47 protein-coding genes, 4 tRNA genes and 1 pseudogene (1 of these 52 cut by a window edge) are annotated in these 57,671 nt (G+C 72.6%); 30 read left to right on the forward strand and 22 right to left on the reverse strand.

Going from position 1 to position 57,671, the window contains the following annotated elements; translation table 11 throughout:
- Window positions 1-1,174 precede the first annotated feature (1,174 nt).
- From AB852_RS32935 to AB852_RS32955, 5 genes are all read left to right on the forward strand, one after another.
- On the forward strand, window positions 1,175-2,398 hold the full coding sequence (locus tag AB852_RS32935) for a helix-turn-helix domain-containing protein (RefSeq protein WP_073793839.1): 1,224 nt from the start codon (window positions 1,175-1,177) through the stop codon (window positions 2,396-2,398).
- A 10-nt stretch (window positions 2,399-2,408) separates the two neighbouring features.
- Entirely contained in the window at window positions 2,409-3,035 is a 627-nt protein-coding gene (orn, locus tag AB852_RS32940) for an oligoribonuclease (protein ID WP_073793840.1), read from the forward strand.
- An 83-nt stretch (window positions 3,036-3,118) separates the two neighbouring features.
- A tRNA-His gene (locus AB852_RS32945) sits at window positions 3,119-3,191 on the forward strand.
- A 265-nt stretch (window positions 3,192-3,456) separates the two neighbouring features.
- Window positions 3,457-3,849, forward strand: a complete 393-nt coding sequence (locus AB852_RS32950) for a hypothetical protein (protein ID WP_073793841.1) — start codon at window positions 3,457-3,459, stop codon at window positions 3,847-3,849.
- A complete protein-coding gene (locus AB852_RS32955) occupies window positions 3,846-4,130 on the forward strand; it encodes a hypothetical protein (protein WP_073793842.1) in 285 nt (94 codons plus the stop codon). Before AB852_RS32950 ends, AB852_RS32955 begins: the two co-directional genes overlap by 4 nt.
- A 183-nt stretch (window positions 4,131-4,313) precedes the next feature.
- Here the strand turns inward: AB852_RS32955 and AB852_RS32960 are convergent, their stop codons facing one another.
- The 5 genes and pseudogenes from AB852_RS32960 to AB852_RS32985 form a co-directional block, all read right to left on the reverse strand.
- Window positions 4,314-4,844, reverse strand: a complete 531-nt coding sequence (locus tag AB852_RS32960; protein ID WP_073793843.1) for a flavoprotein — start codon at window positions 4,842-4,844, stop codon at window positions 4,314-4,316.
- A gap of 169 nt (window positions 4,845-5,013) precedes the next feature.
- A pseudogene (locus AB852_RS41150) lies at window positions 5,014-5,229 on the reverse strand (transcriptional regulator); the annotation flags it as partial.
- 18 nt (window positions 5,230-5,247) lie between these two features.
- Entirely contained in the window at window positions 5,248-6,318 is a 1,071-nt protein-coding gene (locus tag AB852_RS32970) for a LacI family DNA-binding transcriptional regulator (RefSeq protein WP_073793844.1), read from the reverse strand.
- A gap of 2,092 nt (window positions 6,319-8,410) precedes the next feature.
- The gene (locus tag AB852_RS32980; RefSeq protein WP_073793846.1) at window positions 8,411-9,784 is read right to left on the reverse strand and encodes a HAMP domain-containing sensor histidine kinase; all 1,374 of its coding nucleotides are present in this window, start codon (window positions 9,782-9,784) and stop codon (window positions 8,411-8,413) included.
- Entirely contained in the window at window positions 9,781-10,470 is a 690-nt protein-coding gene (locus tag AB852_RS32985) for a response regulator transcription factor (protein WP_178391174.1), read from the reverse strand. The genes AB852_RS32980 and AB852_RS32985 overlap by 4 nt, the downstream gene beginning before the upstream one ends.
- Before the next feature lie 99 nt (window positions 10,471-10,569).
- On the opposite strand from AB852_RS32985, the gene AB852_RS32990 reads away from it, so the two are divergent.
- On the forward strand, window positions 10,570-11,169 hold the full coding sequence (locus AB852_RS32990; RefSeq protein ID WP_073793847.1) for a hypothetical protein: 600 nt from the start codon (window positions 10,570-10,572) through the stop codon (window positions 11,167-11,169).
- A 59-nt stretch (window positions 11,170-11,228) separates the two neighbouring features.
- On the opposite strand, the gene AB852_RS32995 is transcribed toward AB852_RS32990, so the two are convergent.
- Together AB852_RS32995 and AB852_RS33000 are read right to left on the reverse strand one after the other, a co-directional pair.
- The gene (locus AB852_RS32995; RefSeq protein ID WP_178391175.1) at window positions 11,229-12,278 is read right to left on the reverse strand and encodes a spermidine synthase; all 1,050 of its coding nucleotides are present in this window, start codon (window positions 12,276-12,278) and stop codon (window positions 11,229-11,231) included.
- Window positions 12,279-12,345: 67 nt separating this feature from the next.
- Complete coding sequence (locus AB852_RS33000; RefSeq protein WP_073794390.1) at window positions 12,346-12,807, reverse strand: hypothetical protein; 462 nt, start codon at window positions 12,805-12,807, stop codon at window positions 12,346-12,348.
- Window positions 12,808-13,117: 310 nt separating this feature from the next.
- On the opposite strand from AB852_RS33000, the gene AB852_RS33005 reads away from it, so the two are divergent.
- From AB852_RS33005 to AB852_RS33040, 8 genes are all read left to right on the forward strand, one after another.
- The gene (locus tag AB852_RS33005; RefSeq protein ID WP_245877005.1) at window positions 13,118-14,596 is read left to right on the forward strand and encodes an NsdA family TPR-like regulatory protein; all 1,479 of its coding nucleotides are present in this window, start codon (window positions 13,118-13,120) and stop codon (window positions 14,594-14,596) included.
- Between the two features lie 893 nt (window positions 14,597-15,489).
- Window positions 15,490-16,566: a phosphatase PAP2 family protein gene (locus AB852_RS33010; protein ID WP_073793848.1), complete on the forward strand. Its 1,077-nt coding sequence runs from the start codon at window positions 15,490-15,492 to the stop codon at window positions 16,564-16,566.
- The gene (locus AB852_RS33015) at window positions 16,475-17,668 is read left to right on the forward strand and encodes a hypothetical protein (protein ID WP_073793849.1); all 1,194 of its coding nucleotides are present in this window, start codon (window positions 16,475-16,477) and stop codon (window positions 17,666-17,668) included. The genes AB852_RS33010 and AB852_RS33015 overlap by 92 nt, the downstream gene beginning before the upstream one ends.
- A gap of 40 nt (window positions 17,669-17,708) precedes the next feature.
- Window positions 17,709-19,403 (forward strand): hypothetical protein, encoded by a 1,695-nt coding sequence (locus tag AB852_RS33020; RefSeq protein ID WP_073793850.1) that lies wholly within the window; start codon window positions 17,709-17,711, stop codon window positions 19,401-19,403.
- Window positions 19,400-20,758: an AAA family ATPase gene (locus tag AB852_RS33025; protein WP_073793851.1), complete on the forward strand. Its 1,359-nt coding sequence runs from the start codon at window positions 19,400-19,402 to the stop codon at window positions 20,756-20,758. The genes AB852_RS33020 and AB852_RS33025 overlap by 4 nt, the downstream gene beginning before the upstream one ends.
- Before the next feature lie 143 nt (window positions 20,759-20,901).
- Complete coding sequence (locus tag AB852_RS33030) at window positions 20,902-21,258, forward strand: hypothetical protein (protein WP_073793852.1); 357 nt, start codon at window positions 20,902-20,904, stop codon at window positions 21,256-21,258.
- Window positions 21,259-21,491: 233 nt separating this feature from the next.
- Entirely contained in the window at window positions 21,492-22,151 is a 660-nt protein-coding gene (locus tag AB852_RS33035) for a hypothetical protein (RefSeq protein WP_073793853.1), read from the forward strand.
- A tRNA-Lys gene (locus tag AB852_RS33040) sits at window positions 22,142-22,215 on the forward strand. Before AB852_RS33035 ends, AB852_RS33040 begins: the two co-directional genes overlap by 10 nt.
- Window positions 22,216-23,139: 924 nt before the next feature.
- Here AB852_RS33040 and AB852_RS33045 read toward each other — a convergent pair.
- Window positions 23,140-24,552 carry a M6 family metalloprotease domain-containing protein gene (locus AB852_RS33045; protein ID WP_399502712.1) on the reverse strand — a complete coding sequence of 471 codons (1,413 nt, stop codon included), beginning with the start codon at window positions 24,550-24,552 and terminating at the stop codon, window positions 23,140-23,142.
- A gap of 472 nt (window positions 24,553-25,024) precedes the next feature.
- Between AB852_RS33045 and AB852_RS33050 the strand changes: the two genes are divergently transcribed.
- From AB852_RS33050 to AB852_RS33060, 3 genes are read left to right on the forward strand one after another with little or no spacing between them, the layout of a single operon-like run.
- Window positions 25,025-27,067, forward strand: a complete 2,043-nt coding sequence (locus tag AB852_RS33050) for a putative bifunctional diguanylate cyclase/phosphodiesterase (protein WP_073793854.1) — start codon at window positions 25,025-25,027, stop codon at window positions 27,065-27,067.
- A 57-nt stretch (window positions 27,068-27,124) separates the two neighbouring features.
- A complete protein-coding gene (locus AB852_RS33055) occupies window positions 27,125-27,355 on the forward strand; it encodes a FitA-like ribbon-helix-helix domain-containing protein (RefSeq protein ID WP_073793855.1) in 231 nt (76 codons plus the stop codon).
- Window positions 27,352-27,759 carry a type II toxin-antitoxin system VapC family toxin gene (locus tag AB852_RS33060; RefSeq protein WP_073793856.1) on the forward strand — a complete coding sequence of 136 codons (408 nt, stop codon included), beginning with the start codon at window positions 27,352-27,354 and terminating at the stop codon, window positions 27,757-27,759. Before AB852_RS33055 ends, AB852_RS33060 begins: the two co-directional genes overlap by 4 nt.
- A 16-nt stretch (window positions 27,760-27,775) precedes the next feature.
- Here the strand turns inward: AB852_RS33060 and AB852_RS33065 are convergent, their stop codons facing one another.
- The 5 genes from AB852_RS33065 to AB852_RS33085 all read right to left on the reverse strand — a co-directional run bounded on the left by AB852_RS33065 (window position 27,776) and on the right by AB852_RS33085 (window position 33,257).
- Window positions 27,776-28,849 carry an LLM class flavin-dependent oxidoreductase gene (locus AB852_RS33065; protein WP_073794397.1) on the reverse strand — a complete coding sequence of 358 codons (1,074 nt, stop codon included), beginning with the start codon at window positions 28,847-28,849 and terminating at the stop codon, window positions 27,776-27,778.
- A gap of 261 nt (window positions 28,850-29,110) precedes the next feature.
- On the reverse strand, window positions 29,111-30,334 hold the full coding sequence (locus AB852_RS33070) for a mannosyltransferase family protein (RefSeq protein WP_107499408.1): 1,224 nt from the start codon (window positions 30,332-30,334) through the stop codon (window positions 29,111-29,113).
- 110 nt (window positions 30,335-30,444) lie between these two features.
- Complete coding sequence (locus AB852_RS33075; protein WP_073793857.1) at window positions 30,445-31,005, reverse strand: hypothetical protein; 561 nt, start codon at window positions 31,003-31,005, stop codon at window positions 30,445-30,447.
- Window positions 31,002-31,538, reverse strand: a complete 537-nt coding sequence (locus tag AB852_RS33080; protein ID WP_073793858.1) for a SigE family RNA polymerase sigma factor — start codon at window positions 31,536-31,538, stop codon at window positions 31,002-31,004. The genes AB852_RS33075 and AB852_RS33080 overlap by 4 nt, the downstream gene beginning before the upstream one ends.
- Window positions 31,539-32,315: 777 nt before the next feature.
- The gene (locus AB852_RS33085; protein ID WP_073794403.1) at window positions 32,316-33,257 is read right to left on the reverse strand and encodes a D-2-hydroxyacid dehydrogenase; all 942 of its coding nucleotides are present in this window, start codon (window positions 33,255-33,257) and stop codon (window positions 32,316-32,318) included.
- A 361-nt stretch (window positions 33,258-33,618) separates the two neighbouring features.
- Here AB852_RS33085 and AB852_RS33090 point away from each other — a divergent pair, with 361 nt between their 5' ends.
- From AB852_RS33090 to AB852_RS33125, 8 genes are all read left to right on the forward strand, one after another.
- A complete protein-coding gene (locus AB852_RS33090; protein ID WP_073794406.1) occupies window positions 33,619-34,359 on the forward strand; it encodes a maleate cis-trans isomerase family protein in 741 nt (246 codons plus the stop codon).
- 803 nt (window positions 34,360-35,162) lie between these two features.
- The gene (locus tag AB852_RS33095; protein ID WP_245877006.1) at window positions 35,163-36,602 is read left to right on the forward strand and encodes an amidase; all 1,440 of its coding nucleotides are present in this window, start codon (window positions 35,163-35,165) and stop codon (window positions 36,600-36,602) included.
- 292 nt (window positions 36,603-36,894) lie between these two features.
- A complete protein-coding gene (ehuB, locus tag AB852_RS33100) occupies window positions 36,895-37,716 on the forward strand; it encodes an ectoine/hydroxyectoine ABC transporter substrate-binding protein EhuB (protein ID WP_245877007.1) in 822 nt (273 codons plus the stop codon).
- A complete protein-coding gene (gene ehuC, locus AB852_RS33105; protein ID WP_073793860.1) occupies window positions 37,713-38,399 on the forward strand; it encodes an ectoine/hydroxyectoine ABC transporter permease subunit EhuC in 687 nt (228 codons plus the stop codon). The genes ehuB and ehuC overlap by 4 nt, the downstream gene beginning before the upstream one ends.
- The gene (gene ehuD, locus AB852_RS33110) at window positions 38,396-39,088 is read left to right on the forward strand and encodes an ectoine/hydroxyectoine ABC transporter permease subunit EhuD (RefSeq protein WP_245877008.1); all 693 of its coding nucleotides are present in this window, start codon (window positions 38,396-38,398) and stop codon (window positions 39,086-39,088) included. The genes ehuC and ehuD overlap by 4 nt, the downstream gene beginning before the upstream one ends.
- A complete protein-coding gene (ehuA, locus tag AB852_RS33115; RefSeq protein ID WP_073793862.1) occupies window positions 39,078-39,890 on the forward strand; it encodes an ectoine/hydroxyectoine ABC transporter ATP-binding protein EhuA in 813 nt (270 codons plus the stop codon). The genes ehuD and ehuA overlap by 11 nt, the downstream gene beginning before the upstream one ends.
- Window positions 39,891-40,160: 270 nt before the next feature.
- Window positions 40,161-40,898: an IclR family transcriptional regulator gene (locus tag AB852_RS33120; RefSeq protein WP_073793863.1), complete on the forward strand. Its 738-nt coding sequence runs from the start codon at window positions 40,161-40,163 to the stop codon at window positions 40,896-40,898.
- Between the two features lie 325 nt (window positions 40,899-41,223).
- Window positions 41,224-41,826, forward strand: coding sequence for a lytic polysaccharide monooxygenase auxiliary activity family 9 protein (locus AB852_RS33125; RefSeq protein ID WP_073793864.1), 603 nt, complete (start codon window positions 41,224-41,226; stop codon window positions 41,824-41,826).
- Window positions 41,827-41,994: 168 nt separating this feature from the next.
- Here the strand turns inward: AB852_RS33125 and AB852_RS33130 are convergent.
- From AB852_RS33130 to AB852_RS33140, 3 genes are all read right to left on the reverse strand, one after another.
- A tRNA-Lys gene (locus AB852_RS33130) sits at window positions 41,995-42,068 on the reverse strand.
- 73 nt (window positions 42,069-42,141) lie between these two features.
- A complete protein-coding gene (locus AB852_RS33135; RefSeq protein ID WP_425444204.1) occupies window positions 42,142-43,374 on the reverse strand; it encodes an SPFH domain-containing protein in 1,233 nt (410 codons plus the stop codon).
- A 212-nt stretch (window positions 43,375-43,586) separates the two neighbouring features.
- Complete coding sequence (locus tag AB852_RS33140) at window positions 43,587-45,053, reverse strand: peptidoglycan-binding protein (RefSeq protein WP_073793866.1); 1,467 nt, start codon at window positions 45,051-45,053, stop codon at window positions 43,587-43,589.
- Window positions 45,054-45,626: 573 nt separating this feature from the next.
- Between AB852_RS33140 and AB852_RS33145 the strand changes: the two genes are divergently transcribed.
- The 3 genes from AB852_RS33145 (at window position 45,627) to glxA (ending at window position 50,648) form a co-directional block, all read left to right on the forward strand.
- Window positions 45,627-45,700, forward strand: a tRNA-Lys gene (locus tag AB852_RS33145).
- Window positions 45,701-46,611: 911 nt separating this feature from the next.
- Window positions 46,612-48,714: a glycosyltransferase family 2 protein gene (locus AB852_RS33150; protein WP_079185092.1), complete on the forward strand. Its 2,103-nt coding sequence runs from the start codon at window positions 46,612-46,614 to the stop codon at window positions 48,712-48,714.
- Complete coding sequence (glxA, locus tag AB852_RS33155) at window positions 48,711-50,648, forward strand: radical copper oxidase GlxA (RefSeq protein ID WP_073793867.1); 1,938 nt, start codon at window positions 48,711-48,713, stop codon at window positions 50,646-50,648. Before AB852_RS33150 ends, glxA begins: the two co-directional genes overlap by 4 nt.
- A gap of 110 nt (window positions 50,649-50,758) precedes the next feature.
- On the opposite strand, the gene AB852_RS33160 is transcribed toward glxA, so the two are convergent.
- Window positions 50,759-51,166 carry an ATP-binding protein gene (locus tag AB852_RS33160; protein ID WP_073794411.1) on the reverse strand — a complete coding sequence of 136 codons (408 nt, stop codon included), beginning with the start codon at window positions 51,164-51,166 and terminating at the stop codon, window positions 50,759-50,761.
- 243 nt (window positions 51,167-51,409) lie between these two features.
- Here AB852_RS33160 and AB852_RS33165 point away from each other — a divergent pair, with 243 nt between their 5' ends.
- On the forward strand, window positions 51,410-52,273 hold the full coding sequence (locus AB852_RS33165; protein WP_073793868.1) for a helix-turn-helix domain-containing protein: 864 nt from the start codon (window positions 51,410-51,412) through the stop codon (window positions 52,271-52,273).
- 13 nt (window positions 52,274-52,286) lie between these two features.
- Entirely contained in the window at window positions 52,287-52,490 is a 204-nt protein-coding gene (locus AB852_RS33170) for a DUF397 domain-containing protein (RefSeq protein WP_073793869.1), read from the forward strand.
- A 152-nt stretch (window positions 52,491-52,642) separates the two neighbouring features.
- On the opposite strand, the gene AB852_RS33175 is transcribed toward AB852_RS33170, so the two are convergent.
- From AB852_RS33175 to AB852_RS33200, 5 genes are all read right to left on the reverse strand, one after another.
- Window positions 52,643-53,647, reverse strand: coding sequence for a glycoside hydrolase family 6 protein (locus tag AB852_RS33175; RefSeq protein WP_073793870.1), 1,005 nt, complete (start codon window positions 53,645-53,647; stop codon window positions 52,643-52,645).
- 63 nt (window positions 53,648-53,710) lie between these two features.
- Window positions 53,711-54,373 carry a class F sortase gene (locus AB852_RS33180; RefSeq protein WP_073793871.1) on the reverse strand — a complete coding sequence of 221 codons (663 nt, stop codon included), beginning with the start codon at window positions 54,371-54,373 and terminating at the stop codon, window positions 53,711-53,713.
- Window positions 54,374-54,413: 40 nt separating this feature from the next.
- A complete protein-coding gene (locus AB852_RS33185) occupies window positions 54,414-54,989 on the reverse strand; it encodes a hypothetical protein (RefSeq protein ID WP_073793872.1) in 576 nt (191 codons plus the stop codon).
- 609 nt (window positions 54,990-55,598) lie between these two features.
- On the reverse strand, window positions 55,599-57,005 hold the full coding sequence (locus tag AB852_RS33195) for a hypothetical protein (RefSeq protein ID WP_073793874.1): 1,407 nt from the start codon (window positions 57,003-57,005) through the stop codon (window positions 55,599-55,601).
- 229 nt (window positions 57,006-57,234) lie between these two features.
- On the reverse strand, window positions 57,235-57,671 hold the 3' portion of the coding sequence (locus AB852_RS33200) for an HAD-IIA family hydrolase (protein WP_073793875.1). 343 nt of this gene lie beyond the right edge of the window; 437 of the gene's 780 nt are visible here — the last part of the coding sequence; its start codon lies beyond the right edge, outside the window; its stop codon occupies window positions 57,235-57,237.

The following is a 57,671-nucleotide window of genomic DNA, read 5'->3' on the forward strand; positions in this document are numbered from 1 at the left end:
AAGGAGGTCCGGGTCGGGAGCTGCGTCGGGGCTGCTGGGTCGGTACCCCGGAGCTGTGTCCGGGAATCATCTTCCCAACCCCCTACCCCCAAGGGTACGGCGACACTCCCCTCATGCCCACTGTCCCGGCGCGTACCGCTCAGTGCCGCGCCGGGGCGCGGCACACCCCGGGGGCGTACCCCGGGAGCATGCATGAGCGCCGGGCCCGCTGGCAATGGTGGCTGCCACTTACAGCCGCTTCGGGGGCCGGATGACCACATCTCTCGGACAACAGTTCGTTCAATCTGAGACGACCTGGCCGGGTCCTTTACGGGTGGTATACGCCGTAAGGGAGTCCGTCGGCCGTCCGGCGGCGGCCCCTGGGGACGGGTGCGCGGGAGCCCGCAGAGGCGGTGCGGACCGGCGTGCGCCGTGGAGCGGGGAGCCGTCGGCGGGGCCCGGCGGGCGAGCCGCGAGGTGACCGCGGGAGCACCGGCGCGTTGGGCATTGCGAACCCTCTCCCATGGAAGTGCAAACATGCCAGGACCCCCTCCCCCCGTACCCGCCCCCGGTCCCGCCGCAGCGGGCATGCGCTGGGCCGTCTTCACCACCCTCGCCGTCCCGATCGCGCTCCTCACAGGCACGGCCGCACTCGCAGGAGCAACCGGTGCGGCGCTCGGTCTGATGGCGGTGGCGGCCGGGTGCCGGATACTCCTGCGGCAGACCACCCGCCGCCCGGCGGGAGCCGGCCCCGCCCGCCGTCCGTCCCCTATACGCGCCTCTTACAGGCGCACGCCGGAGAGCTGACCGGTTTCGTCGCACGCCCCCGTAAGATTTCAGCCAACTTGGCCAAGGGCGGCTTCCTTTGGTCCAGACCCCGTCCATCCCCGTTCCCACCAGGGAAGAAAGGGTCGACGGCCGGATTCGCACCCTACGCGGACCGGCCACGCACCGAATGCGTACTTCCCGAAGCGCTCCCGGAGTGCCACGCTTCGTGATCGAATGCTTTACGCCAAGTTGCCATGTCGACAATGTGCTGGGGTGCAAAAGTGGTCACGCGGGCACCACGGAACACAGTAGATTCGATCATGACTGTCTTACGGCGGGGGACTCGTGCAGGACCGAGGGGAAATGTGCTGGAGCGACAAGCCCGAGACGTTAGGGGCGCCGCGACCACCGAGGGGGGCTTAGCGCCATGAGCCACGACTCCACTGCCGCACCCGAGGCGGTCGCCCGGAAGCTATCCGGGCGACGCCGACGGGAAATAGTCGCGGTGCTGCTGTTCAGCGGCGGCCCCATCTTCGAGAGTTCGATCCCGCTCTCGGTGTTCGGTATCGACCGCCAGGACGCCGGAGTGCCGCGCTACCGCTTGCTGGTGAGCGCCGGCGAGGACGGACCGCTCAGGACGACCGGCGGACTCGAACTCACCGCGCCGCACGGCCTGGAGGCGATCGCCCGCGCGGGCACCGTCGTCGTCCCGGCCTGGCGCTCGATCACCGCGCCGCCGCCGGAGGACGCGCTCGACGCGCTGCGCCGCGCCCATGAGGAGGGCGCGCGGATCGTCGGGCTGTGCACGGGAGCCTTCGTGCTCGCCGCCGCCGGACTGCTCGACGGCCGGCCGGCCACCACCCACTGGATGTACGCGCCGACCCTGGCGAAGCGGTACCCGTCGGTCCATGTGGACCCCAGGGAACTCTTCGTCGACGACGGGGACGTACTCACCAGCGCGGGCACGGCCGCGGGCATCGATCTGTGCCTGCACATCGTGCGCACCGACCACGGCAACGAGGCGGCGGGCGCGCTCGCCCGCAGGCTCGTGGTGCCACCCCGGCGCAGCGGCGGCCAGGAGCGCTACCTCGACAGGTCTTTACCGGAGGAGATCGGCGCCGACCCCCTCGCGGAGGTCGTCGCCTGGGCGCTGGAGCATCTGCACGAGCAGTTCGACGTGGAGACGCTCGCGGCCCGTGCCTATATGAGCCGCCGGACCTTCGACCGCAGGTTCCGTTCGCTCACGGGCAGCGCGCCGCTCCAGTGGCTGATCACCCAGCGGGTCCTCCAGGCGCAGCGTCTCCTGGAGACCTCCGACTACTCGGTCGACGAGGTGGCGGGCCGTTGCGGCTTCCGCTCCCCCGTCGCGCTGCGCGGCCACTTCCGGCGCCAGCTCGGCTCCTCCCCCGCCGCGTACCGGGCCGCCTACCGGGCCCGCCGTCCGCAGGGGGAGAAACTGGTCGACGCCGGGCCGCTCACGGGGCCGGACTCCCCGGTCCCGGCGCAGACCAGGCGCACTCCCGTGGCCGGCTCGCACGGTCCGCACCCGTCCCTGTCCCCCGACCCGGGGCGGCACGGACATGGCTCGGACGTGTACGCGTCAGGGCTGATGGGGCGCCCGAGCCTGCCGGGGCAGCGGAGCGCGCCGTAGGGTAAGGCGCATGAACGATCGCATGGTGTGGATCGACTGCGAGATGACCGGACTCTCGCTGGCGAACGACGCACTCATCGAGGTGGCCGCACTGGTCACCGACTCCGAGCTGAACATCCTCGGTGACGGGGTGGACATCGTGATCCGCCCGCCGGACGAGGCGCTGGAGACCATGCCCGAGGTGGTGCGGCAGATGCACACCACCTCGGGTCTCCTCGCCGAGCTGGCGGGCGGCACCACCCTGGCCGACGCGGAGGAACGCGTCCTCGCGTACCTCCGCGAACACGTCAAGGAACCGGGCAAGGCCCCCCTGTGCGGGAACTCCGTCGGCACCGACCGCGGTTTCCTCTCCCGGGACATGCCGGACCTGGAGTCCTACCTCCACTACCGGATCGTGGACGTGTCCTCCGTCAAGGAACTGGCCCGCCGCTGGTACCCCCGGGCCTACTTCAACAGCCCCGACAAGAACGGCAACCACCGAGCGCTGGCGGACATCCGCGAGTCCATCGCCGAGCTGCGCTACTACCGCGAGGCGATCTTCGTCCCGCAGCCCGGACCGGACTCCGACACCGCCCGCAAGATCGCCGCCAAGCACGTCCTGCCCGCCTCCGACCCCACGGCGCCCACAGCTCCGTGAAACGTGTGCGCGAGCACCCTCCCGGACCCTGTACACTTTTTCTCGGCCGGTCGGTGAACCTCACGGGGAACCTTCCGATCGTGGTGGGTGTAGCTCAGCTGGTAGAGCACCTGGTTGTGGTCCAGGATGCCGCGGGTTCAAGTCCCGTCACTCACCCTGATAGATCAAGGGGCTGACCTGGTAGAACAGGTCAGCCCCTTGATCGTTCCCGCCCCCGGGAACGCGAGGGGCGGGCGCCCGTCCCGGGACCGCCGACTTCCCGCCGCCCTCCCCGTCGCCTCCCGCCGCGCACACCACAGGCGGCACCCCACAACGGCGACAACAGCCGCCAAGGCGGCAACAGCCCGCCGGCACCCGGCACCCGGCTCTCTCCCGCGCCCGTCCGCCCCGCGCTGTCACACCCCCCTCGTACGCTTCCGCCATGAGCGTCTCCCTCTACTACAGCGCGCACCGCGCCACACCGCTGACCGGGCCCGAGTCGGCCGCGATGGCCCGCGTGGTCGCCGCGCGCACCGCGTCGTTCCCCTACGAGGACGAGGAGGGCCTGTACCTGTACGACCAGGACCCGGCGGACCTGCGGGAGATCGTCGACGGCTCGACCAAGATGCCGTTCGACCCCGCCCGTCTGATGCCGGTGATCGTCCATGTGCTGGACTCCGTGACGGAGTTGCGCAGGACCGTCCCGGACGCCGAGTGGCGCGTACACATGGACGACCTCGACGTCCCCTGGGACGAGACGGAGGGCTACGCGTTGCCGGGGATGCGCGACGCGGACCTGAGTGCTGAACTCGCGGCGGACGGGACGCCGGGATGAGCGGGAAGGAACCGGCGCTCCCCACCCCGGAACAGCGGCGCCTCATCGACTTCGGCGAGTCCCTGTACCGCGGCATCACCCCGGACGCCGACCTCGGTCACGTCCTGCTGCCCGAGGACGACGCGGTGGCCGTCGTGCACCGCGTCCGGGGCGGCGGCACGATCCTCGTCGCGGCCGACCGCTCTGTCCTCTTCTCCGGCTCGGCCCACGACATCGGAACGGCCCTGACCGACTTCCGCGCCGGCGCCCGCACACCGCTGGAGAGGTTCCGCTCCCGGTGACCCGCGGGCGTGCCACGGCAGGGCCGCGGATATGCCGGGCGGGCCCTGCCCGAGGTACGGCGCGGACCGGTTCTCCAGGACGTGGGCCAGCCGGAGCCACTGGGTCTGATGCACGGGCAGACAGTCGAGGGCATCGGGGGCGGCCCAGCGCGGCTCCGTCTCGGCATATCGCCCGTCCCCTCACTACGACAAAGCCGCCACAGCACGGTCCCAGGGGAATGCCTTGGCGTTCCCCTGCTTCGGCGGATGCGGCGGGTACCCGTCCGCCCCGATCAGCACCCGCACACCCTGCGCGCGCAGCCGTTCCACCGAGACGGCGACCGCGGGCTGCGCCCCCTGCGCCTGGTTGAAGTACGGCATCGCCGCGACCGGAACGCCCAGGTGAACGCCTTCCGACGGCAGCCCGATCGCCAGCGTGTCCGCGATCCCCGCGCCCCACTTGTTCAGCGTCGTGCACGACATCGGCGCCATCAGCATCGCCGCCGCCCTGGGCAGCGCGTCCGACTCCCACGGCAGCTTGTACCGCGACCGCACCGGGTGCCCCGTCAGCTCCGCCAGCTCCCGCATCCGGGGCTCCCACCAGCGCGCGGCGGACGGCGTCAGCACCAGGCACACGTCCCAGCCGACGCCTTGGGCGACCCGTACGCCCTCGTCCACGTACCGCGTCGGCCCGGCCGCGCACGCGATCAGGTACAGCACCCTTCGACTGCTCATGCACGCAGTCCACCCTCCCGGGCGACGCCAGCACAAGACCCCGTGCGGACGGCTGCCTGCCCGAGGTACGGCGCGGACCGGTTCTCCAGGACGTGGGCCAGCCGGAGCCACTGGGCTGTTGGGCCGGGGAGCGGCCGGTTCGTCGTAGTGCTCGGTGCGGCTCACAGGACTATTCCTCCGCAGGTCGGGCGGCCTTCCGGACAGCGTCGAAGCTGCTGGCGTAGGTGTCGAACATGCCACTCGCTCCCCTACGACGGAGATGCCACAGTGGGGCTCCGTAGGCGTTGACTCCCCAGGTATGCGCGTTGACGAGCGTCTGATCGTCAGCCCGGTGGAGCGAGTTGTGGAACGTCGTGCCGTGCGCGCAGGCGGGGACGGCTGATGTTCCGGTACCGGTGGCCGGTCAGGTCGACGCGCGGGGGACCAGTTCTGTCGGGAGTACCACCGGGCGGGCCGGTGTGCGGTGTTGGCCGCGGGCGGGGCGGGGGCCTCCTGGGGTCCGGGCGATCTCCGCCAGGAGGACACCGATCATCGCCCGGCCCATGTCCTCGACGGGCTGCCGGACGCTCGTCAGGGGCGGGTCCATGTGGCGGGCCATCGCGGAGTCGTCGAAACCGACCAGCGCCACGTCGTCGGGCACCCGGCGGCCCCGGTCCCGCAGTGTCCTGCGGGCGCCCGCCGCCATCACGTCGGACCCGGCGAAGACCGCGTCCAGATCGGGGCGGCGGTCCAGCAGTTCGGCCATCGCGCGCCGTCCGCCCTCCTCGGTGAAGTCACCGGGGGCGATCAGTTCCTCGTCCACCGTCAGGCCCGCGTCCTCCAGGGCCGCCCGGTAGCCGTCGACCCGGCGCCGCGCCCCGTACACGTCCAGCAGACCGGTGATCGTCGCGATCGTGCGGCGGCCCCGGGAAATCAGATGCTCCACCGCCGCCCGGCCACCGCCGAAGTTGTCGGAGTCGACCGCCGGGACCTTCTCGTCGCCGCTGCGGCGGCCGCTGATCACCGTGGGGATCGCGAGCTGGGTCAGCAGATCCGGCAGCGGGTCGTCCGCGTGGACGGAGACCAGCAGGACGCCGTCCACCCGGTGCGCCGCCAGATAGCGGGAGAGCCGGTGCCGCTCCCGGTCGCTGCCCGCGAAGATCAGCAGCAACTGCATCTCCAGATCGGCCAGTTCCGCCCCCACCCCGCGCAGGATGTCGGAGAAGTACGGCTCCGCGAAGAACCGGGCCTCCGGCTCGGGGACGACCAGCGCGATCGCGTCCGTCCGGTTCGCCGCGAGGGCGCGGGCCGCGGTGTTGGGGACGTACCCCAGGTCGGCCACGGCCGCCTCCACGGCGGCGCGGGTGCGGTCGCTGACCCGGGGCGAGCCGTTGATCACCCTCGACACCGTGCCCCGGCCCACCCCCGCGCGGGCGGCCACCTCCTCCAGGGTCGGCCGTCCTCCGCCACGACCGCGTGTCGCCTGACCCGTCATCGCCCGCCACCTCCGTAGTACGCCGGTCACCCGGCCTCTGATGGCCCGGCCCGGCTTCCGCCCCGCCACCCGCGACCGCACGACCCCGACGGCCCGTACGCGTTCCCGAGCGGTCCGTATGTGCTCCCGGCCGGCCCGTGTGTGTGCTCAGCCGGTCCTTGTGTGTTCCCGGCCGCTCCGCCCGTCCCGCCGGGCACCTGCCCCGGGCCCGCGGTCCCTGACCCGCCGTCGGACGCCGGGGAACCCGTATGTCCCGCGCCGGGCGAGGAATGTAACAGCCTCCCACCCGGAATCCACCTCCCTGATCACCGCGAGCCCTGAACAGGGCCGTGCCGCAGCCGTGTTGGCGTGCTCGTCCAGCACGGACGACGCCCGGCGGACATGGCCGGGCCGGGACGTGGGCGGTCACTCGCGGGACGCGCTCCTGGCGGCGGTCCGGTGGTCGATCGTCGCCCGGACCTGCCGAGGGGTCGGCGGTGATGCCGCTGTCCCCGGTCGCGGGTCACCGCGTTCCGCGGGACGGCCTGCCGGGGGTGTCCGTCCGGTACCGGGCCCGGGTCCGGGGGCCAGGTCCGGACCCGGACCCGGGGACCGGGCCCGTCGCGCCCCGGCCGCATGGGGGAAGCCTCGGCCGGGTCGCGTTCTTCGGGTGTGGGGGTTCGTGGTGTGGGGGGCGGGCCGGCCGGGGCGTGGAGGAAGGGGACCCGGGCCGGCCCGGTCCATGAGGCGGGGCGCCGTGGGGGAAGCGCCCGGGACCGGCGGTCGGCTACCCGTAGGCGGTGAACACCTGGGTGACGACGCGAGGTCGGTGGACGGCCGGACCACCGGGACATGGCTTGCCCCGGGGCCGTTCCGTGCTCTCGGAGGGGACGCCGCCCGTGGGGGGCGGGTACGACGTCCTCGGCGAGAGCCGCGAGTGGTGGGGGGTAGCACTCGCGGGGGTGTGCGAGGGCCTGGGGGAGCCGCTCGCGGTGGGGGTGTCCCGTATGTACGGGGCGAAGGCGGACGCACCCCCGGCGACGGCGGGCGCGGCTACGGTCGCGTCCGCCGTCCTGTGCCGGGCACGGACTTCACGTCGGTGCGTCCTGGTCATGGGGGTGCCTTCGTCTCCTTGTACGGGGGTGGGGGCGGCCCCGTTCTGGGGGTGGGCCGCGGAGCAGCACGTTAGCGGGTTGCATCGCGACAAATCGCTCCCGCTCGGGGGGTTGGGGGGCTTCTTATGCCGCCCTTAAGGACCACATCGGGGAACGGAAAGGTCGCGGGGGTGGTTTCCGGTATCCCTGGCGGGTCCCAGTAGTACTCACGCGGTTCCCCGTGCCCCTGCGGTTCCCCACCTGGGCGCACCTCTTCCCGTGCGGGTACGTCCGGGGGTGCGCAGTTCCCCGCGGGTCGCCTTCGCTTGCGCCTCTGGGGTTCCACACCTGCGGCGTACCTGTCCCCGTGCGGGTACGTCCGGGGGTGCGCAGTTCCCCGCGGGTCGCCTTCGCTTGCGCCTCTGGGGTTCCACACCTGCGCGTACCTGTTCCCGTGCGGGTACGTCCGGGGGTGCGCAGTTCCCCGCGCCCCTGGGTTTCCTGTGCTGGGCGCGCTTGTTCCTGTGCCGTCGCTCGTCGGGTGCGCAGTTCCCCGCGCCCCTTTGGGGGTGCCACCTGGGGCTGTCGTCCGGCTGAGGGCTGGCATCAACCGGGCCGGGGTTCACGCCCCTCCTCGCGGACTCGCCCGGCTACGGGAGGGGGTGGGCGGGAATCTCTGCCCGCAGACTCCGATGCTCTTCAGTGGAGCAACTGGACGTGTTACCGAGCGTGTCGGATCGAGGACGGAGAATCCCGACCGGCACCGACCCGAAGAACAAACAGAACGCGCCCCAAAGGGGCGCGGGGAACTGCGCGAAGACGAGGACGGCCCCGCACCCGAAGAGCGACCGCAAGGGGGCAGCATCCAGGGGCGCGGGGAACTGCGCGAAACCACCGAGCGACGGCACAGGAACGGAGTACGTCCCGCCGGACAGACCTCGCAAGCGCAAGCGAAGGCGACCCGCGCAGGGACAAGTACGTCCCGCCGGACAGACCTCAAAAGCGCGAGCGAAGGCGACTCAGCGGAGGGCGAACCTGCGCCGCTTGCGGACGCCGCCCCGGTGGCCCCGTCCCGCGACCCGCGCCGCGCCCACCTGTATCCACACCCGTATCTCCGCACCCCCGAGCACCGAGTGCCCGATCCGCACATCGCCCCCGGTCGCCTCGGCCATCCGCCGCACGATGTCCAGCCCCAGTCCGGTGGAGCCCGCCTTCCCGGACCCGCCGCCCCGGGCCATCGCGGCGGCGGGGTCCCCGATGCCGGGCCCCGCGTCGGACACCAGCACGATCACCGCGTCGTCCCCGTTGTGGACGTCCACCGCGAACGCGGTCCCCTCCGGGGTGTGCCGGAACACGTTCCCGAGCAACGCGTCGAGCGCGGCCACGAGATCGGCGCGCGCCACGGGTATCCGTACCGGCCGCTCCACCCCCGCGACCCGCACCTTGCGTCCCTCGTCCTCCGCGAGCGCCGACCAGAAGTCCATCCGCTCCCGGACGACCTCCGCCACATCGCTGCCGGCCCCGGGCCCGACCGCCGCGGTCTGCGGCTTGGCCTCGCGGGCGGTGCGGATGATGGTGTCGACCTCGCGTTCGAGCTGGTGCACCGCGGCGCGGGTCTGGTCGGCGGCGGGCCCGTCACCGAGGGACGCGGCGTTCAGCCGCAGCACCGTCAGCGGGGTCCGCAGCCGGTGCGACAGATCCGCGGCCAGCTCGCGTTCGTTGGCGAGGAGCTGGACGACCTGGTCGGCCATCGAGTTGAACGCGACCGCGGCGAGCCGCAGTTCCTTGGGGCCCTCCTCGGGCACCCGGGCCCCCAGTTTGCCCTCACCGAGTTCCCCGGCCGCCCCGACGAGCCGCTGCGCGGGCTGCACCATCCGCCCGCCGAGCCGGTCGGCCACCGCGACGGAGCCGATGACGAGACCGACCCCGACCCCGGCGAGCACCAGCCATGCGGTGCTGACGCCCTTGCCGACCTCCGAGTCGGGCACGAAGATCTCCACCACGGCGTTCTTCCCGGTGGGGAGCGCGCTGGGCTGGAGCAGCGCGAAACCGCCGGGCACCTCCGTGATGGAGGCCCTGCCGTGCATCCGCGCCGCGTCGAGGGCCCGGTCGGCGACCCGCTGCTGTCCGATCCCGGTCGCCGCGTCCTGCCCGATGGGCGGGAGATGCACGGTGGTCCGCTGCTCCGACCCGGCGGTCATGATGGCGCGTTCGAGCTTGTCCCGGTCGGTGGTGATGGTGAGGGCAGGCACGATCGACGCGGCCTGCCGTTCCGCGTCGGACATGGCGCGGTCCCGGGCCATCTCCTTGATCACCAGCCCGAGGGGGACGGCGAAGGCCACCACGACCATGGTGGTCACCGCCAGGCATACCTTGACGAGTGCCCATCTCACCGCGGCGGCTCCAGCTTCACACCGACCCCGCGCAGGGTGTGGAGGTAGCGCGGGCGGGCCGCGGTCTCCCCCAGTTTCCGGCGCAGCCAGGACAGATGGACGTCGATGGTCTGGTCGTCCCCGTAGGACTGCTGCCACACCTCGGCGAGGAGTTCCTTGCGGGCGACGACCACCCCGGGCCGTCCGGCGAGGAACGCCAGGAGGTCGAACTCACGCCGGGTCAGGTCGAGGGTCGCGCCGTCCAGTTCGGCCTGGCGGCGCAGCGGATCGATCGACAGTCCGCCGACCTGGATGACCCGACTCGGCGGCGCCTCTGCCGTGTTGCCGCGCGAGCGGCGCAATACCGCCGCCATCCGCGCGGAGAGGTGCTCCACGGAGAATGGTTTCGTCAGATAGTCGTCGGCCCCGTCGTTGAGCAGCCGGACGATCTCGTTCTCGTCATCGCGCGCGGTCGCCACGATCACGGGTACGTCGGTGAGGCCGCGCAGCATCTTCAGCGCCTCCGCCCCGTCGAGATCGGGCAGTCCGAGGTCCAGGATGACCAGGTCGAACGGGAAATGAGCCACCTCACGGAGAGCCTCCAGGGCGGTCCCGACGCTGCGTACGGTGTGGGACGCGTCGGTCAGATGCCGGATGAGGGCCGAGCGTACGAACTGGTCGTCCTCGACGACGAGCACACGTGCCATGAGCGGCACCGTACGCCATGCGGGTCATGCCGGTCGCCGGGGGACGGTGCTGTCCCAGGGGGCGACAGAGCGGGGTGGGGTGCGGCAGGATGACCGACGATGCGCAGGGGACTTCTTCATTTCTCGGCTTGGACGCTCTCCACGGGCGCGGCGGTCACGCTGTCGTGGTGGGGCGTTCATTCGGTGATGTCCGGTACGGCCTACGATCCCCCGCGGGCGCTGCCGATCACCGGGCAGGACGCCACACCGGAGCTGTCCTCGACGGACCGTCCGGAGCCCCGGAAGTCCGCCGACCCGACGCCCAGGACCCGTACGGGCGACGGGGGTTCGCAGGGCGTGGCCCGGACGCCGGCCCGGGTGCCGTCGACCGCGCCGGTGACCGCTCCCCCGCCCTCGCCCAAGCCCTCGTCGGCCCCGTCCTCGGGCACCCCGGGCGCCGATGAGCCGATGGGGGCGACCGGTTCCGCGCCGGGTTCCGTCAAGAGCTACGCGACGGACGGGGGCCGGGCCGTCTTCGACATCGGGGCGGACTCCGTGGAGCTGGTGTCGGCGACACCCGCGGCGGGCTGGTCGATGCAGGTGTGGAAGCAGGCGGGGCTGGGTTGGATCCGGGTGGACTTCCAGTCGGGTGAGAAACGGGTGTCCGTGATCGCCACCTGGCACGAGGTCGAGCCCAAGGTGAGCGTCAACACGTACTGACCCGTCCTTGACCGGCCGGACGCGGGTAGATCCGGGGGACCCGGCGGCGGGCCGGGCGGTCAGCCGGGGAACGCGTTGACCGGGGGCCGGGGCGAGTCCCTGGCCGTGGCGTCCCGGACGGGGAGCGCCCCCGCGGTGAAGTCACGCAGGGCCGTGCCGTGTTCGATCCGGGCGCCCTGCGGGTCGGTGGCGGCCCGGCGGCCGAGTTCCGGGACGGGCAGCGGGAGTGCCGCGGCGATCAGCACCGCGTTGCCGAACCGGCGCCCGCGCAGCACCCCGGGCTCCGCGATCAGCGCCGTCTCGGGGAACACGTCCCGCACCGTGGCGATCTGCCCGCGCAGATAGGTGAGCGGCGGTCCGTCCGCGATGTTCGCCGTGTACCAGCCCCCGGGGGTCAGTACCCGGCGCACCTCGGCGACGTACTCGACGCTGGTGAGATGGGCCGGGGTGCGGGCCCCGCTGAACACATCCGCGATGACGAGGTCGGCCCATCCGTCGGGCACCGCGCCGAGCGCCTCGCGCGCGTCCATCGACCGCACCCGTACCCGTACCCCGGACGCCAGGGGAAGTTCCGCGCGGACGAGACGGACGAGGGCCTCGTCCCGTTCCGCGATCTGCTGGGTGGAGCGGGGGCGGGTGGCGGCGACGTAGCGGGCGAGGGTGAAGGCGCCGCCGCCGAGGTGCAGCACCCGCAGCGGCCGGCCGGGCGGGGCCAGCAGATCGATGGCGTGCCCGATCCGGCGCTGGTACTCGAAGCCGAGGTGCTCCGGGTCGTCGAGGTCGACGTGCGACTGCGGGGCGCCGTCGATGAGCAGCGTCCAGGCGCGGGGCCGATCGGGGTCGGGCACCAGTTCGGCACGTCCGCCGCCGACGTCCGCGACGACGGACTCCCGGTCACCCCGCCGCCGGGACCGCCCCCGCCCGACGGCACCGTCCTCCGGCCCGCCCGCGGCGTCCGTACCCGCACCGGCACCCGTACCCGTGCCCGTGCCCGTACCGCCGGGGAGCGACCCCTTCCCCCGCTTGCTCCGCTGCTGCTCGGCCTGCTTCTGCTGCTTCTGCTTGGCTTGCTTCTGCTGCTTCGCCCGCGGAGCCCGTTCCCGTGCCATCGGGCCATTATCGGCGCGCCCCGGCGGCCCGGCAGCGCCGCCGCCCCCTCCCCGGGCGGCGGCGGGCTCAGCAGCAGTTGTCGGCCGCCTCGATGAGCCGGGCCGCCTGCCCCAGCGCCTCCCGCAGCACCGCCGGGTCGGTGACCCGGTCGTCCTGGCCCGGGGGCAGCAGCCAGCCGGTGCCCGCGACGGGCGGTTCGGGCACCGCGCCCGCGAGCGCGGCGAGGGGCACGCCCCGGCCGAAGGTGCGGGTGCAGGCGCTGCCCGGTACGTCCCAGCCGTCGGCGGTGCCGGGCGGCACCAGGAAGCCGAGGGTGCGGCAGCGGTTGTCGTGCAGGACGGGGCCCGCGGCGTCGCCCCGGCGCAGGATGTCCACCGCCTCCAGGCCCTGCCGGGCGGACACGGTCACCAGGTCGCACTCCCCGGCGGACACGCTCCCCGGCGGGGACGGCGGGGCCCCGCCGCTCGCGGTGGATGGCAGGGGCACGCCCGTCGGCGCGCCCGGCGTAGCAGGTGTGCTGGGTTTCATCCCGGCCTCCAACACGGAACCCGCTCCTCGGTCGAGCGGGTGGATGTGACTGATGGCTCCCCGTCCTCGTGGTTCAACGCCGGAGGGCGTCAACGGCTACGGCGCCACGCCGCCGCAAAGGATGGCACTTCATGGCAGATCGTGGGTGAGATATCCGTTTTATTGGCAAACCCTGTGTGGCGGTCCGATCACAGCCGGTACGTTCGTGCCCCGCCGGACCGGAGCGGGGACCACGGGCGCACCGGACATGTCGGTCCGGGCCGTGACGCCCCGCTGGGGTCCGGCAGGACGCGCACGAGAGGTTCCGGCCATGGCGTCGTCAGCGAGGCCCTCCAGAACGCCCGCCCCGGCGGGCGGCCCGGCTCCGGCACCACCGCCGGGCCGCGGTCCGCTGCCCCCGGCACCCCGGACGAACACCGTCTTCCGGGAACTGCGCGGGGCGAGGTCGCCCGGGGAGTTCGCGGCGGTGGTGCGGCGGGCGGCCCGGGACATCGGGGAGCGGGTGAGCTGTGACGCCCGCTACATCGGACGGGTGGAGGCGGGTGAGATCCGCTGCCCCAACTACGCGTACGAGCGGGTGTTCCTGCATATGTTCCCCGGCCGCACCCTCGCGGACCTGGGCTTCGCGCCGCGGTCGGCGGTACGGGGCCGGGGGGCGCGTGCGGCGGCGTCCGTACCGCCCGTACCGACCGAACCGGCCGCCGTCCACGGCCCCGTCCATCCGATCGAGCAGTACGAGATCCAGAACCACGAGGAGAGCGACGTGCGGCGTCGCGCATTCATGACCGGCGGTCCGGCCACGGTGGCCGTCTCGCTGACGCCCGCCACGGCCGCGGCCCTGCCGGTCCCGGCCCCCCGCGCGGCGGACCCCGGCGGGGCCCGGCGGGCCGGTGAGGCCGAGGCGCTCGCCGTCGAGGACGCGGTACGCCGTATCCGGGTGCTGGACGACCGGCACGGCGCGGACGGGCTCTACCGGCGGGCCGCGGTCCCGCTGCGGACCGCCTTCGAGCTGCTCGACGCGGCGACCGGGCGCCGGGCGACCGCCGACCGGCTGCACGCGGGGGCCGGGGAGCTCGCCATCTCGGTGGGCTGGCTCGCCCATGACTCGGGCCGCTTCGCGGACGCCCGTTCGCACTACGCCGAGGCGCTGGCGACGGCCCGGATGTGCGGGAACGCGGGGGTGGAGGCGCACGCGTTCTGCAACACGGCGTTCCTCGCCCGGGACGCGGGACGCCCCCGGGAGGCGGTACGGGCCGCGCAGGCGGCCCAGCGGGCGGCCCTGGAGCTGGGCTCGCCCCGGCTGCTGTCACTGCTGGCGCTGCGGGAGGCCGGGGGCTGGGCCGGGCTCGGGGACCGCCCGGGGTGCGAGCGGGCGCTGGCGCGGGCGCGGGACCTCTTCGACCGGGGGGTGACGGACGCGGACCCCGAGTGGATGTCCTTCTACGGGGAGGCGGAGCTGGCGGGGCTGGAGGCGCAGTGCTGGTCCGCGCTCGGGGAGTGGGCGCGGGCCGCGCGGTTCGCGCGGCGGGCGGCGGAGCTCCAGGAACCGCACTTCGTGCGGAACACCGCGCTGTACACCGCCGAGCTGGCGGACGATCTCGCGCGGGCGGGGCGGCCGGACGAGGCGGCGGCGGCCGGGGAGCGGGTCGTGTCGCTGCTGGACGAGGTGCAGTCCTCGCGGGTGCGGTCGATGCTGGCGGAGACGGTACGGGTGCTGTTGCCTCACCGGCGGGCGGGGGGTGTGGGCGGTTTCCTCGACCGCTATGCGGCGCTGCCCCGCCCGGCGTAACGCCTTCCGCCTTCGCTTGCGCCTTCGAGGTCCGTCCGGCTGGACGCACCTGTCCCTGTGCGGGTCGTTCGTGGGTGCGCAGTTCCCCGCGCCCCTGGGTTACCTGTGCTGGGCGTACTTCGTTCCTGTGCCGTCGCTCGGTGCGTTTGCGCAGTTCCCCGCGCCCCTGGATGCTGCCCTCTTACGGTCGCTCTTCGGGTGCGGGGCCGCCCTCGTCTTTTGCGCAGTTCCCCGCGCCCCTGGGGTTCCCCACCTGGACGCACCTGTTCCCGTGCGGGCCGTTCGTGGGTGCGCAGTTCCCCGCGCCCCTGGATGCTGCCCCCTGCGGTCGCTCTTCGGGTGCGGGTCTGCTCTCGTCTTTTGCGCAGTTCCCCGCGCCCCTTTGGGGGCGCCCCATCATGTTGTCCGTCGTCTGCGGAACCACCCTCCTCGCGGACTCGCGCTGCTGCGGGAGGGGGTGGGCGGGAATCTCTGCTCGCAGACTCCGATGCTCTTCAGTGGAGCAACTGGACGTCGTGCCGAGCGTGTCGGATCGAGGACGGAGAATCCCGACCGGCCCCGACCCGAAGAACTGACCGGACGCGCCCCAAAGGGGCGCGGGGAACTGCGCGAAGACGAGAACCGGCCCGCACCCGAAGAGCGACCGCAGGAGGCAGCGTCCAGGGGCGCGGGGAACTGCGCACCCCACGAACGACGGCACAGGAACGAAGTACGCACACCCGGACAGACCTCGGAAGCGCACAGCGAAGGCGCCCCGTGAGGTTGACGGGAGGCAACCCCCCAGGGGAACAGTGGCGTCTTGCGGAAACGGGGGCGCCCGCCTTCACGGCGTTCACATACACCGTAAAGTGGGCGCGCGGCCACGGCTGCCGCACGGAGTGAGGAGACCTTGGATGCCGAATCGCGGACCGTCCGACACCGGGGCGGGAGCCGAGCCGGTACCAGGGACAGGGCACAGGCACCGGCTCCGCTGGTGGACCGAACTCCCGTTGCTCCTGCTCGTGTACCTCGCGTACTCCGCCGGACGGCTCCTCGCCCGGGGTGACGTGAGCACCGCCGTCGACCACGGACTGGCGATACTCCGGGCCGAGAAGGCACTGTGGCTGAACGCCGAGCACCCGCTGAACCGCCTGTTCACCGAGCACGCGTGGATAGGCGTCCCGGCGGACTTCTGGTACGCCTCGCTGCACTACCTGGTGACACCGGCCGTGCTGATCTGGATGTTCCGCTCGCGCCGGGTCCACTACCGCGCGGCCCGCACCTGGCTGCTGCTCTCCACGTTCGTCGGACTCATCGGATTCACCCTGGTCCCGACGTGCCCGCCCAGGCTGCTGGACGCGACGCACGGCTTCGTCGACACCATGGCGCAGTACAGCGCGTACGGCTGGTGGGGCACCGAGGCCAGCGCCCCGCGCGGGCTCGGCGGGATGACCAACCAGTACGCGGCGATGCCGAGCCTGCATGTGGGCTGGGCCCTGTGGTGCGGGGTCGTCCTGTGGCGGCACGGCGGCCGGGGGCCGCTCATGCGGACGGCGGCCGTGGCGTACCCGCTGATCACCACCGTCGTGGTGATGGGGACGGCGAACCACTACTTCCTCGACGCGGTCGCGGGCGCGGCCGTGATGGGCGCGGGGCTGCTGCTGACGGCACCGGGGCTGCGGTTCGTGGACCGGCTGCGGGCGCGCTACGCGACGGCCCGCGCCGAGGCCATGACCGGCGTCGTGCCGGGTGCCACGGCGGGTGCCGGCGCGGGTGCCGTGACGGGGCACGGCCGCGCGGCCGGGGCGGACCCGGTGAGGGCGCCGGCGGGTGTCGCGGTACGGGCCGGGACGGGCGGAAGTTCCCCGGTTGTCGGTGGTGGGTGCCAGACTGCGGCGGGTGAGCGAATTCCCCGACAGCGCAAGCAGTCCGCCGAGCACGGTCCCCGTTCCTCCGAAGCGGGGGACGGCTCTCCGGCACCGGCTCGCTGAGCTGCGCGGCCCCGTACCGGCGAAGGCCATGGACGCCCGCTCGCTGGCGGCGCTCGCGGTGAACCCGGGGTGCGGGCGCCGGGCCCTGCTGGACGGCGCGGGGGTCGACAAGGGCGCGGTGGCGGAGCGGCTCGGGGCGCCCGCGGTGTCGGGGCAGTCGCAGTTCGCGATCGTGCGGGGGCACGCGTTCGAGGCCCGGGTGAAGCGTGACGGCGGCGCGGAGCTGCTGCGGCTGGCCCATGAGCGGCTCGACCCGTCGGCCCCGGCCCCGGGGCCGGACACGGCCCGGATGCCCCCGCTGTCGGCGGCCGGCGGCCAGGAGGCCCGGGTCGCGCGGACGGCGCTGGCGCTGCGGGAGGCCGCCGCGGCCCCGGGTGTGTGGACGCTGCTGGACCATCCGATGCTGTCGCTGGACGTGGCGGGGACCCCCGCGTTCCTGGAGCCCGACGCGGTGGTCGTCCACCCCGACGGGCGGTGGAGCGTGGTGGAGATCAAGTCGTTCCCGATGATCGACGGTTCGGCCGAGCCCGCGAAGGTGGGCGCCGCCGCCCGGCAGGCCGCCGTGTACGTCCTGGCGCTGGAGCGGGTGGCCGCCCGGCTGGACCCGGCGCCCGAGGTGGACCACCGGGCGCTGCTGGTGTGCCCGAAGGACTTCTCCAACCTCCCGGCGGCGGCGCCCGTCGATCTGCGCAAGCAGTTGTCGGTGACCCGGCGTCAGCTGGCCCGGCTCACCCGGGTCGAGGAGATCGCCGCCGTGCTGCCCGAGGGCGCGACCTTCGACGCGGAGCAGTCCCCCGGCTCGCTGGGCGCGGCCGTGGAGGCGGTGCCCGCAGCGTACGCGCCCGAGTGCCTGTCGGCGTGCGAGCTGGCGTTCCACTGCCGGGCGCGGGCCCGGGAGCAGGGCGCGGTGACCGCCATCGGCCGGTCGGTCCGCGGTGAGCTGGGCGGGCTGACCACGGTGGACGCGGTGCTCGCAGCGGCGGCGGGCCAGGCCGGTGACCCGGCGGACCCGACCGTCGCGGCGCTGCGCCGCGCGGCGGCCCTGCGGGACGAGGCGCTGGGCGCGGTGCCCGGCCCGGCGCGCGGGTCGGTCCTGTGCTGACGCCGTCGCCCGGGTCCGCCACGCGCGCGGGAGGTGCGGGATGTCGCTGATCGGGCATCTGGCGCGGCTGGAGGCCGTGGCCGGTGGACGGGCGCGGCCGGTGGCGACGGTGCGGCACCGGCATCTGTCGCAGCGGCCGCTGGTCCTCGTACCGCTGACGACCGCCGGTGAGGCGGGCGCACCGCTGGGCGCGCTGGTGGGGACGGAGCGGACGGCCCCCCGGGTGCTGTTCGTGGCGCAGCCGAGGGACCGGGAGCTGCGGTTCGCGTTCCTCGCCGCGCTGGCGGACGAGATCCTGCCGTACATCGACGACCACGCGGGCACGGTCGAGGCCGCCGAGCGCACCGAGACGGACCCGGAGACCGGTAAGCGGGTGAAGGTCGAGGTCGAGCTGTGCGCGGACGCGCCGCAGATCGTCGTCCCGAGCCGGGGCGGTGTCGACTTCGTCCGGCTGCTGGGCCGCTCGATGCGCTTTCGCCGGACGGCCGAGCAGGACCCCGAGGCGCCGTACCCGGCTCCGCCGCGGGTCCCGCTGCTGGGCCGCTGGCTCACGCACTACGGGGAGCGGGCCCGGGTGCCCGGTTCGTCGCTGCTGCCCGCGATGACGGATCTGCTGGCGCGGCACTGGGCGACCGGTCAGTCCTCGCTGGAGGACCAGCATCTGGGCGCGCTGCTGGCGTGGCTGGAGGCGCCCGAGGGGACCTCCGGGGCGGACGCGGCGCTGCGGGCCGAGCGGGCGCGGGACGCGGACGGCCAGTTGCTGTGCCCTCCGGCGGGTCCGGCGACGGACCCGGCGTTCGACAACAAGCTGCTGGCCCCGGCGATCGAGCGTTACGACCGGGCCCGGGTCGAGCTGGCGGCGGCGGAGGACGGGATCGAGGCCGACGACCGGCTGGGGGCGCTCACGGAGGCGGAGCACGCGATCCGCGCGCTGGTGGTGAGCCGGACCCGGCCGACCTGGGACGCGGTGTGGCGGGGTCTGGACCTGCTGTGCACGCTGCCCGTGGGCGCGCGGGTCGAGGAGCGGTGGACCCGGGACCGCTGGTCGTTCACCGGGCACCGGGACCGGGTGCTGTCGGGCGAGCCCCCGCAGCCGCGCCGGGACGACGCGGTGACCGCGGCGAACAAGCTCGCCGCGCGGGAACGCGAGCAGGCCCGGCTGGACGCCCAGGAGGCGCTGGACGATCCGCTGGTGATGGCGGGGCGGCGGCTGGCCGGTGAGGCGTTCGCGGGTGAGGTGACCGAGTCGGTGATGGCGTACAGCGAGGGCAAGCGGCCGAGTCCCCGGCCGCTGGTCACGGTGCGTACCGAGGACCGGCCGCATCTCGCGGTGGGCACGAAGGTGTACCGCTCGCTGGGCGGCAAACCGCAGACCGCCCAGTTCGTGGGGTACGCGGAGCTCCCGGAGGAGGTCTCCCCCGGTGTCCCGGAGCCGCGCGACCCGGACACCCGCGCGGACGCCCTCATGGACACCCGCCCGGACGGCGGCGGGGACGGTACTCCCGCGCTGGTGCTGCGGATCACCGACCGGATGGGCCGGGGCAAGGAGCCGGAGGCCGGTTCGGTGCCCGAGAAGGGGGACATGCTCTGCTGGACGCTCTTCGAGCACGATCAGCGCGGCGGGCCGAAACTGCCGGACCCGGAGAACACCCCGTGGACCCACGGGGGTCCGCCCGGTGACGCCGCCGACCGGCCCGAGCAGCCCGACCAGGTGACCGGAGAGGACATCCTGTGACCCCGACGACCGGCCCCGGCCGGACCGGCGCCCCCGCCGACCCGGGCGCCGCCGCCGCCCGCGCCACCGAGGCGATCCTCCGCGACACCCTGCACGGCACCCACCGGGGCGTCGTCGTGGACTCCCCGCCCGGCGCCGGGAAGTCGACCCTCGTGGTCAACGCCGCACTCGAACTGGTCGCCGCCGGACGCCCGCTGATGGTCGTCGCGCAGACCAACGCCCAGGTGGACGATCTGGTGCTGCGGCTCGCGGAGAAGGCCCCGGACGTCCCCGTCGGACGGCTGCACAGCAGCGACCCGGACGCCTACGACAAGGCGCTGGACGGACTGCCCCAGGTGCGCAAGTCGACCAAGGCGGGGGACCTCGCGGGTCTGGACGTGGTGATCTCCACCGCCGCGAAGTGGGCGCATGTGAAGGACGTGGAGCCGTGGGGGCACGCGATCGTCGACGAGGCGTACCAGATGCGCTCGGACGGGCTGCTCGCGGTGGCGAACCTCTTCGAGCGCGCGCTGTTCGTGGGCGACCCCGGGCAGCTCGATCCGTTCTCGATCGTCGGCGCGGAGCAGTGGGCGGGGCTGAGTTACGACCCGTCGGCGAGCGCGGTGAGCACGCTGCTCGCGCACAACCCCGAACTGCCGCAGCACCGGCTGCCGGTGTCCTGGCGGCTGCCCGCGTCGGCGGCGCCGCTGGTGTCGGCCGCGTTCTACCCGTACACGCCGTTCCGCAGCGGCACGGACCACGGCGTACGCGCGCTGCGGTTCGGGGTGGCGTCGGACGGCTCCGCGCCGGACCGGGTGATCGACGAGGCCGCCGCGTCGGGCTGGGGCCTGCTGGAGCTGCCGCCCCGGCACACCCCCCGTACGGACCCCGAGGCGGTACAGGCCGTGGCGCTCGTGGTGCGCAGACTGCTGGACCGGGGCGGGTCGACCGTCTCGGAGCGGGGTCCCGATCCGGCGCCGCTGACCGCCGGGCGGATCGCGGTGGGGACGGCGCACCGCGACCAGGCGGCGGCGGTCCGGGCGGCGCTCACGGAGCTGGGCGTGGGCGGGGTCACCGTCGACACGGCGAACCGGCTCCAGGGGCGTGAGTACGACGTCACGGTGGTGCTGCACCCGCTGTCCGGGCGTCCCGACGCGACGGCGTTCCATCTGGAGACGGGCCGGCTGTGCGTGCTCGCGTCCCGGCACCGGCACGCGTGCATCGTGGTCTGCCGCGGTGGCGTCACCGAGCTCCTGGACGACCATCCGTCGACCGAGCCGGTCCAGCTCGGCGTCACCCTGAAGTTCCCCGACGGCTGGGACGCCATGATGACCACCTGGGACCACCTCTCCCACCACCGGATTCCGCACCCGTGACGGGTCCCGCGCGCCTCTGGGCGACCGGTCGCGGGTACGTGTGCACCCGGAGGGTAGGGACATACGGGCGCAAGCGGAGGCGGCCCCTCGCGGGCGACAATGGAACACGGCCCTGGCCGCAGACACCGAGGAGGACACACCACATGTCGGAGCCCGAGCGGGTCACCCCTTCACGGCCCCCGCGGCGCCCCGCCGCGCTCCTCTTCGAGCCCACCGAGATCACGGCGGACGCGGAGCACTTCTTCGACCTGGAGTCGATCGACGACCCCCGTGATCTGCTGAGCCGCGCCACCGAGCTGACCCACGCGTTCCGCGCGGCCACCGACCGCTCGGTCGAGTTCCAGGCGATCGCCGCCGCCCGGCTCGCGGACCCGCGCCGCTTCGACCGGCTGACCACGGCGGACATCGCCGAACGCGCGGAGTGGACGGAGGACTACGCCCGGAAGATGGTCGAGTTCGGCCGTGACCTGCTGAGCGCGGCCCACCCCGACGAGGGCTGACCCGGCCAGGAAACGGGCCGGCCCACGTCCGTCACCTGGCCACGGGTCAGGGGCTACGGGCCACGGGTCACGAGTCACGGGCCACCGGAAGAAGGTTCGCGTCGTCCGGTGGCGGCGGCACAAGATTTCTTGGCATATGCCGGGCGGGCAAGATACTCCACCCCGCCCCCTCGTGTCCCGAATTTCGGCAACTCACCGAAACGGCCCCCTTACCCCGGGTAAACCTAGGTGTCATGAGCAACGATCCGCATCCCCGCCGGGACCGGGAACGCCCTGGTTCCGGTGACCGGCACGAGCAGGACGACCGGCCCGAGGTCCATGAGGTCTCCGCCGAGGGAGCCGCTTGGCTCGCCTCCGCAGGAACGTATCCGCAGGACACCCTCGACCAGTGGGCCGCCCGCCCCGCCACCCCCCACGTACTGCCCTGCGGCACGGCGTTCGACGTGGTGAACACCCCCGCGCTCTTCGGCCGCGCGATGCTCGACCGGCTGTGGGGCGAGGGCCCCGGCTCCGGTCCCGTGGCGAGCCACCGGGGCCGGATGCTGCTGTTCGCCGCGCCCGGCACCGCGCACCGGTTGCCCGCGCTGCTGCGCTGGGAGGAGTGGGGTCCGGGGCGGGCCGGGGTGCCCCCGCTGCTGTGCCACGGCACGGGGGACGCGGTGACCGTCCCGCCGCTCGCCGGGAGCACGCCCGACCCGGGCGCCCCGGAGGGGAGCTGTTCGCGCTGGGTCGTCGCGCCCGACACCCGCCGTCCCTGGCTGCCGGGGCCGGAGATCCTGCTGTGGGCGAGCGTCCGGGCCGCCCGCGCGGTGGCCGGGGCGGCCGTCAAGGTATCGATTTTTCCTGGCCCGGATCAGGGTGCTAAGGTCTACGACGTCAGCAGGCGCCGCTAGCTCAGTTGGTTAGAGCAGCTGACTCTTAATCAGCGGGTCCGGGGTTCGAGTCCCTGGCGGCGCACAGACGGCGAAGGCCCCTCGTGAGAACGGGGGGCCTTTCGCGTGTCGCGTACGGCCCTGGGGGTCCGGGGTCCGGGTTCCGCTGGGTCGCCTTCGCTTGCGCCGCTGGGTCTGCCCTTGCGGGCGCACTTGTTCCTGTGCGGGTCGTTCGTGGGTTGCGCGGTTCCTCGCGCCCCTGGGTGCTGCCCCGCTCGGCCGCTCTTCGGGTGCGGGTGCGCCCTCGCGGTTTGCGCAGTTCCCCGCGCCCCTCAGGTCGCTCCAGGTGGACGCACCTTCGCCGGTGCGGGTCGTCCGTGGGTGCGCAGTTCCTCGCGCCCCTGGGTGCTGCCCCACTCGGCCGCTCTTCGGGTGCGGGTGCGCCCTCGCGGTTTGCGCAGTTCCCCGCGCCCCTCGGTCGCCCCAGGTGGACGCACCTTCGCCGGTGCGGGTCGTCCGTGGGTTGCGCAGTTCCTCGCGCCCCTGGATGCTGCCCCACTCGGCCGCTCTTCGGGTGCGGGTGCGCCCTCGCGTTCTGCGCAGTTCCCCGCGCCCCTCGGTCGCCCCAGGTGGACGCACCTTCGCCGGTGCGGGTCGTCCGTGGGTTGCGCAGTTCCTCGCGCCCCTGGATGCTGCCCCACTCGGCCGCTCTTCGGGTGCGGGTGCGCCCTCGCGTTCTGCGCGGTTCCCCGCGCCCCTTCGGCCGCTCCAGGTGGACGTACCTTCGTCGGGTGCGGGCCGTTCGTGGGTGCGCGGTTCCTCGCGCCCCTGGGTGCTGCCCCGCTCGGCCGCTCTTCGGGTGCGGGTGCGCCCTCGCGTTTTGCGCAGTTCCCCGCGCCCCTTCGGTCGCACCAGGTGGACGCACCTTCGCCGGTGCGGGTCGTCCGTGGGTGCGCAGATTCTCGCGCCCCTTCGGTCGACCGGCCGGCCGGTCGACCTCGGTGGGGGGTCAGCTTGTGGAGATGGTCAGGGGCCAGGTGCCTGTGGGGGTTCGGGGTTCCACCGTGATGTGGACCTTGAGGCGCTCGCCGGGGACCGTGAAGGTCTCGCCCGGGAGTACCGGGGCGTCCGCGAGCGGCGGGTACACCGAACGGTCCCCGCACGCGTCCGTCGCCGGATGCGCGTCGACCACCTCGACCGGACCGGCGCCCGAGGCGGCCTCGCTGCGGATCCGGTAGACCAGCACCCCCTCCGTACAGGTCGAGGTGTCGTTGCCGACGGCGCCGCGGGCCTCGATGGCGACGGCGGTGGTCCGGCCCGTACGGACCACCGCGAGCTTCGTACCGCCGTCGGTGCCGGAGTGCCGCGCCGGCCGGAAGGGGCCGACCAGCTGCGCCACCGCGCCCGCCATGGCACGGGCCGACTCCTTCGCCGCGTCCCGCGCCTCGGCCACCGTGGACGCGCCGGGCCGCGGGCCCCCCGGCACCCGAGGACCGTCGCCGGTCGCCGTGTCCCGCCCCCGGGTCGCCGACAGCGTCTCCAGGGTGAGCCGGGTGTCGCCCCGGCCCTGGACGCACACCACCTGCCCGGGGTCCAGCCAGCCCAGCTTCCACTTGTGCCAGCCGAAGAGGTCCGGGGCCAGCCCGAACTGGCTGCCCATGACGTCCCAGTCGCCGACATGCGTGTCCCAGTCGCCCTTGCCGTCGGCGGGGCGGTGATAGAGGTCGGGCAGGTCGAACACATGTCCGGTCTCGTGTGCGAGGACGTTGCGGTCCGGGGGGTGCCGTTCGAAGACGGTGACGATCCGGCGGATGGCCGTGCCGTCCGCCTCCACGGGACGCTCGAAGTTGACGACCTTCGTGGCGTCGGAGTCGACACCCGGCGCGTCCGGGTCGGCCACGAAGTACACGACGTCGAAGTCGGCGAAGTCGACATGCGGATCGGCCGCCGCGACCGCGTCCCGCAGATAGGCGGAGCGGTGCTCGGCGTCCCAGTCCCGCTCTATCGCGTACGCGGTCGACGGCTTGGGCATCCTGATCCAGTCGTCCCGCGGATGGGGCCGCAGGGCGAACCGGCCGTACGAGGCACGCTCGTAGAACCGGTCCGTGGCCGGGAAGTAGTCGGCGGCCAGCTCACCGGGGGTGGTCAGCGGGCGGGCGTCCGGGAAGGCGAGGAAGACCATCACCGCGTCGAGGGCGCGCACCGGACGCGGATACGCGCCGTTCCAGGTGTCCAGGCCCTCCGAGTGGTGGGCGGTGGTGCGTTCCAGCGCGCAGGGACCGGTGAACGGCTCGGCGACGGCGGGTCCCGCGACCAGGGAGGTCGCCACCAGAGCGGCCAGCGAGGTCAGCGCGGCGGTCCCGCGCAGCCAGGAGCGCTCGTGCCGCAGCCCCGGCACGCCGGGGCGGAACCGACCGGGCACGGCGACCTCCGGGGACGGACAGCGGTACACACCGCACCCACCCTGCTGTGGATCGCCCCGCTTTGCCTTGTTTGAGTGGACCGGCCGGGTGAGGGGAATCCGCCGGAGCACCCGGGTTTGGCGGGATCTTCCCGGGGAGATGCCGCTGTCATGCGCCGGTTCCGGACATCCGGCCGCACCCGGTCGGCCCAACCGGGCGGATGATCACAGAAAGTCACTCGCGGTCGGGTGTGATCGCTTCCGGCCGACCTCGGCGCCCGACCAAGCGGAAACGGTCCGCCAAAGGGGGCGCACAACGGGGTGACACCGGTGTGTGGCTGGCTCACCCGCCGGAGCAGGCTCTATGATCGGCCTGATTTCCCGCGTATCTGCGGCCGGAGCGGCCCGTTCGTGCGTCCGGCCGGTCACCGTCCGGGACTTGTGCGGAGCACGACCAGAGCACGAACGCAACGACGCACTGCGGGAGTGAGCGGTGAGCGGAACGTCCGAAGGGCCCGCCCCCACGGCGGACCTCGTCCCCCCGGCCGTCACGGAGAGTCGCGCCGACCCCGGTGATCGCACCGTCCGGACCGCCTGTCCGCCGTCGGCCGCGCAGCCTCCCGCGCAGGCGGCCGGCCCGGCGCGGACACCCACCCCGCCACCCACCCAGGCGCCCGCTCCCCCACCGGTCCCCGCGCCCGTACCAGCCGGGACCCGGGCGACGGACCCACGACCGCCGGACCGCCACGCGACGCCGGACCCCCGCACCACGGACCCGGACCCGGCCGAGTTGTATCGCGCCGTGTTCGCCGTCGCGCCGCTCGCGATGGCCGCGGTCGGCCGGGACGGGGTCGTGATCGCCGCGAACGACGCCTTCCACGCGCTCTTCACCCGGCCGTCCGCCGAACCCGGGCCCGCGCCCGGGCCCGGGCCCGTCGGACGGGTCGCTGCCGAGCTGGTGGACCTGGTGGCGGACGACCGGACCTGGCACACGTACCAGGAGGTGCTGCGCGGACGGCAGGCGCGGCTGCGGTGCGGGCGCAGGCTGGCGCGGCCCGACGGCCGCACGATGTGGGCGCAGATCACCGTGACCCCGCTGGCCGACCGGAGCGGGCCCGGGGCCGTCCTGCTGTCGGTGTCCGACGTCAGCGCGCACCGCGAGTTGCAGGCCCGGCTGCGGCACTCCCGGATGCACGACCCGGTGACCCGGCTGCCCAACCGGACGCTGTTCTTCGAGCGGCTGGCCGGAGCGCTGGAGGCGGCCGCGTACGACGGGTCCGGGACCGGCCGGGTCGGGCTGTGCTACCTCGACCTGGACGGGTTCAAGGCGGTGAACGACACGCTGGGGCACGGGATCGGGGACCGGCTGCTCGCGGCGGTCGCCGAGCGGCTGACCCGGTGCGCCGAGGAGGCGGGGCCGACCCGGGGCACGGCACCGCTGGTGGCGCGGCTCGGCGGGGACGAGTTCGCGCTGCTGGTCGAGGAGTCCCGGGGGACGGAGCAGCTCGCGGATCTCGCCGGGACGGTCCTGCGGACGTTGCAGGAGCCGTTCGACATCGCCGGGCAGCGGCTGTCGGTGTCCGCGTCGATCGGGGTGGTGGAACGGCGGGCCGACGGGACCACGGCGACCGGGCTGATGCAGGCGGCCGACACCACGCTGTACTGGGCGAAGGCCGACGGCAAGGCCCGCTGGACGCTGTTCGACCCGGAGCGCAACGCCCATCGGATGACCCGTCAGGCACTGGTGTCGACCCTGCGGCCGGCTGTGGAACGCGGGGAGTTCCGGCTGGAGTACCAGCCGCTCGTCCGGCTGGACGGCGGTGAGCTGCGCGGGGTGGAGGCCCTGGTGCGCTGGGAGCATCCGCAGTTCGGGACGCTGGCCCCGAACCGGTTCATCGGGCTGGCGGAGGAGGACGGGTCGATCGTCCAGCTGGGCCGCTGGGTGCTGCGCACGGCGTGCCGTCAGGCCCGCCGGTGGCAGCTGGACCACCCGGACACGGAACCGGTGTTCGTGAGCGTGAACGTGGCCGTGCGCCAGGTGTGGGACTCCGATCTGGTGGCGGACGTGGCGGACATCCTCGCGGAGACGGGTCTGGACCCGGGGCTGCTGCAACTGGAGCTGACGGAGTCGGCGGTGATGGGTTCGGCGGGGCGTCCGCTCCAGGCGTTGCAGGCGCTCAGCGACATGGGGGTGCGGATCGCGATCGACGACTTCGGCACGGGGTACTCCAACCTCGCGTACCTGAGCCGGCTGCCGGTGTCGGTCCTCAAGCTGGACGGTTCGTTCGTCCGGGGCTTCCGCTACGAGGGCGGCGCCCATCCGAACCCGGCCGACGAGGTCATCGTGGAGACCCTGGTCCAGCTCGCCCACCGCCTCGGTCTCACGGTCACCGCCGAGTGCGTGGAGACCGCGGGCCAGGCCGCCCGGCTGCGCGGCATCGGCTGCGACACCGCCCAGGGCTGGCTCTACTCCCGCCCGGTCCCCCCGGACCGCATCGCCGCACTCCTCACCGCCCGTACGGCGTCCGATGGGTGAGGGCGGGGGCTGTCGAAAATGCTGGCAGATTGCTAGCAATGCGACTACTCTGCTTGCATGGCTACTCTCTATCTGCGCGACCTCTCCGACGAGACCGTGACCGAGCTGAAGATAAGAGCGGCACGCAACCACCAGTCGCTCCAGGCGTACACCCGGGCACTCCTGGAGCGGGAGGTCGCCGCTCCGGCACTGGATGACGTCCTCGCCCGGATCGAGGCCCAGGTGTCGGCCCGGTTGTCGACGGAGGACGTCCTGGACGACATCGAGCAGGGGCGGCGGCACCATTGATCGTCATCGACGCGGGAGCACTGGTGCTCCTCGTGGCCGACGCCGGCCCGGTCGGCACCGCTGTCCGTCAGCGGGTCGCCGGGGAAACCCTCGCGGCCCCGCATCTGGTCGACATCGAGGTGACGTCGGCCCTGCTCGGCATACGCCGGGGCGGCAAGCTGACCGCGGACGAGCTGGAAGCCGCCTGGCACGCCTACGCCCTGCTCCCCGTACGCCGGACCGAGCACATGCCGCTGCTGCCGCGAGTGCGGGAGCTGCACGCGAACCTGTCCGCGTACGACGCCGCGTACGTCGCTCTCGCCGAGGGTCTCCAGGTCCCCCTGGTCACCAGCGACGGGCGCCTGTCCCGCTCGGGCAGCCCGCACTGCAAGATCGAGGTCATCAACGAGCACACGGTCGGGTAGCGGGATACCCGCCGTCTCAGCCCGTCGGGAGGTCGTACGCGTCGGCGATGAGTTCGTAGGAGCGCAGGCGGGCCCGGCCGCTGTGGGCGTTGGCGGTGAGCATCAGTTCGTCGGCGCCCGTGCGCTTCTGGAGGTCGTCGAGGCCCGCGCGGACCTGGTCGGGGGTGCCGTGGACCACGTCCGCGTTCCAGGAGTCCACGAACTCCCGCTCCTGGGCGGTCCAGGGGTGGTTCGCGGCCTCCTCGGGGGTGGGGACCAGGCCGGGGCGGCCGGTGCGCAGCCGGACCATGCTGAGGGCGGCGGCCAGCACCTGGCGGCGGGCCTCGCCCTCGTCGTCGGCGGCGAGCGCCGAGACACCGATCAGGGCGTACGGGCGGTCGAGGAGGGCCGAGGGACGGAAGGTGTCCCGGTACAGGTCCAGCGCCGGGACCGTGTTGCGGGCGGAGAAGTGGTGGGCGAACGCGAACGGCAGCCCGAGGGTTGCCGCGAGCCGCGCGCTGAAGCCGGACGAGCCGAGCAGCCACACCGGCGGCCGGTGGCGGGACTGGACCCCGCCCGGCGCGGTGGCCTGCACCGGCCCCGGGACGGCGTGTATCCGGGCGTACGGGTGGCCGTCGGGGAAGTCGTCGTCCAGGAACCTGGTCAGCTCCGCGAGGTGCTGGGGGAAGTCGTCGGCGCCCTCCGCGAGGCGTTCGGTGCGGCGCAGGGCCGCGGCCGTGGCGCCGTCGGTACCGGGCGCGCGGCCCAGTCCGAGGTCGACGCGGCCCGGGGCCATGGCCTCCAGGGTGCCGAACTGCTCGGCTATCACCAGGGGGGCGTGGTTGGGCAGCATGACGCCGCCGGAGCCGAGCCGGACGCGTGCGGTGTGCGCGGCCAGATGCGCGAGGATCACCGCCGGGGACGAGGACGCCACCCCGGGCATGGAGTGGTGCTCGGCGACCCAGTAGCGGTGGAAGCCGCGGCGTTCCGCCAGCTTGGCCAGTTCCACGCTGGTGCGCAGTGCCTCGGTGGCGGTGTGTCCGGCGCCCACGGTGACCAGGTCGAGGACGGAGAGGGGTACGGGGGCGGTGCCGTGCCGGGTTCCGGTGATGCCGTCGGGGTCGTCGGCCGGGCCGGATCGTGAGCCGGGGGCCGCCGGGGTGTCCGTCCGGGGCCGCGTCCCGTCCGCCGGGTCCTGGTTCCGCTCGCTGCCGCTGCCCGCCGATGCCACCGTCGTCGTCCTCCCGCTCGCCTCCGGCCGGTTGCGACCGGCCTTCCGCGTCAACAGAACAGGAGGGTTGCTCCGTTTGTTCCCCGGGGGCCGTCCGCCCGTCCGCCACGGGCGCGACCGCGCGTGTCCCCCGCGTTCCGGTCAGATCGCGTACCGCCAGGTCACGAGCATGTGCGCGCCGTACCAGGTGCCGAACAGGGCCGCCGCCAGCAGGGTGGGCACGACGGTCCGGCGGGGGGCCCGGGCCAGCCGCACGGCGAGCGGGACGAGCAGCAGCAGCGCGGGCGCCAGCAGCCGCAGCTTGGAGTGGTAGTAGTTCGACTGGCCGACGGTCAGCACCAGCATCGCCGTCCCGTACACCAGCAGCGGCGGCCAGACACCCCGGCGCCAGGCCAGTGCCGTCAGCGCGCAGGCCGCGAGCAGCAGGAACGCGGTGCTCACCGCGACCCAGCCGTCGCCCTGGCGGAACGTGTCGCCGAGGAATCCGGCGAACGCCGCGCCGAAGTCCCAGTGGGTGCCCCAGCCCGCTTCCTGGACGACGAAGTAGCCGTCGAGCCGTCCGGTGCGTTCCGCGACCCACAGCAGATAGCCGGGGGTGCCCGCGCACGCCAGCGCGAGCGCGGCGACCGGCCGCCAGGTGACCCGGTCCAGACGGCGGATCTCCAGCACCACCGCGACCGCCAGGGCCAGCGCGAGCGCGGCGGCGGCCGGCCGGGTCAGTCCGGTCAGCAGCGCGAGGACCCCGGCCGTGAGCCAGTGGCCCCGGCGCACCGCCAGCAGCGCGCCCACCGCCAGTGCGAGGAACAGCGACTCGGCGTACGCCATGACGAGCACCACCGCCATGGGCTGCGCCGCCGCGACCAGCACCAGGGTGATCGTCGCGGTCCGGGTCCCGTACAGCGCGCCGATCAGTCCGTGCACGGCGAACAGCGCGCCGAGGAAGGCCAGATGGGCGGTGAGCAGGGCGGCCGTCTCCATGTCGGACCCGAGGGTCCGGTGCGCCAGCCGGACCAGCAGCGGGTACAGCGGGAAGAACGCGAGGGTGCTCCCCTCCGGCTCGCCGTCGGCGTCCCGGGTGATCCCGGCCGGATAGCCGTCCTCGGCTATCCCCAGGTACAGCCGCGCGTCCCAGGACAGCAGCCGGTCCCGTACCCCCGCGCCGCCCGCCGCCGAGGCGGTCACGAACAGCGCGGCGAGATGCGCGGCGGTGGCCGCCGCGTGGACCCCGACCACGGTCCCGACGGTACGGGGCCACCCGGCCGCCCTGGACGCGCGCCGGACGGGCGCCGGGCCCGGGACGCGGACCGGCGCGGGCGGCTGCGGGACACGGGCGGGCGGGGGCCCGGTCCGGGTGTCGATGGCCATCTGGCTCCTCGCGGGATTCGGCTTCTGCCGCGTTTACGCGTCCCGCGAGAGATCCGGTTGACACCTCACCGGCGGTGAGACGTGGATCACCCCCGGGGCTGCGGAGGGTGTCAGGGGCCCACGGTCCCCGGCCCCTGCCATGGACCCGTCGCGGCCGAACCGCCTTCCGGACGCTCGCTCCGGCCCGGTCCGCGCGGACTGCCCTCGGGGAACGGATGGTCCATGGCGGAGGTCGGCGGCGGGGAGGACCCGGCGGCCGGGGGAACGCTGGAGCTGGGCGAGTGTTCCGGGCTCCCCGCCGGACCGCTGGTCCCGCCGGTGCCGGTGGGCGGACGGGAGCCCGAGGGACCGAGGGTCCCCTCGGTCCCGGTGGGACCGGACGTGCCGAGGGTTCCGGTGGGACCCCGGTCCGGTGTGCCCTCCGTCCCGTCGGTGGACGCGGCGGGCACCGACGGGCGCGCGGGGGCCGGTGCCGTGGCCTGGGTGAGCAGGAACGCGGTCACCGTGGCGGCCACGGTCACCGCGCCCGCCGCCGACACGGCCAGCATCCGGCGCCTGCGGGAACGTCCCCGTTCGGCGATCACCCGGATGTCCACCGGCCGGGTCAGGCCGGCGGCCCGGTCGGCCGCCTCCCGCAGTTCCGCGCCGAGGTCGTCGTCGTGCTCGGTCATCGGTGGTCCTCCCCGCTGGGCGACGGACGGTCGGTGGCGCGGCCGGCGGTACGGACACCCGGCCGCGGGCCGAGGGAGTCGGCGAACCGGGCCCGGGCCCGCGACAGATGGGTCTTGACCGTGCCGCTCGCGAGCCGGGTCTCGGCGGCGATCTGGTCGACGGTGAGATCGCAGACGTAGAACAACGTCGCGCACTGGCGCTGCCGGGCGGGCATGTCACGCAGCGCGCGTTCGATGTCGACCATGCCCGGGTCGGGCCCGCCGCTGGTCAGGGGATCGGCCCGCTGCTCCCAGGCGGCGCGGCCCCGGACCAGACGGCGCCAGCGGCTGACCGCGAGCCGCCAGGCGACGGTCCGCACCCACGCGTCGGGGCCGAGGTCGCGATCCAGCCGGCCACGGCTGTTCCAGGCCCGGACGAACGCCTCCTGGACCACGTCCTGGGCCTCGTGGAAGTCGCCGGTCATGACATACAGCTGGCCGGTGATCCGGTGAACCGAACGCCGATAGAAATCGGCGAACTCCTCCTCCGTCAAACGTCAGCGCTCCTCGCAAAGAATCCGGGTGACGCAGACGGTACGCGTGGGCTCCGCCCTACGGTTTACAGAGCGTGACGCACCTCACAGGTCGCCTTCGCTTGCGCTTCCGAGATTCCCCGTACTGGACGTACTTGTCCCTGCGGGTCGCCTTCGCTTGCGCTTGTGAGGTCTGTCCGGCTGGGCGCACTTGTCCCTGTGCGGGTCGCCTTCGCTTGCGCTTGTGAGGTCTGTCCGGCTGGGCCCACTTGTCCCTGTGCGGGCCGTTCGTGGGTGCGCAGTTCCCCGCGCCCCTGGATGCTGCCCTATTACGGTCGTTCGCCGGGTGCGGGTCGGCCCTCGTCTTTTGCGCAGTTCCCCGCGCCCCTTTGGGGCGCCCACCTGGGGCTGTTCTCAGGCTGCGGGTGGGGTCAGACAGCGGGCTGGCGTCAGCCCGCTGGGGTTCACCCCCCTCCTCGCGCAGTCGCATGGCTGCGGGAGGGGGTGGGCGGGAATCTCTGCTCGCAGACTCCGATGCTCTTCAGTCGGGTAGGGGGACGTCGTACCGAGCGTGTCGGATCGAGGACGGAGAATCCCGACCGGCACCGACCCGAAGAACCGGCCGGGTGCGCCCCAAAGGGGCGCGGGGAACTGCGCACCCCCGTCCGACCTGTGCGGGGACAAGTGGGTCGCGCCGGACGGACCCAGGGGCGCGAGGAACCGCGCACCCCCGGACAACCTGTGCGGGGACAAGTGCGCCCAGCGCAGGAAAACGGGGGCGGCGGCCCGGCGGGACCCTCAGGGGCCGGGGACGTACCCCCGGGGCTTGTCCACGACATTGCGTAGGACCTCCCCCCGCACCCACCTCCCGAACTGCTCCACGAACTGCGCCCCCAACGCGTCCCGCCACCCCAGCACGTCCCCGCTCATATGCGGGGACACGATCAACCCGGGCACCCCCCACAGCGGACTGCGCTCCCCCACCGGCTCCACCTCGAAGACATCGAGCGCGGCCCCGGCGATCCACCGCCGCGACAACGCGTCGACGAGTTCGTCCGTCACCACCAGCGCCCCGCGCCCCACATTGACGAAGCGCGCGGACGGCTGCATCATCCCGAACCGCCGGGAGCCGAACATCCCCCTCGTCTGTGCGGTCAGCGGCGCCGCGCACACGATCCAGTCCGCGCGGGCGAGCATCCGGTCCAGCTCGTCCGGCCCGTGCACCCCCGGCCCCGAGACCCGGCCGACCACGGCCGTCCGTACGCCCAGCGCCTTCAGGGTCCGGGCGACCGCCTTCCCGATCGGCCCGGAGCCGACCACGACGGCCCGTGATCCCGCGACCCGCAGGGTGTCCCGGTGCCGCCATTCGCCGTGCCGCTGGAGGTCCAGGGTCCGGGGCAGGTCCTTGGCCATCGCCAGCACCAGCGCGGCGACGTACTCGGCGACGGGCCCCTCGAAGATCCCGCGCGCGTTGGTGACGACCGTGCCGGACGCGACGAGCTCCGGGCCCAGCACATGGTCGACGCCCGCGCTCGCCGCGTGCACCCACCGGGGCCGGGGCCCCGTACCGGGCCAGGCGCGGCGTACCGCGTCGCTGGTGTGGTCCCACACCAGCAGCACGTCCGCCGACGGCAGCAGCGCGGCCAGCGAGTCGCCGTCGGTACGGACCACCTGGGCCCGTCCGATGAGGCTCCCGAGCCGGGGCGGCGGGTCGGCGTCCAGGACGAGGACGGTGGGCAGGGGCGAGTCCGCTCGAACGGGGGAGCCCGCTCGCGGGGGGAAGTGCGCTTCCGGTTCCAAGGGGGCGTCCGCTTCCGTCAGGGGTGGCCGGGGCCGCCGGGGCGGGCGTCCCGGCCCGGCGGTGGCCGTCCCCCGGGGCGCCCGTACACGGCCCGACCACGCTGGCACCGGGCGTCACCCCCGTCAACACGGTTCCCGGCCGTCGCGCCGGGCCCGGCCGCGCGGGGCATCCTGGGAGAAGACCCCGGCGGCCCGACGGGTGGGCCCCGGCCCGCTGGGCAGGCGAGCGGTGGAGCCCTGACGGGCGAAACCGCCCGGCCCCGTGGTGGGGCCGGGAGCCACCCACGCGAAGGAGGAGGACGTGACCTCACTGGGATTCCTGTACCCGGGACGGACCGCGGCGGACGACTACCCGCGTATGGAGCAGCTGATCGGCAGCGACATCCGGCTGTATCTGGTCCACGCCGACGGGCCGGGAACGGACGCCACCGGTCCCGTCGCGGAGGACGGGCCGGGTCTCGACGTGGGCGCCGTGCCGGTGCCCACCGGGTCGGCCGACCGGCTCGCGGCGGTGGGCGAGGAGCTGCGGCTGTCGGGCGCGGAGGCCGTCGTCTGGGCGGGGCCGGGCTTCGCACTGGGTCCCGAGGGCGCGCAGGAGCAGGTCCGCGCGTTGGCGCGGGCCGCGGGGCTGCCCGCGTCGAGCACATCGTTCGGCTTCGTGCACGCGGTCCGTGAGGTGGGCGCGCGGCGGGTCGCCGTCGCGTCCGTGTACACACCGGTGCTGACGGAGCTGTTCACCGACTTCCTCGCCGCGGCGGGGACGGAGGTCGTGTCGGTGGCGCACGGCTCCGCCGACGACCTGGTGGCGCTCGCCGCCGAGGCGGACCATCCCGATGCCGGGGCCGTCCTCGTGCCGGGTACCGCGGTGCACACCGCCGCGGAGGTGTCCGTCCTGGAGGAGCGGCTGGGCAAGCCGGTGCTCACGGCGAATCAGGTGACCGTGTGGGAGGGATTGCGGCTGACCGACCGGCGGGTGAACGCGCCGGGGCTCGGTGCGTTGTTCACCCGCGAGCCGGTGGTGCAGGCGCCCCCGTCCCGTTAACCGCGTGTGCTTGCCGCGCTTTCGAGGTCTGTCTGGCTGGGCGTACTTCGTTCCTGTGCCGTCGTTCGGTGGTTTCGCGCAGTTCCCCGCGGGTCGCCTTCGCTTGCGCTTCCCAGGTCTGTCCGGCTGGACGAACTTCGTTCCTGTGCCGTCGCTCGGTGGTTTCGCGCAGTTCCCCGCGGGTCGCCTTCGCTTGCGCTTCGTAGGTCTGTCCGGCTGGACGAACTTCGTTCCTGTGCCGTCGCTCGGTGGTTGTGCGCAGTTCCCCGCGCCCCTTTGGGGCGCCTTCTGCCGGTTGTTCGGGTCGGGGCCGGTCGGGATTCTCCGTCCTCGATCCGACACGCTCGGTACGACGTACGTGTGGTCCGACTGAAGAGCATCGGAGTCTGCGAGCAGAGATTCCCGCCCACCCCCTTCGGCAGCCGAGCGACTGCGCGAGGAGGGTGGTTCCGCAAGCAAAGGCCCGCACCTGACCGACAGCCTGAAGAGGCGCCCCCAAAGGGGCGCGGGGAACTGCGCAAAAGACGAGGGCCGACCCGCACCCGGAGAACAACCGATCGGGGCAGCATCCAGGGGCGCGGGGAACTGCGCACCCACGGACGGCCTGTGCGGGGACAAGTGGGCCCAGCACAAGAAACCCGGGAGCGCGAGCGAAGGCGACCCGCGGGGAACTGCGCACCCACGTCCGACCCGCACAGGGACAAGTACGTCCAGCCGGAGAGACCTCGGAAGCGTGGGCGATGGCGAGTCCCGGTGGGGGTACCGGGGTAGCGATGGGTGGGGGGTACGGGTGGGGAGGGTGTGTGGACGGGATCTTGGCGCTGGGGGCCGTGGAACTGGTCGAGGGGTACCGGACGGGCAGATTCACGCCCGTCGACGCCGTGGAGGCGGCACTGCGCAGGGCGGACGACGTCCAGCGGAAACTCAACGCGTTCGTGCGGATCGACACCGAGGGCGCCCTGGCCGAGGCCCGCGCCTCCGCGGCCCGCTGGTACCGCGGCGAACCGGCCGGTCTGCTGGACGGCGTCCCCGTGACCGTCAAGGACACCTTCCTCCAGCGCGGGACACCGAGCCTGCGGGGCTCCCGCACCGTGGACCCGGTGGGCCGCCACTGGACCGAGGACGCCCCGGCCGTGGCCCGGCTCCGTGAGCAGCACGCCGTGTTCCTCGGCCGGACCACCACCCCGGAGTTCGGCTGGAAGGCCGTGACGGACTCGCCCCTGACCGGGATCACCCGCAACCCGTACGGTCCGGACCGGACCAGCGGGGGCTCCAGCGGGGGCAGCGCGGTGGCCGTCGCGACGGGCGCGGGCGCCCTGTCCATCGGCACCGACGGCGGCGGCAGCGTCCGTGTCCCCGCCGCGTTCTGCGGTGTCCTCGGGCTGAAGCCGACGTACGGGCTCGTGCCCGTGTACCCGGCGAGCGTGTACGGCTCGCTGGCGCATGTGGGCCCGCTGGCCAGGGACGCGGCGGACGCCGCGCTGATGATGGACGTCCTCGCGCGGCCGGACGCCCGGGACCCCTGGCAGGCGGGCCCGCCCGGCACCGGGTTCCGGGCCGGGCTGGACGGCGGGGTGCGGGGGCTGCGGATCGCGTTCTCGCCGTCGCTGGGCGGCCAGGTCGCGGTGCGCCCGCAGGTCGCCGCGGTGGTGCGGCGGGCGGTGGAGCGACTCGCGGGCCTCGGCGCGTACGTCGAGGAGACCGATCCGGACCTCACCGACCCGGTGGACGCCTTCCACACCCTGTGGGCCGGCGGGATCGCCCGGTCCACCCGGGGCCTCGGACCCGCCCAGCTGGCGCTCCTGGACCCGGGGCTGCGGGAGATGCGGGCGGCGGGGACGGGCCTGTCCGGGCTGGACGTGCTGGCCGCCGAGGCGGTCCGCGGCGAGCTGGGGCGGCGGATGAGCCTGTTCCACCAGCGGTACGACGTGCTGCTGACCCCGACGCTCCCGCTGACCGCGTTCCCGGCGGGCACCGAGGTCCCGCCGGGCAGCGGAGCGCGCCGCTGGACGAGCTGGACCCCGTTCACGTACCCGTTCAACATGACCACCCAGCCCGCGGCGAGCGTGCCGGTCGGTCTCGACGGGGAGGGTCTGCCGGTGGGGCTCCAGATCGTGGCGGCGCGGTTCGCCGACCGGACCGTGCTGCGGACGGCGCACGCGCTGTACACGGCCGGGATCGCGGGCGTCCCCGCACCGGACCTCCAGGGCCCGCCGACGGACGGGGACCGGTCGGCGGGCTGACCGGAAATACCCGTCCCCCGGACGGCGCAGCGGCCGGGGGCGTGGTGTCCCCCGGACGGCGTCCAAGCACCCGGTCGGCGGACGGCCGTCCGGGGCGGGGCGTGAACTGACCGGAATAACTCGCTTGGCACGGGGTAGCCGCGCGCCCATGGCTCCACCACTGCGAGACGACTCAGCGAACAGACGCACAGGGCGGCCCTCGGCGGACGGCGGCGCCCGGCCGGAACCGGTTCCGATATCCCGCTCCGCGACCACCGGGCCCCGCCGGAGGACCCTGCTCACCGGGGCGGCCGTGCTCGGCACCGCCGGTGCGCTCGGCGCCGCCGGCTGCTCCCGGGTGCCCACCGGCGACACCCTGGCCCGGCTGCGGTCCCAGGGCACGGTACGCCTCGGGATCGCGGGCGAGGTGCCCTACGGATACATCGACGAGGACGGTGAGTTCACCGGGGAGGCCGTCGAACTGGCCAAGGTCATCTTCAAGCGGCTGGGGGTACCCGGGGTACAGCCGGTCGCCACCGACTTCAGCTCACTGATCCCCGGGCTGAAGACCCAGCAGTTCGACGTGGTCTCCGCGGGCATGTACATCAACAAGGAGCGCTGCGAGCAGGTCATCTTCTCCGACCCCGAGTACCAGATGCTGGACTCGTTCATCGTCCGCAAGGGCAATCCGCTGGGCCTGCGCGGTTACGCGGACGTGATCCGGGCGAAGGCGAAGTTCGGTACGGGGGCGGGGTACGCGCAGTCCGCGTACGCGGTCGGGGCCGGTTACCCGGAGAAGGACATAGTGATCCTCCAGGACCAGGTGGCGGGGCTGAACGCCGTGGAGTCCGGCCGTATCGACGTCTTCGGCGGGACGGCCCTGACCACCCGGCAGGTCACCCGCAAGAGCCGCCGGGCGGAGGCCACGAAGGCGTTCGCCCCGGTCGTGGACGGTGAGAAGCACATCGACGGCGGCGGGTTCACGTTCCGGCCCACCGACACCGGGCTGCGGGACGCCTTCAACGTCGAGATCCACAAGATGAAGGACAGCGGCGAACTCTTCCGGATACTGCGCCCGTTCGGTTTCACCGAGGCGGAGATGACGGACCTGACCGCCGAGGAGCTGTGCTCATGACCGTGGGACTCTGGCAGAACTGGGTGCTGCCCGGTATCTGGATCACCCTCCAGCTCACCGTGTACAGCGCGGCCCTGGCGACCGCCGTCGCGTTCGGGGTGGGCATCGCGCGCACCCACCGGCTGAAGACCGTGCGGTTCCTCGCCGGGCTGTACACGGAGGTCTTCCGGGGCACGTCGGCGCTGGTGCTGATGTTCTGGCTGTTCTTCGTGATGCCGCAGCTCGTCGGCTGGTCGCTCGTCCCGATGTGGGCGGCCGTCCTCGCGCTCGGTCTGTCGTACGGGGCGTACGGCGCGGAGATCGTCCGGGGCGCGCTCGGCGCGGTGGCCCCGGCGCAGCGGGAGGCGGGCGTCGCGCTCAGCTTCACGCCCTGGCAGCGGCTGCGGCTGATCCTGCTGCCGCAGGCGGTGCCGGAGATGATCCCGCCGTTCTGCAATCTGCTGATAGAGCTGTTGAAGGGGACCGCGCTGGTGTCACTGCTCGGGATCGGCGATGTGTCGTTCGCCGCGTATCTGGTCCGGCTCGCGACCCAGGACAGCGCGCAGATCTACGGCATCACGCTGGTGATCTACTTCGTGATCGCGTTCGCCCTCACCCGGGGCATGAAGGCGCTGGAGCGCCGTGCCAAGGCCGGGGTCGGCAAGGCCCCCGCCGCGATGGGTGTCGGAGGTGGCACCGCATGAGCACCTCATCCATGACCTCGGCCGCGGCGGCCCAGCCGGACGCCTGGGACTGGGCGGCCGTCTCGGACTTCATGCCGTACTTCTGGGACGGTGTCCTCACCACCCTCCAGGTACTGGCCCTCGGCTCGCTGATCTCGTTCACGCTGGGCCTGGTCTGGGCGCTCGCCCTGCGGGCGCCGAGCCGGTTCGTGCGCTGGCCGGTGGGCATGCTGACCGAGTTCATCCGCAACACCCCGCTGCTGGTGCAGCTGTTCTTCCTGTTCTTCGTGCTGCCCGAGTGGGGCATCCAGTTCTCCGCCCTGACCACCGGCATAGTGGCGATCGGGCTGCACTACTCGACGTACACCGCGCAGGTCTACCGCGCGGGCATCGACGGTGTGCCGACCGGGCAGTGGGAGGCGGCCCGCGCGCTGAGCCTGCCGTACCACCGGACGTGGACGGCGGTGATCCTGCCGCAGGCCGTGCGCCGGGTCGTCCCCGCGCTCGGCAACTACGTCATCGCGATGCTGAAGGACACCCCGCTGCTCGCCGGTATCGGCGTACTGGAACTGCTTCAGCGTGCGCGGCTCCAGGCCACGGACACCTTCCAGTACACCGAGGCCCTGACCGTCGTCGGGATCGCCTTCATCCTCATCGCCTATCCGTCCTCGCTGCTGATCCGATCCCTGGAGCGCCGTCTTGTCCACTGACCAGAGTCCGAAGATCCTCGACACGGGGGCGAACGGTGGTGAGGAGCTGATCCGCTTCGAGAACGTCACCAAGCGGTTCGGCAAGGCCACGGTGCTGGACGGCCTCGACTTCCAGGTCGGCCGGGGCAAGCATGTGACGCTGATCGGACCGTCCGGCTCCGGCAAGACGACGATCCTGCGGCTGCTGATGACGCTGCTCAAGCCCGACGAGGGCCGGATCAAGGTGAACGGGGACTACCTCACCCACGAGGAACGCGGCGGGAAGCTGGTCCCGGCCCGGGAGAAGCACGTCCGCGAGGTCCGCAAGAACATCGGCATGGTGTTCCAGCAGTTCAACCTGTTCCCGAACATGAAGGTGCTGCGCAACATCACCGAGGCACCGGTGACCGTGCTCGGGATGTCGAAGGACGAGGCCGAGCAGCGGGGCAAGGAGCTGCTGGACCTGGTCGGGCTTGGCGACCGCTGCGACGCGTACCCCACGCAGCTGTCCGGCGGACAGCAGCAGCGGGTGGCCATCGCCCGCGCCCTGGCGATGCGTCCGCAGGTGCTGCTGCTGGACGAGGTGACCTCGGCGCTCGACCCGGAGCTGGTCGCGGGGGTGCTGGACGTACTGCGGGACGTCGCGCACAGCACGGACATCACGATGCTGTGCGTCACCCATGAGATGAACTTCGCCCGGGACATCTCCGACCAGGTCCTGATGTTCGACGAGGGCAAGGTGATCGAGTCGGGCCCGCCGGAGAAGATGTTCAGCGATCCGGATCTGGACCGGACCCGGGAGTTCCTCAGCGCGATCCTGTGAGGGGTGCGTGCGGTGGCCCGTGGGTGAGGGCGCCGGGCCGGGCGGGGCCGGGCGGGGCGGGTAAGCGGTCCGGCCCGGCGGGTCCGGCCCGGCGGCCCCTTCCCGGCCCCGTATGCCCTGGACATATGCCGGACGGCCATTTCGCACCGGGCTCCGGGCGCGTCGCCGACACGTACCGGTGAACCGGCCAACGGCCCGTTCCCGGGAACCGGTTGACGGCTATCGTTGATGTGCCCAGCCGTATGGACCGGGACCGTCCAGGGGGAAGCAGTGGCGCTTCAGCACGAGTCGACCGCGCCGTACCGTTCGGTGCAGCGCGCCCTGCGCGTCCTGGACCTCGTCTCCCGCGGCTCCTCGGGGGCGAGCGAGGCGGAGCTGGCCCGGGAGACCGGGCTCTCCGGGGCGCGGCTCACCGGACTGCTGCGGATGCTGCGCCGCGAGGGGTACGTCGGGCAGGGGCCCGACGGGATCTATCTCCCCGGGGAGGCGCTGGGGCGGCTCGGCACGGCACGGCCGCCGATCCAGGACACGCTGGACCGGCTGCGGGCGAGCGTCGGCGCGGCGCTGTACGTCGGCCGCTATCTCGACGGTGAGGTCACGGTGATCCACGTCAACGACGGGCCCGAGACCCCCGCGGCGCGGGAATGGGTGGACTTCCGGTCGGCGGGCCACGCGACGGCGCTCGGCAAGAGCCTGCTCGGGCAGCTGGACGGGGACGCACTGCGGGATCATCTGTCCCGGCACCGGCCGGCCCGGCTCACCTCCCGGACGATCACGGACGAGCGGGTACTGACGCGGCGGCTGGGATTGCAGCCCGCGAGTGTGCCGGTGCTGGATCTCCAGGAGTACGCGGTGGGGACGGTGTGCGCGGCGGTGCCCGTCACCGCCGGGGCGGCGGTGGGGTGCCTCGGGCTCTCGCTGCCGGTGGAGCAGGTGCACAGGCTGCGGGACGCGGCGGAGATCCTGAACCGTGAGGCCCCGGCGGTCCTCCTCTCCCTGACCCTCTGAACCCGCGCAAGGGCTGATCCGGCCACCCGGCAACCGGCGACGGTGCCGGTACGGATTCCGGCCGTCCGACCTTCCGGCGCGGCCGTCCCGAACGTCCGGTCAAGGGGTGGTCGGCGGGGGCCGTGGGATGGCGGAGGTCCGTCATCGGGGGTCACCATCGGCGGGCCGGACGCAAGGCTTGTGGAGGAATCGGGGGCGTGATGTGACCGAATCCTTTCTACCGTTGGTATGGACATGTTCAACTAACGGCAATAACCTGGGACTTGGTCTAGACCGCAGTGCGCGTACGCCCCACAGAACCCCCACGTTCTCCAGGAGTGGCAGCATGCGAAAAAAGATGTACGCGGCCATGCTCGGACTCGCCACCGTCGGAGCTGTCACGCTCTCGTCCGGTGGTGCCAGCAGCCACGGGTACACCGATCAGCCCCTGAGCCGCCAGAAGGCGTGCGGGAACGGCGGCATCGTCAAGGGCTGCGGTTCCATCCAGTACGAGCCGCAGAGCGTCGAGGGCCTCAAGGGCTTCCCGGGCCGCGGCCCGGCCGACGGCAAGATCTGTTCCGCCGGGAACGGCGGCTTCAGCGCCCTCGACCAGCCCAAGCAGCCGAACGGCACCGCGTGGCCCGCCACGCAGCTGTCCGGCGGCCAGAGCTACAACTTCCGCTGGCAGTTCACGGCCGCGCACGCCACGGCCGACTTCAAGTACTACATCACCAAGAACGGCTGGAACCAGAACGCCCCGCTGACGCGGGCCGCCCTGGAGTCCACCCCGTTCCTGACGGTGCCGTACAACGGTCAGCGCCCGCCGTGGACCCTGTCGCACTCCGGCCAGGTCCCCTCCGGCAAGACCGGGAACCATGTGGTCCTCGCGGTGTGGACGGTCGCCGACACCCCGAACGCCTTCTACGCCTGCTCCGACGTCAAGTTCTGATCTGACCCCAGGTCCGAACCGCCCCGAAGTCTCCGCGTGACCCCCCACAGGCACGGTCATCGCGCGCACGCCACCCGTGGCCGCGTGGCGTGTGCGGCCGGCCGCACACGGGGAGACCTCAGGGGACGCGAGAGGCCCCCCGCTTGCGCGAGGGGCCTCTGCTGTCTGTGCGCCGCCAGGGACTCGAACCCCGGACCCGCTGATTAAGAGTCAGCTGCTCTAACCAACTGAGCTAGCGGCGCCTGCCGACACCCGAAATAATACCCGCTCCGGAACCCCCCGGGGACCCACCCGGGTAACCCGCGGTAACCCCGGTCACCCCGGGTCGGCGGTGCCCCGACCTGTGTAGAAGGCCACCGTGAGGTCCTTGACGAGGGCCTTGCGCTCGTAGTCGTCCAGCTCCACGAGCCCCCGCACGGTCAGCCGGGTCACCGTGTCCTCGACGGAGTCCACCACCGAGGTCAGCACCGAGTCCCGGTGCTGCGCGTCCAGCGCCGCGATCCGCCGCCGCTGCATCGCCGCGGCGACCTCCGGCGCGTACTCGATCCGCGTCGGCTGCGCCGAGAACACCTCCAGGCCCACCGGCCGGGTGTCCGCCGCGATCCGCCGCGTCAGCGCGTCCCCGACGGCCTCCGCGTTGCGCAGCGTGGGCGCGTCCTCGTGGAAGGCGTCCGCCGGCAACTGCGACAGCACCCGCGCCATCGCCGCCTCCACGCACTCCCGCAGATACTCCTGATGGTCCTCGACCGTCAGCGTCGCCTTCGCGGAGTCCCTGATCCGCCACACCACGAGCACCACCACCCGCAGCGCCACCCCGTGCGCGTCCACCGCCGGCATCGGCTCGCTGCGCCAGTGCCGCAGCCGTACGTCGACCCGGCGGCGCAGCAGCAGCGGGTTCACCCACACCAGGCCGGTGCGCCGCACACTCCCCCGGTACCGTCCGAAGAGGGTGAGCACCCAGGCCTGGCCGACCCGGCCGCGGGCCAGCCCGCCGAAGCCGAAGAGCGCGAGCGTCCCGGTCACCGCGAGCAGCGCCCAGTGGCCGATGCCCAGCGGTACCGCCCCGGCCGCGGTGATCCCGGAACGGGAGGTGATCCCGTCGAGTGCGACGCCCATGGGTCCGGCGTCGGCCCCGTACGCGGGGAGCCCCAGGAGCTCGACGGCGGCCGTCGGCAGCGCGCCCGTCCACCACAGCGCGACGACCAGGCCCGCGAGCCCGAGGAACCCGGCGGCCACCCCGGCCGTGCCGGGCAGCGCCCGCCCCAGCCGCTCGACGAGCTCGGGGTCGGTGACCGGCAGCGGCCGTCCCCCCTGCTCGAAGGCCCGCTCGCGGCGCTCGGCGGCGGCGCCGGGCCGCTCCTGGAAGTCACCCGCCGCGGCGCGCCCGTCGCGCCGGGGGCCGCGCCCGCCGGACGGTGTCCTCGGCTGCTCGCTCGATGCCTGGCGGCGCCGCACCACGGCGGGCTCGGCCGGGACCGGGGTGCCGGAGGGGTCCTCGCGGAACAGCAGATGCACCGGGATCTCGGTGGTGGACTCGTTGTGGATCAGCCGCGACGGGCGCTGACCGCCCGGTTCGTCCACGCGCGGGCTCCTCGGCCGCTGTCCGGACGGTTCCGGGGCCGGGGTCTGCGGTGAGCGGGAGATCCGGGGCGCCGTCCGGGGGGTACGGGCGGGGAGCGGGGCTTTCGCGGACGGCGAAGGCTGGGGCGGGTGGGGGGACTGCGGTGACTGGGGTGTCACTGGGCTCATCCGTGCCTCCGTCATGAGAAGAGCCGCCGCCAGGTCTCAGGGCCCGGGTAACCGTCGGCCGCTCCGCCGCGCCAGCCCTGCGCGCGCTGGAACGCCTCCAGATTGCGCCGGTCGCTCTCGCCCCAGCGCGGTCCGGGACCCTGTGTGTAGTACTTGCCGAATCCTTTCCGTACGAGCTGCTTCCCGAGCTGGGTGACGTACGAGTTGCTCTGTCCGGGGCGGAAGTACCCCCGTCCGGGGAAGTCGGCCTCGGCCGGTGCGCCGGGGCTGCCGGCGGAGCCGCCCGGCCGGGAGCCGCCGCCCGGGGTGCCGGGGGCGGGGATGTCGCGGCCCCGGCCCTTGACCAGGTGGTCCCAGGTCTTGGGGCCGGGGATGCCGTCGGCGGCGCTCCCCTTCCAGCCCTGGGCCTTCTGGAACGCCTCGGTGGCCCGGCGGTCGGCGTCGCTCCAGCGCGGGCCGGGGCCGCTGCGGTAGTAGCGGGAGCCGCCGCGTTCGGCGAGCATCCGGCCCAGCTCCGTGACGTGCCGGTTGTTGGCGCCGGGCCCGAACTTCGAGGCCCCGGGGAACGCGGTCCCGGTGGGCCCGGCACTGCCCGTACCGGTACCCGGAGCCGTACCGGTGTCCGTGCCGCCGCCCGTGCCGGCCTTCACCCCGCGGTAGCGGTAGGGCACGTAGCTGCTCGCGTTGGACCAGTACCCGTACGGGGTGGCCTGCTTGCGGGACTTCGGCGGGGCCTGCTCGTAGGCGACGTAGTACTGACGCGTGTAATCGGTCCAGCCGCCGAAGATCGTGACGTGCGAGCCCTTGTTCGGGTCGGACGGGTTGTGGAACAGCAGCATGTCGCCGGGCTGGAGCTCGTTCTTGGTGATCCGGACGCCGAACCGGGCGAGGCTGCCCGTCCATTCGTTGCCGGGGAGTCCCCAGGCCATCGAGATGAAGCCCGAGCAGTCCTGGCGGTAACCGTCCGACCAGTACTTCGACATGCTGTAGGGGACCTTGGCGTTGATCCAGGTCTTGGCCCGGTTGATGATCTCCGCCCGGGTGGTGGCCGGAAAGCCTGTGGAGACCGGGGTCGCGCTCGTGGACGGGCTCGCGCCGTGCAGGGGGCTCGTGGCGCCCTGCGGGGTGGCCGTTCCGCCGTCCAGGACGCCCGTCCCGGCCCCGCCGACCGGCGGGACGAATCCGGGGGTGTGCACCGCCGCGCCGCCGGTGAGCGCCATCACACCCTCTCCGGCCGTGGTGAACCCCTGGCCCGGCGGACGCACCTCGGCGGCGAGCGCCGTCGGCGCGTTCGTGCTGCTCAGGACCGTGCCGGCCGCCGCCGCGAGCACCAGTGCGTGACGGCGGGCGCCGTGCGCCGCGGGGTTGCCGCCGAGCCGTACCGGCAGACCGCGGGCCTGGGTCCGCCTGCGGTCCGCACAACCGGGACAGGCGCAGTCGCTCGCGGGTGCCACGTCTTCGAATACGGGAGTGTCCATTCGATTCCCCTCACAGACCGGATCGGCCTCTCCGCGCGTCTGCACAGGCGTCAGTTTCCCAACTGTCCGGACATATCGCATGTTGACCATTCAAATGATGGACAGTCAGACATGCAATGCTTCAACCCCATGAGGGTACGTCAGATTTCAGCCCACCCCTTGATCGGGCTTCCGTTCACACAAGGGTCAAACGTCACCTTCCGGCAGGGTTGATCCAGAAGGGGCAAGTGTGATCAAATGGTTACGGATCTGGCAGCACCTTCCGGCCAATTCCGGACTCCCCCGTCCGGCGCCGGGACCCGTGCTCCGTCCACCGGCACCCGGACGCCCCCGTCCGGGGCCGGGCCCGCGGCCCTCCGGGGACCGGACATCCCCCCGTCCGGCGCCCCACCCCCCGGCCGCGGGCCCGGCGCCGCCGGCCAGGGGTCCCACCCCCCGCCACGGGCCGCCGCACGTGACCCGTATCACTCGCCCCATACCGCTGTGACCAGCGGAAAGACCCCATTCCCGGGTGGCCCCGGAAGCGGTTTCGAGCATCCGCCGGCGTCGGGTAGAGTTCTCCACGTCAGACAGGCGCCGCTAGCTCAGTTGGTTAGAGCAGCTGACTCTTAATCAGCGGGTCCGGGGTTCGAGTCCCTGGCGGCGCACAGACACCGAAGGCCCCCCGTTGAGAACGGGGGGCCTTTCGTCTTCCCCTTGCCCGGTCGCCTTCGCTTGCGCTTCCTGGGTCTGTCCGGCTGGACGCACTTGTTCCTGTGCGGGTCGCCTTCGCTTGCGCTTTCGAGGTCTGTCCGGCTGGACGCACTTGTCCCTGTGCGGGTCGGACGGGGTCGCGCAGTTCCCCGCGCCCCTGGGTCTCCTGTGCTGGGCGTACTTGTTCCCGTGCGGGTACGTCCGGGGGTGCGCAGTTCCCCGCGCCCCTGAAGGGGCACCCCTCTCCTCCCGCAGGCGCTCGGCTACGGGAGGGGGTGGGCGGGAATCTCTGCTCGCAGACTCCGATGCTCTTCAGTCGGGTCACTGGACGTGTTACCGAGCGTGTCGGATCGAGGACGGAGAATCCCGACCGGCCCCGACCCGAAGAACCGACCGGATGCGCCCCAAAGGGGCGCGGGGAACTGCGCAAAACCACCGAGCGACGGCACAGGAACAACCGCCCCCACCCGGACAGACCCCGGAAGCGCAAGCGAAGGCGACCCGCGGGGAACTGCGCACCCACCAAGCGACGGCACAGGAACGGAGTGCGCCCAGCACAGGAAACCCAGGGGGCCGCAACCCGCGAGCGACCCGCGGAGGGACGGGTGCGGCCCGGAGCGAGGGCTCGAAAGCGCAAGCGAAGGCGTTCCGCGTGCCCCACCCCCACAACGGCGGATGCCCTTCGTTGGGGACCCCGGTACACAAGCGGGGTCCGGGGGAGGCATCATGCAACCGGAAGCCACTGTTCGCTGTCTAAGGTGAGAGTGGCTCGCCACTTGTGCGCCCGGGACGGTCAGGGGAACCGAGGAGGGCGATAGGGAACGACGAAACACGCGCGTCGTACGCGTGTTTGGGGGGATGACTCATGACGTCGCCGCCTTCCGGCGCCGGGCAGAACTTCGATCCGACGGAGACCACGCAACTACGCGTGCCGTCGCACCGGACCGGTGGCCTGCGCCGAATACAGAAGACCCTGCCGCGCTACGACTACGAGCACTACAGCCGTCTCGCCGGGCCTCTCACCCAACCCGATCCGAACGAGCCGTACAAGGTCCGGTACCGGTCGCTGCTGTCGCAGGAACCGCACCGCATCCGGGCCGCCCTGATGCTGGGCGCGGCCCCCCTGCTCTCCCTCGTGCTGCTGTTCTGGCTGCTCCAGCCCGCGCACTGGACCGAGCGGGACCACCCCGCGTACGACTTCCTGCCCGCTCTCGACGTGGTCATGCTTGTCTCGATCGGCCTGATCGAGTTCTTCCGCTGTATGAACGTGCTGTCGAACGCGCACGCCACGATCGTCGCCCGTGACCCGATCCCGGTGGTCCCGGAGACCGGTACCCGGGTCGCCTTCCTCACCTCCTTCGTGCCCGGCAAGGAGCCGCTGGAGATGGTGACGAAGACCCTGGAGGCGGCCGTCAAGATCCGCCACCGCGGGGTGATGCACGTCTGGCTGCTGGACGAGGGCGACGACGCGGACGTCAAGGCCGTCTGCGAGCGGCTCGGGGTGCGCCACTTCTCCCGTAAGGGCATCGCGAAGTGGAACACCGACAAGGGTCCGCACCGGGCGAAGACCAAGCACGGCAACTACAACGCGTGGCTGGACGCGCACGGTGACGGTTACGACTACTTCGCCTCCGTCGACACGGACCACATCCCGCTGCCCAACTACCTGGAGCGGATGCTCGGCTTCTTCCGGGACCCGGACGTCGGCTTCGTCATCGGCCCGCAGGTGTACGGCAACTACGACGACTTCGTCACCAAGGCCGCCGAGTCCCAGCAGTTCCTCTTCCACGCGCTGATCCAGCGCGCGGGCAACGCGTACGGCTCCCCGATGTTCGTCGGTACGTCCAACGCGGTGCGGATCAGGGCGCTGAAGCAGATCGGCGGGCTGTACGACTCGATCACCGAGGACATGGCGACCGGGTTCGAGATCCACCGGGCGAAGAACCCGGCCACCGGCAACAAGTGGCGGTCCGTGTACACCCCGGACGTGCTCGCCGTCGGTGAGGGACCCAACGCCTGGACGGACTTCTTCACCCAGCAGCTCCGCTGGTCGCGCGGCACCTACGAGACGATCCTCAAGCAGTACTGGAAGGGCTTCTACTCCCTGCCCCCGGGCAAGCTCTTCAACTACACGATGATGATCATCTTCTATCCGATGTCCGCGCTGAACTGGATCCTCGCCGCCCTGAGCTGTGTCCTGTTCCTCGGTCTCGGCGCCTCGGGTGTGAGCATCGACCCGACGATCTGGCTGATGCTGTACGGCAACGCCTCGGCCCTCCAGATCGGGCTGTACGTCTGGAACCGCCGCCACAACGTCTCGCCGCACGAGCCCGAGGGCTCCGGCGGGGTCGCGGGCATGGCGATGTCCGCGCTGTCCGCGCCGATCTACGCGCGCTCACTCATGGACGCCGTGCTGCGCCGCAAGAGCAAGTTCGTGGTGACGCCGAAGGGCGACTCGGCGAGCCCCGACACGCTGTTGGGGACGTTCCGCATCCATCTGTTCTTCATCGCGGTGTTCGGCGCCTCGGTCGTCGCGTCGTTCTTCTTCGGGCACAACCACCCGGCCATGATCATCTGGGCGTCGTTCGCGCTGTTGATCACCGCGGCACCGATCATCATCTGGCGCTGGCAGATGCGGCAGGACGCCAAGAAGCCGCCCGCGCCCGCCGCGCCCGCTCCGGTGCCCGGACCCGTCCCGGTCACCGCCTCCGGCCCGGACGCCGGCGCCCCGGACGCTCCCGTGGTCCCGGCGCAGGCCCCCCGCGGACGGCACTCCGCTCCCGGCGCCCATGTCCCGCAGCAGCGGCCCACCTGGACCCCGGGCGACGACCAGACCCTCCAGATCCCGCTCGCGCGCCGGTCGTCCGCCCCGGACGCGCCCGGGTTCCCCGCCCGACCGGGCGACGGCCCCTCCGCCGCGCCCTCCGCACCGTCGAACCACTACCAGCCGTATCGGGGTAAGCCGTGAAAGACCGTTCCAGCCGCCGCCGCGCCCGTCGGATCGCGATAGGCACGGCGGTGGTGGTCGCGCTGGCCGGGATGAACGGGCCCGCGCTCTACCGGTTCGGGTCCGAGCAGTATCACGAGTACACGATCAACAAGCAGGAGTACAAAGCCGAGAACGGCCACTGGAAGATCATGGAGTTCCCGGAGGAGTACCGGCAGAACACCATCCACGCGGCCGTGCTGCGGACCGGCAAGGTGCTGCTGGTCGCGGGCTCCGGGAACGTCCAGGAGAACTTCGACCGCAAGCAGTTCGACACCCGGCTGTGGGACCCCGAGACCGACAAGATCAAGAAGATCGACACCCCGACGGACCTGTTCTGCACCGGCCACACCCAGCTCGGCAACGGCAATCTGCTGATCGCGGGCGGCACCAAGCGGTACGAGAAGCTGGAGGGGGACGTCACCAAGGCCGGCGGGCTGATGGTCGTCCACAACGAGAACCCGGACAAGCCGATCACGCTGCCCGCGGGCACCCGTTTCACCGGCAAGACCAACGGCAAGTCGTTCATCTCCAAGGACCCCGTGGTCGTGGAGCGCGCGAAGAAGGTCTTCGACAAGGTGACCGGACGGTTCCTGCGCAACGACCCCGGGCTGGGCCGGATCTACGTCGAGGCCGCGCAGAGCGGCGCCAAGCACGAGACGGGCGCCCAGGACAACTACAAGGTCGAGGGTCTCAAGCCCGCCGACACCCGCAACACGTACGGCATGGCGGAGAAGCTCGCCCTCGACAAGAAGGACTTCCAGGGCATCAGGGACGCCTTCGAGTTCGACCCCGTGGCGGAGAAGTACATCCGGGTCGACCCGATGAAGGAGGCCCGCTGGTACCCGACGCTGACCACCCTCAGCGACGGCAAGATCCTCAGCCTCTCCGGGCTCGACGAGATCGGCCAGCTGGTCCCCGGCAAGAACGAGGTGTACGACCCCGAGACCAAGGAGTGGGAGTACACCGAGGGCATCCGCCAGTTCCCCACGTATCCGGCGGTCTCGCTGATGCAGGACGGCCGGCTCTTCTACTCCGGCTCCAACGCCGGGTACGGTCCGGCCGACGAGGGCCGCGAGCCGGGCGTCTGGGACCTGGAGAGCAACAAGTTCACCAAGGTCCCCGGACTGAGCGACCCCAAGCTGATGGAGACCTCCGGGACGGTGCTGCTGCCGCCCGCGCAGGACGAGAAGTACATGGTCATCGGCGGTGGCGGCGTCGGTGAGTCGGACGAGGCCAGCAAGCGGACCCGGATCGTGGACCTGCTGGCCGACAAGCCCCGGTTCGAGGACGGCCCCGAGATGGAGAAGGGCACCCGCTATCCGCAGGCGTCGATCCTGCCCGACGACTCGGTGCTGGTCTCCGGCGGCTCCGAGGACTACCGGGGCCGCGGCGGCTCGGACATCCTCCAGGCCCGGCTCTACGACACCGGGGCCAACTCGTTCAAGCGGGTGGCCGATCCGCTGGTGGGCCGCAACTACCACTCCGGTTCGCTGCTGCTGCCGGACGGCCGGGTGATGTTCTTCGGCTCCGACTCGCTGTACGCCGACAAGGCCAACACCAAGCCCGGCAAGTTCGAGCAGCGGGTGGAGATCTACACCCCGCCGTACCTCTTCCGGGACTCCCGGCCCTCCCTCGCGGGCGGCCCCAAGAAGATCGAGCGCGGCGGTTCGGCGACCTTCACCACCCGGGACAGCGCGTCGGTGAAGTCGGCCCGGCTGATGCGGCCCAGCGCGTCCACGCATGTCACCGACATCGACCAGAAGTCCATCGCCCTGAAGATGACGAAGACCGCCGACGGCGTCACGGTCACCGTCCCGGAGAGCCGCAACCTCGTCCAGTCCGGCTGGTACATGCTCTTCGTCACCGACGACAAGGGCACCCCGAGCAAGGCCCAGTGGGTGAACGTGCCGTAGGACCCCCCGGCACCGGTCTCTCACGTCAGCTCCAGGAACCTTTCCTGGAGCTGACGTGCGGTGGGGCCGTGCTTGCAGGTCGGCAGACGGGCCCGGGGGCCGGGGTCGGCTCAGGTGGAGGCCGCCCCGGTCGGGCGGGTGAACGCCACCCACACGTTCTTGCCCTCGGCGGTGTGCTCCGCGCCCCAGGTGTCGGCGTTGGCGCCGAGCAGCCACATGCCGCGCCCGTTCTCGCTGCACCAGTCGGGCTGACGGACCACCGGCAGCACCGGACTCCTGTCGCTCACGACGATCCGCAGCTCGGACGGTGTGGCGCGCAGTATCAGGACGCAGTCGGGGGAACCGGCGTGGTCCCGGACATTCGCCAGCATCTCCGTCACACACATGACAGCCGGGCCGACGTGATCGGTCCAGCCCCAGTACCGGATGTGGGCGGTGACGGTGCGACGGATGAGAGCGAAGGCACGCGGGTCGGCGGTGAGTTCCTGCCGGTACTGCCGCGCCCCTTCTTCCGCCATGACGACCATGGCTCCTCCAACGAGTCAGCGCAGATCAAACGAGGGTGACGCCCTGTGGCGCAGTCAGCGCCATCAGTGACGTCGACCAGAATGAGCCCACGCCATACCGGTTAGCAACTTGTTCATCTCCAAAGTTGCAGATTCGCTGAATGTGGAATAACTCGCTGGCATATGCTGCGAGTTGGAGGAAACGGGGTCAGCTGCGACAGACTGTCGGCCAAGCCGTGCAGAAAGGGGAATCCGTTGTCCAGCCACCCTCGTCCGACCGTGCGTCGCCGCAGACTTGGCGGCAAGCTCAGGCAACTCCGCGAAGCCGCCGGGATCACGGCGGATCAGGCCGCCGAACGCATCGGCGGTGACAAATCGAAGATCTCGCGGCAGGAGAACGGCCGCCAAGGCGTCAGCAAGCTGGAGTTGGAGGCGCTGTTCGTCCTCTACGGCGTCGAGGACGAGAAGCTCATGACGGCGCTCAGCACTCTGGCCCGCGAAGGACGGCGCAAGAGCTGGTGGGCGCAGTACGGCGACCTGCTCGCGGAACCCTTCCAGGAACGGATGAGCATCGAGTCGGACGCGGTCCGCATCTTCCTGTTCCAGCCCTTGCTCGTCCCCGGACTGTTCCAGACACGTGAGTACGCCGAGGAGTCCATCCGCGGAGTGGAGAAGTCGGCCACCGACGAGCAGATCGACTCGTACGTCGCCGTTCGGATGACTCGGCAGGACATACTGCGGGAGAAGGGACCGCAAGTGGTCTGCGTACTCGACGAAGCGGTGTTGCGCCGCACGGTCGGAGGACCGAGGACCATGGCGAGCCAACTTCAGAAGCTCATCGAGCTGAACAACCCGCCGCAGCTCACGATCCAGGTCATTCCGTTCGGTCAGGGCTGGCACGCGGGTCTCGATGGCGCGTTCAGCATCTTCAGATATCCCGACCCGATGGACCTGGACGTGGTGAGCCTCGCGTACCTCGACGGGCTGCTGTATCTGGAGGAAGATGGTCCCGTTGAGCGGTACAAGCTGGCTTTCGACCAGTTGCGGGCGTCGGCGCTGTCGTCTCAGCAGTCCATGGACCTGATCACGCGCGTCATGCGGGATCTGAACAAGACCTAGAGGTAGACACCAGATGATGCGGTACGACCTCCCCGAGCACGGCTGGCGGAAGTCCTCCTACAGTCCTGACAACGGGGGCAACTGCGTTGAGCGACAGCTGACCGCCGATGGGGAGGTCGCCGTCGGTGACAGCAAGTGCCGGGCGCTCGGGGCGCACGCGTTCGCCCCGGCGGCCTGGCAGAAGTTCGTCACCGCCGTCGCACACGGCGAGCTGTGAGGTAGGGGCCGAGCCGGCCGGGTTCGGCGCCACGGTCCTCACGCGGCAGGCAGCCCGTCCAGGCGGCAGTGGGCGAAGCGGTCCCGCTTCGAGTGATCACCGGCTTCGGGCCGACCGACGCACTCGTCCGGTCGGCCCGAAGCCCGCAAGGCTCAGTTCTTGCTGGACTTCGCCAGCTCCAGGGCGTATTCGGGCCACCAGGCGCCGGCCTTGGGGCCGCCCTTGCACTCGCCGTCCGACTCGCCGGGGCGCTTGACCCACAGGAAGGCGTGCACCAGCGGGTCGCCCGTCTTCGTGGTGGGCGTCTCACCGAGCGCGCGGCCCGGCGGGTTGCACCAGCGTTCGTCCGGGTTGCCGCCGGTGAAGGGGCCGTTGCCGTTGCGGCTGGTGTCGATGACGAAGGGGCGTCCGCCGACCTTCGCGGAGAGTTCCTTGCCGTACTTGACGCTGTCGGCGGTGGAGTAGAAGTTGGAGACGTTGACGGAGAACCCGTCCGCCTTCTCCACGCCCGCCCGCTTCAGGGGCTCGAAGATCTGGTCGGGCTTGCCCCAGCCCGCGTTGCCCGCGTCGACGTACACCTTGGTGTTCTCCGACGACTTCAGCTTCTCGACCGCACCCCACAGCAGGTGGTAGCGCTCCTCGTGGAACTGCTTCGGGGTGCAGCCGTCCACCAGGTGCAGAACCGCGTCCGGCTCCAGGACGACCGTCGTGGGACGGTCCCCGATGCCCTTGACCACCCCGTCGATCCAGGCCCGGTACGCGTCGCCGTCGGCGGCGCCGCCGCCCGAGTACTGGCCGCAGTCGCGGTGCGGGATGTTGTAGAGGACGAGCAGGGCGTCCCGGTCGGCCTTCTGCGCGGCCTGGGTGATGCCCCGCGTCTCCTCCTCCGGGTTCTCCACACCGATCCAGTCCGCCGTGGGCTGGGCGGCTATCTTCCGGATCTGCTCGGCTTCCCGGTCCTTGCCGTCGTTCTCGTACGCGGCGACCTGATCGGCCGCGTACCCCTCCGGGTTGACCCAGTACGGGTCCTTGTCCTTGGGCTGCTGCTTCATCGGTTCCGGCTTGTCCCCGCCGGAGTCGCTCCCGCCGGAGGAACACCCCATCAGCAGCAGCACCGCCCCCGCGACCGCCGCCGACGCCCGCACCTTGCCGTACATCCATTCCCCCTTGGGCACCGTCCGAAGTTCAATCCTGACATACGTGATCTCCGAATCCGTGGTTCAGGTACGGGCACCCGTCAGATACGCGGACACCACGGTGTTCGCGCTGTACGTACCGCTCGCCCGGTCGAATGTCCCGGCGCAGGTCAGCAGCCGGAGTTCGGCCCGGCCCCGCTCGTGCGGCCCGTACACCCGCGCGGCGTCGAAACGGTGGCGGTCCACGGTCTCGACGTCCTCGACGGTGAACTCCGCGACCGTGGCGTCGGTGCGGACCACCCGGATCGTGTCGCCCGGCCGGAGAGCGCCGATCCGGTGGAACACGGCGGGCCGGGTGTCGGTGTCGGTGTGCCCGACCAGCAGGGCCGCGCCGGGTGCCCCCGGGCGGGTTCCGCCGCCGTACCAGCCGACGATGCCGGGCTGGTCGAACGGGGGCGGGGCCACGGCGCCCGCCCGGTCCAGGCCCCGGCGGACGACCGGTGCCTGCACCCCGATCGCCGGGATGTCGACGCGGGTCGGCGCGGACGGGGCGAGCGGGCGGAACGGGGCGGGCGGTCCGTCGCCCAGCGGGCGGCCCACGGCGGCCACGTCCCCGGTCGTCGGGGCGGTCGTTCCACCGGGTACGGAGGTGAGTTCACGCCCCCAGAGCCACAGGCCCAGCAGGAGGACGGCCCACGCGGCGCCGATCGCCAGCCGTCCGCTACCGGAGGTACGGGGTCCGGTCACGGCGCCCTGCCTGTGCCGCGTTCCGGGGCGGTGCGGGGCCTCATGGTGTGGCGTCCCGGTCGGGGCGCGGGCGGCGGGGACGGGTGCGGGTGCGGGTGCGCAGGGAGACGGCGAGGGCCGCGGTCGCCGCGAGCAGCAGGCCGACGACTGCCTGGCGCAGACCGGGACCGGTGCCCGTCACGCCGTCGCCTCGCGGGCCGGCCGCCCCGCCGCCGCCCGCGCTGACCGGGGCCGTCGGGGACGGGGCCGGTTCCGTCCCCCGGGCGGTCACCGTGACCGTGACGGGGCGGGCCGCGCGGTGGCCCTCGCAGGTGGCCGTGACGCCGTGCGGGCCGGGGGACGCACCGGTGCGGAGTCTGGCCTCGCCGTGCAGATCCGGGCCGTCTGGGGCCGGGGCGAGGGTCGCGGGGGCGACGAAGGCGGGGGAGGCGGCTTGCGCCACGGCCGCGGGGCAGCCGGTCAGACGCAGTTCCACCTCGGTGCCGGGGGGTGCGTGGGCGGGGTGCAGGGTGAAGGTCGTGGGCGGGTCGGTGGGGGCGGGTGCGGAGGCCGCGGCGACCAGTGGGAGGACTGCGAGGATGCCTGCGGCACGCTTGGTGATCGGGCGGGTGCGCATCGTGAACCTCCTGGTAGTCACCAGGGTCACGCGCGGGGGGCCCGGGCGCGCCTCCGGACCCGGTGCGGTACTCCGTTCGGGGGCCTTTCGGTGTACGGGTCGCCTTCGCTTGCGCTTGTGAGGTCTGTCCGGCTGGGCGTACTTGTTTCCCGTGCCGTCGCCCGGTGGTTTTGCGCAGTTCCTCGCGCCCCTGAGGTTCCCCACCTGGGCGTACCTGTTCCTGTGCAGGTGGTCCGGGGGTGCGCGGTTCCTCGCGCCCCTGGGGTTCCCCACCTGGGCGTACCTGTTCCCGTGCGGGTGGTCCGGGGGTGCGCGGTTCCCCGCGCCCCTGGGGTTCCCCACCTGGGCGTACCTGTTCCCGTGCGGGTGGTCCGGGGGTGCGCGGTTCCCCGCGCCCCTGGGGTTCCCCACCTGGGCGTACCTGTTCCCGTGCGGGTAGTCCGGGGGTGCGCAGTTCCTCGCGCCCCTGGGGTTCCCCACCTGGACGTACCTGTTCCCGTGCCGTCGCTCCGGGGGTGCGCAGTTCCCCGCGCCCCTGGGGTTCCACCTCTGGACGTACCTGTTCCTGTGCGGGTAATCCGGGGTGCGCGGTTCCTCGCGCCCCTTGGGTCATCCCCTCTGGGCGTACTTGGTTCTGTTCGGTGTGCTGCGGGCTGCTTGCAGGAGGGTGGGGGCCGCTGGGCTCATGTGGCGCTTTCGGAGGTCCAGGACGGGGGACGGGTTCGAGAGGCCCTGGGACGCCAGCAGGTTCATCAGGGACCAGATGGTCTCGGAGCGGCCCGTCACCGGGATCTCCTCGCCGTCGGGGGCGATGACCGTGGCCGCGGCGAGACCCGCGAGCAGGCTGGTACGGCTCCAGTCGATCATGTACGTCGTGCCGCCCGGGTTGACGCTGAGGACGACATCCGTGGTGCGGTGCAGGACGGCCAGGTAGTCCATCGGCACCGTCAGCCGACGGGCGGCGTCGAACGGGGGCGTGCCGTCCACGGGATACACACGCAGCACGATGTCCAGGACCGGACCGTGGTCCTGGAAGACGTCCGTGCCGCCCATGTGCAGGAACCGTCCAAGTGCCAGGACTCCCCCGCGGCGCGACCACCGGCGGCCGACGGAGCCGAACCCGGCCCGCTCTCCCGGCAGGTCGTCCACGATCCACCGGGCCTCCTCGCCCGGCTCGGTCGACGGCGCGCGGTCCTCGGGGTGGGCCTCCGCCCATTCGGCCAGTTCCGTGTACCGCGCCGCAAGCCGCGATTCCAGGCGCCGGACGTCGATCGTGTCCCCGTTCATCGCGACGCCACCCGCCGCACGCGAGATCCGCATCTGCCGCAGCTGGCGGCCGACGCGCCGGGTCACCTCCGTCGTACGGCCGTCGAGGCCGATGACGCGGCAGGTCCTCGTGCCCGCGAGCAGCGTGCTGCGCGGCCATTGCGGGACGACCCTGCTCTGCCCCGGCGCCGCGGCGGGCTCGACGAGGACGACCAGACGTCCGACGGTGACCGCCGACAGGCAGAGGGACGGTATCCGCCACTCGTCCGTGATCTCGAAACCGTCGGCGCCGTCGGCGTCCTCCGCGCCGTGCACCCGCAGCCTCAGTCTGATCAACGGCGTGAACTCGTCGGGCGTGTACTCCCGCCAGTAGGACGTGAAGGTCGCCTCGCCCTCGGGGCTGTACCGGACCAGGGACGCCTCCAGGACGTCCGCACGTACCAACTCCGCGGCCGGTGTGCCGTTCGCGGAGTGAGGGGCCCACATCACGAAGGTGTTGTCCCCGTAGGAGACCTTCGTGACCTTCAGACGGTTCTTGCGGGTGACCAGGGGGAGCTCTTTGTACGTGGTCCGCCTCGCCATGAGGACGATACCGAGCACGCCCACGAATCCGAGGGTGAAGGCGATCCAGGCCCAGTCGTCGCCCTCGGACCAGGCGATGCATCCCACGAGCAAGGCCAAAGGGACGGGCAGCAGACAGACCGTGGTGAAGAGGCAGTTGCCGACGAACACACGGGTGTAACTACGCATGACCCCACCTCGGTTCGACCCGTCCCCGGCCCCCATGGTCCCGTCACACCCCCCGAAGGCGCCAGCCGCCTTCGCTCGCGCCTTCGGGGTTCCACACCTGGCCGTACGTGTCCCTGTGCGGGTCATGCGGACACCGGTTGCGTCCCGAAGGGGCGCGGGGAACTGCGCGAAACCACCGAGCGACGGCACAGGAACAAGTACGTCTACCCGCGAGGACCCAACCCGGGGATCAGATCCGGTCGACCAGGTCCGCGATCGAGTCGACCACCCAGGACGGCCGGAACGGGAACTTCTCGATCTGCCGGCGCGTGGTGAGCCCCGTCAGCACCAGGAACGTCTCCATCCCCGCCTCCAGTCCGGCAAGGACATCCGTGTCCATCCGGTCCCCGATCATCGCGCTCGTCTCCGAGTGCGCCCCGATCGCGTTGAGCCCCGTCCGCATCATCAGCGGATTCGGCTTGCCCGCGAAGTACGGGTCCTTCCCGGTGGCCTTGGTGATCAGCGCGGCGACGGAACCGGTGGCGGGCAGCGGCCCCTCCGCGGAGGGGCCGGTCTCGTCGGGGTTGGTGCAGATGAACCGGGCGCCGTCGTTGATGAGCCGGACGGCCTTGGTCATCGCCTCGAAGGAGTACGTACGGGTCTCGCCGAGCACGACGTAGTCGGGGT

It is taken from the genome of Streptomyces uncialis (genome assembly GCF_001905345.1).
GTDB lineage: Bacteria > Actinomycetota > Actinomycetes > Streptomycetales > Streptomycetaceae > Streptomyces > Streptomyces uncialis.

Excerpts from the sequence above, each read along its gene's own strand:
- orn (WP_073793840.1), top strand. The coding sequence starts at position 2,409 with ATGAACGATCGCATGGTGTGGATCGACTGCGAGATGACCGGACTCTCG.
- AB852_RS33125 (WP_073793864.1), top strand. The coding sequence starts at position 41,224 with ATGCGAAAAAAGATGTACGCGGCCATGCTCGGACTCGCCACCGTCGGA.
- ehuC (WP_073793860.1), top strand. The coding sequence starts at position 37,713 with ATGACCGTGGGACTCTGGCAGAACTGGGTGCTGCCCGGTATCTGGATC.
- AB852_RS33170 (WP_073793869.1), top strand. The coding sequence starts at position 52,287 with ATGATGCGGTACGACCTCCCCGAGCACGGCTGGCGGAAGTCCTCCTAC.
- AB852_RS33000 (WP_073794390.1), bottom strand. The coding sequence starts at position 12,807 with ATGAAACCCAGCACACCTGCTACGCCGGGCGCGCCGACGGGCGTGCCC.
- AB852_RS32990 (WP_073793847.1), top strand. The coding sequence starts at position 10,570 with ATGCGCAGGGGACTTCTTCATTTCTCGGCTTGGACGCTCTCCACGGGC.
- AB852_RS33020 (WP_073793850.1), top strand. The coding sequence starts at position 17,709 with ATGTCGCTGATCGGGCATCTGGCGCGGCTGGAGGCCGTGGCCGGTGGA.
- AB852_RS33030 (WP_073793852.1), top strand. The coding sequence starts at position 20,902 with ATGTCGGAGCCCGAGCGGGTCACCCCTTCACGGCCCCCGCGGCGCCCC.
- AB852_RS32960 (WP_073793843.1), bottom strand. The coding sequence starts at position 4,844 with ATGAGCAGTCGAAGGGTGCTGTACCTGATCGCGTGCGCGGCCGGGCCG.
- AB852_RS32955 (WP_073793842.1), top strand. The coding sequence starts at position 3,846 with ATGAGCGGGAAGGAACCGGCGCTCCCCACCCCGGAACAGCGGCGCCTC.
- AB852_RS33075 (WP_073793857.1), bottom strand. The coding sequence starts at position 31,005 with ATGACCGAGCACGACGACGACCTCGGCGCGGAACTGCGGGAGGCGGCC.
- AB852_RS33055 (WP_073793855.1), top strand. The coding sequence starts at position 27,125 with ATGGCTACTCTCTATCTGCGCGACCTCTCCGACGAGACCGTGACCGAG.
- AB852_RS33150 (WP_079185092.1), top strand. The coding sequence starts at position 46,612 with ATGACGTCGCCGCCTTCCGGCGCCGGGCAGAACTTCGATCCGACGGAG.
- AB852_RS32985 (WP_178391174.1), bottom strand. The coding sequence starts at position 10,470 with ATGGCACGTGTGCTCGTCGTCGAGGACGACCAGTTCGTACGCTCGGCC.
- AB852_RS33010 (WP_073793848.1), top strand. The coding sequence starts at position 15,490 with ATGCCGAATCGCGGACCGTCCGACACCGGGGCGGGAGCCGAGCCGGTA.
- AB852_RS32970 (WP_073793844.1), bottom strand. The coding sequence starts at position 6,318 with ATGACGGGTCAGGCGACACGCGGTCGTGGCGGAGGACGGCCGACCCTG.
- AB852_RS32935 (WP_073793839.1), top strand. The coding sequence starts at position 1,175 with ATGAGCCACGACTCCACTGCCGCACCCGAGGCGGTCGCCCGGAAGCTA.
- AB852_RS33160 (WP_073794411.1), bottom strand. The coding sequence starts at position 51,166 with ATGGCGGAAGAAGGGGCGCGGCAGTACCGGCAGGAACTCACCGCCGAC.
- AB852_RS33185 (WP_073793872.1), bottom strand. The coding sequence starts at position 54,989 with ATGCGCACCCGCCCGATCACCAAGCGTGCCGCAGGCATCCTCGCAGTC.
- AB852_RS32995 (WP_178391175.1), bottom strand. The coding sequence starts at position 12,278 with ATGGCACGGGAACGGGCTCCGCGGGCGAAGCAGCAGAAGCAAGCCAAG.
- AB852_RS33140 (WP_073793866.1), bottom strand. The coding sequence starts at position 45,053 with ATGGACACTCCCGTATTCGAAGACGTGGCACCCGCGAGCGACTGCGCC.
- AB852_RS33005 (WP_245877005.1), top strand. The coding sequence starts at position 13,118 with ATGGCGTCGTCAGCGAGGCCCTCCAGAACGCCCGCCCCGGCGGGCGGC.
- AB852_RS33175 (WP_073793870.1), bottom strand. The coding sequence starts at position 53,647 with ATGTACGGCAAGGTGCGGGCGTCGGCGGCGGTCGCGGGGGCGGTGCTG.
- AB852_RS33195 (WP_073793874.1), bottom strand. The coding sequence starts at position 57,005 with ATGCGTAGTTACACCCGTGTGTTCGTCGGCAACTGCCTCTTCACCACG.
- AB852_RS33035 (WP_073793853.1), top strand. The coding sequence starts at position 21,492 with ATGAGCAACGATCCGCATCCCCGCCGGGACCGGGAACGCCCTGGTTCC.
- ehuD (WP_245877008.1), top strand. The coding sequence starts at position 38,396 with ATGAGCACCTCATCCATGACCTCGGCCGCGGCGGCCCAGCCGGACGCC.
- AB852_RS32950 (WP_073793841.1), top strand. The coding sequence starts at position 3,457 with ATGAGCGTCTCCCTCTACTACAGCGCGCACCGCGCCACACCGCTGACC.
- AB852_RS33070 (WP_107499408.1), bottom strand. The coding sequence starts at position 30,334 with ATGGCCATCGACACCCGGACCGGGCCCCCGCCCGCCCGTGTCCCGCAG.